This is a genomic window from Petroclostridium xylanilyticum (assembly GCF_002252565.1).
Lineage (GTDB): Bacteria > Bacillota > Clostridia > SK-Y3 > SK-Y3 > Petroclostridium > Petroclostridium xylanilyticum.
Genome location: NZ_NPML01000003.1, coordinates 1 through 57,671, shown reverse-complemented (window position 1 = coordinate 57,671; position 57,671 = coordinate 1). Strand labels below are relative to the sequence as shown.

Annotated in this window: 51 protein-coding genes and 1 pseudogene (1 of these 52 running past the window's edge); 15 read left to right on the top strand and 37 right to left on the bottom strand. The window is 37.3% G+C overall.

The window, feature by feature from the left end; translation table 11 throughout:
- Window positions 1-441, bottom strand: partial view of a metallophosphoesterase gene (locus CIB29_RS01555; RefSeq protein WP_094546108.1) — the 5' portion only. Its footprint begins 267 nt before the window's first position; 441 of the gene's 708 nt are visible here — the first part of the coding sequence; its start codon is at window positions 439-441; its stop codon lies off the left edge, out of view.
- Window positions 442-1,055: 614 nt separating this feature from the next.
- On the opposite strand from CIB29_RS01555, the gene CIB29_RS01550 reads away from it, so the two are divergent.
- Window positions 1,056-1,232: a DUF1540 domain-containing protein gene (locus tag CIB29_RS01550; RefSeq protein ID WP_094546106.1), complete on the top strand. Its 177-nt coding sequence runs from the start codon at window positions 1,056-1,058 to the stop codon at window positions 1,230-1,232.
- Between the two features lie 52 nt (window positions 1,233-1,284).
- On the opposite strand, the gene thrC is transcribed toward CIB29_RS01550, so the two are convergent.
- The 7 genes from thrC to CIB29_RS01515 all read right to left on the bottom strand — a co-directional run bounded on the left by thrC (window position 1,285) and on the right by CIB29_RS01515 (window position 10,556).
- Window positions 1,285-2,787, bottom strand: a complete 1,503-nt coding sequence (gene thrC / locus CIB29_RS01545) for a threonine synthase (protein WP_094546105.1) — start codon at window positions 2,785-2,787, stop codon at window positions 1,285-1,287.
- 125 nt (window positions 2,788-2,912) lie between these two features.
- Entirely contained in the window at window positions 2,913-3,326 is a 414-nt protein-coding gene (locus CIB29_RS01540; RefSeq protein WP_094546103.1) for a hypothetical protein, read from the bottom strand.
- A 547-nt stretch (window positions 3,327-3,873) separates the two neighbouring features.
- On the bottom strand, window positions 3,874-5,322 hold the full coding sequence (locus tag CIB29_RS01535; RefSeq protein ID WP_094546101.1) for a carbon starvation CstA family protein: 1,449 nt from the start codon (window positions 5,320-5,322) through the stop codon (window positions 3,874-3,876).
- A gap of 132 nt (window positions 5,323-5,454) precedes the next feature.
- On the bottom strand, window positions 5,455-6,222 hold the full coding sequence (locus tag CIB29_RS01530; protein WP_094546099.1) for a LytR/AlgR family response regulator transcription factor: 768 nt from the start codon (window positions 6,220-6,222) through the stop codon (window positions 5,455-5,457).
- Window positions 6,222-7,925: a sensor histidine kinase gene (locus CIB29_RS01525; protein ID WP_242965027.1), complete on the bottom strand. Its 1,704-nt coding sequence runs from the start codon at window positions 7,923-7,925 to the stop codon at window positions 6,222-6,224. The genes CIB29_RS01530 and CIB29_RS01525 overlap by 1 nt, the downstream gene beginning before the upstream one ends.
- Before the next feature lie 97 nt (window positions 7,926-8,022).
- The gene (locus tag CIB29_RS01520) at window positions 8,023-9,375 is read right to left on the bottom strand and encodes a glucose-6-phosphate isomerase (RefSeq protein WP_094546263.1); all 1,353 of its coding nucleotides are present in this window, start codon (window positions 9,373-9,375) and stop codon (window positions 8,023-8,025) included.
- Between the two features lie 164 nt (window positions 9,376-9,539).
- Complete coding sequence (locus CIB29_RS01515) at window positions 9,540-10,556, bottom strand: tetratricopeptide repeat protein (RefSeq protein ID WP_094546097.1); 1,017 nt, start codon at window positions 10,554-10,556, stop codon at window positions 9,540-9,542.
- Window positions 10,557-10,726: 170 nt separating this feature from the next.
- Here CIB29_RS01515 and uppS point away from each other — a divergent pair, with 170 nt between their 5' ends.
- Window positions 10,727-11,380, top strand: a complete 654-nt coding sequence (uppS, locus tag CIB29_RS01510; protein WP_094546095.1) for a polyprenyl diphosphate synthase — start codon at window positions 10,727-10,729, stop codon at window positions 11,378-11,380.
- A gap of 20 nt (window positions 11,381-11,400) precedes the next feature.
- Here the strand turns inward: uppS and CIB29_RS19730 are convergent, their stop codons facing one another.
- The 4 genes from CIB29_RS19730 to CIB29_RS01495 form a co-directional block, all read right to left on the bottom strand.
- Window positions 11,401-11,511 (bottom strand): DUF3789 domain-containing protein, encoded by a 111-nt coding sequence (locus CIB29_RS19730; protein ID WP_117434593.1) that lies wholly within the window; start codon window positions 11,509-11,511, stop codon window positions 11,401-11,403.
- Between the two features lie 89 nt (window positions 11,512-11,600).
- Complete coding sequence (locus CIB29_RS01505; protein ID WP_198543702.1) at window positions 11,601-12,269, bottom strand: VanW family protein; 669 nt, start codon at window positions 12,267-12,269, stop codon at window positions 11,601-11,603.
- A gap of 77 nt (window positions 12,270-12,346) precedes the next feature.
- Window positions 12,347-13,519, bottom strand: coding sequence for a SulP family inorganic anion transporter (locus CIB29_RS01500; protein ID WP_198543701.1), 1,173 nt, complete (start codon window positions 13,517-13,519; stop codon window positions 12,347-12,349).
- 45 nt (window positions 13,520-13,564) lie between these two features.
- Window positions 13,565-13,774 (bottom strand): hypothetical protein, encoded by a 210-nt coding sequence (locus CIB29_RS01495; RefSeq protein WP_094546091.1) that lies wholly within the window; start codon window positions 13,772-13,774, stop codon window positions 13,565-13,567.
- A gap of 61 nt (window positions 13,775-13,835) precedes the next feature.
- Between CIB29_RS01495 and CIB29_RS18475 the strand changes: the two genes are divergently transcribed.
- Entirely contained in the window at window positions 13,836-13,988 is a 153-nt protein-coding gene (locus CIB29_RS18475) for a hypothetical protein (RefSeq protein WP_157910178.1), read from the top strand.
- Window positions 13,989-14,115: 127 nt separating this feature from the next.
- Here the strand turns inward: CIB29_RS18475 and CIB29_RS01490 are convergent, their stop codons facing one another.
- Together CIB29_RS01490 and CIB29_RS01485 are read right to left on the bottom strand one after the other, a co-directional pair.
- On the bottom strand, window positions 14,116-14,349 hold the full coding sequence (locus CIB29_RS01490; protein ID WP_094546089.1) for a polya polymerase: 234 nt from the start codon (window positions 14,347-14,349) through the stop codon (window positions 14,116-14,118).
- 68 nt (window positions 14,350-14,417) lie between these two features.
- A complete protein-coding gene (locus CIB29_RS01485) occupies window positions 14,418-14,735 on the bottom strand; it encodes a hypothetical protein (RefSeq protein WP_094546087.1) in 318 nt (105 codons plus the stop codon).
- A gap of 225 nt (window positions 14,736-14,960) precedes the next feature.
- Here CIB29_RS01485 and CIB29_RS01480 point away from each other — a divergent pair, with 225 nt between their 5' ends.
- Together CIB29_RS01480 and CIB29_RS01475 are read left to right on the top strand one after the other, a co-directional pair.
- On the top strand, window positions 14,961-15,515 hold the full coding sequence (locus CIB29_RS01480; protein ID WP_094546085.1) for a helix-turn-helix domain-containing protein: 555 nt from the start codon (window positions 14,961-14,963) through the stop codon (window positions 15,513-15,515).
- A 29-nt stretch (window positions 15,516-15,544) separates the two neighbouring features.
- The gene (locus CIB29_RS01475) at window positions 15,545-17,203 is read left to right on the top strand and encodes an AMP-binding protein (protein WP_094546083.1); all 1,659 of its coding nucleotides are present in this window, start codon (window positions 15,545-15,547) and stop codon (window positions 17,201-17,203) included.
- A 127-nt stretch (window positions 17,204-17,330) separates the two neighbouring features.
- Here the strand turns inward: CIB29_RS01475 and CIB29_RS01470 are convergent, their stop codons facing one another.
- The 9 genes from CIB29_RS01470 to CIB29_RS01430 form a co-directional block, all read right to left on the bottom strand.
- Window positions 17,331-18,512, bottom strand: a complete 1,182-nt coding sequence (locus tag CIB29_RS01470; RefSeq protein ID WP_094546081.1) for a THUMP domain-containing class I SAM-dependent RNA methyltransferase — start codon at window positions 18,510-18,512, stop codon at window positions 17,331-17,333.
- Window positions 18,513-18,716: 204 nt separating this feature from the next.
- On the bottom strand, window positions 18,717-20,477 hold the full coding sequence (locus tag CIB29_RS01465; protein WP_094546079.1) for a Na/Pi cotransporter family protein: 1,761 nt from the start codon (window positions 20,475-20,477) through the stop codon (window positions 18,717-18,719).
- A gap of 247 nt (window positions 20,478-20,724) precedes the next feature.
- Window positions 20,725-22,845 carry a glutamine synthetase III family protein gene (locus CIB29_RS01460; protein ID WP_094546077.1) on the bottom strand — a complete coding sequence of 707 codons (2,121 nt, stop codon included), beginning with the start codon at window positions 22,843-22,845 and terminating at the stop codon, window positions 20,725-20,727.
- Window positions 22,846-23,050: 205 nt separating this feature from the next.
- Window positions 23,051-23,812, bottom strand: coding sequence for a 2-dehydro-3-deoxy-D-gluconate 5-dehydrogenase KduD (kduD, locus tag CIB29_RS01455; RefSeq protein WP_094546075.1), 762 nt, complete (start codon window positions 23,810-23,812; stop codon window positions 23,051-23,053).
- A 31-nt stretch (window positions 23,813-23,843) separates the two neighbouring features.
- Window positions 23,844-24,671 (bottom strand): 5-dehydro-4-deoxy-D-glucuronate isomerase, encoded by an 828-nt coding sequence (gene kduI, locus CIB29_RS01450; RefSeq protein WP_094546073.1) that lies wholly within the window; start codon window positions 24,669-24,671, stop codon window positions 23,844-23,846.
- Between the two features lie 74 nt (window positions 24,672-24,745).
- The gene (locus CIB29_RS01445) at window positions 24,746-25,765 is read right to left on the bottom strand and encodes a LacI family DNA-binding transcriptional regulator (protein ID WP_094546071.1); all 1,020 of its coding nucleotides are present in this window, start codon (window positions 25,763-25,765) and stop codon (window positions 24,746-24,748) included.
- 280 nt (window positions 25,766-26,045) lie between these two features.
- Complete coding sequence (ltrA, locus tag CIB29_RS01440; protein WP_094546069.1) at window positions 26,046-27,452, bottom strand: group II intron reverse transcriptase/maturase; 1,407 nt, start codon at window positions 27,450-27,452, stop codon at window positions 26,046-26,048.
- Window positions 27,453-27,922: 470 nt separating this feature from the next.
- Window positions 27,923-28,303 carry a VOC family protein gene (locus CIB29_RS01435; RefSeq protein WP_157910177.1) on the bottom strand — a complete coding sequence of 127 codons (381 nt, stop codon included), beginning with the start codon at window positions 28,301-28,303 and terminating at the stop codon, window positions 27,923-27,925.
- Window positions 28,304-28,388: 85 nt separating this feature from the next.
- Complete coding sequence (locus CIB29_RS01430) at window positions 28,389-29,639, bottom strand: glucuronate isomerase (protein WP_094546065.1); 1,251 nt, start codon at window positions 29,637-29,639, stop codon at window positions 28,389-28,391.
- A 231-nt stretch (window positions 29,640-29,870) separates the two neighbouring features.
- On the opposite strand from CIB29_RS01430, the gene CIB29_RS01425 reads away from it, so the two are divergent.
- From CIB29_RS01425 to xylB (CIB29_RS01400), 6 genes are all read left to right on the top strand, one after another.
- Window positions 29,871-30,860 (top strand): LacI family DNA-binding transcriptional regulator, encoded by a 990-nt coding sequence (locus CIB29_RS01425; protein WP_094546063.1) that lies wholly within the window; start codon window positions 29,871-29,873, stop codon window positions 30,858-30,860.
- 47 nt (window positions 30,861-30,907) lie between these two features.
- Entirely contained in the window at window positions 30,908-32,440 is a 1,533-nt protein-coding gene (locus CIB29_RS01420; protein WP_094546061.1) for a tagaturonate reductase, read from the top strand.
- Window positions 32,437-33,930, top strand: coding sequence for a UxaA family hydrolase (locus CIB29_RS01415; protein ID WP_094546059.1), 1,494 nt, complete (start codon window positions 32,437-32,439; stop codon window positions 33,928-33,930). The genes CIB29_RS01420 and CIB29_RS01415 overlap by 4 nt, the downstream gene beginning before the upstream one ends.
- A gap of 416 nt (window positions 33,931-34,346) precedes the next feature.
- A complete protein-coding gene (xylA, locus tag CIB29_RS01410) occupies window positions 34,347-35,666 on the top strand; it encodes a xylose isomerase (RefSeq protein ID WP_094546057.1) in 1,320 nt (439 codons plus the stop codon).
- Between the two features lie 16 nt (window positions 35,667-35,682).
- Window positions 35,683-36,861 carry an ROK family transcriptional regulator gene (locus CIB29_RS01405; protein WP_094546055.1) on the top strand — a complete coding sequence of 393 codons (1,179 nt, stop codon included), beginning with the start codon at window positions 35,683-35,685 and terminating at the stop codon, window positions 36,859-36,861.
- A gap of 29 nt (window positions 36,862-36,890) precedes the next feature.
- On the top strand, window positions 36,891-38,426 hold the full coding sequence (xylB, locus tag CIB29_RS01400; protein ID WP_094546053.1) for a xylulokinase: 1,536 nt from the start codon (window positions 36,891-36,893) through the stop codon (window positions 38,424-38,426).
- Between the two features lie 114 nt (window positions 38,427-38,540).
- Here the strand turns inward: xylB (CIB29_RS01400) and CIB29_RS01395 are convergent, their stop codons facing one another.
- Window positions 38,541-38,753, bottom strand: a complete 213-nt coding sequence (locus tag CIB29_RS01395; RefSeq protein ID WP_094546051.1) for a hypothetical protein — start codon at window positions 38,751-38,753, stop codon at window positions 38,541-38,543.
- Between the two features lie 373 nt (window positions 38,754-39,126).
- On the opposite strand from CIB29_RS01395, the gene CIB29_RS01390 reads away from it, so the two are divergent.
- Window positions 39,127-39,687, top strand: a complete 561-nt coding sequence (locus tag CIB29_RS01390; RefSeq protein ID WP_094546049.1) for a hypothetical protein — start codon at window positions 39,127-39,129, stop codon at window positions 39,685-39,687.
- Window positions 39,688-39,779: 92 nt separating this feature from the next.
- Here the strand turns inward: CIB29_RS01390 and CIB29_RS01385 are convergent, their stop codons facing one another.
- From CIB29_RS01385 to CIB29_RS01370, 5 genes are all read right to left on the bottom strand, one after another.
- On the bottom strand, window positions 39,780-40,142 hold the full coding sequence (locus CIB29_RS01385; protein WP_094546047.1) for a hypothetical protein: 363 nt from the start codon (window positions 40,140-40,142) through the stop codon (window positions 39,780-39,782).
- 548 nt (window positions 40,143-40,690) lie between these two features.
- Window positions 40,691-41,251, bottom strand: coding sequence for a hypothetical protein (locus CIB29_RS01380; RefSeq protein ID WP_094546045.1), 561 nt, complete (start codon window positions 41,249-41,251; stop codon window positions 40,691-40,693).
- A 203-nt stretch (window positions 41,252-41,454) separates the two neighbouring features.
- Entirely contained in the window at window positions 41,455-41,673 is a 219-nt protein-coding gene (locus CIB29_RS01375; RefSeq protein ID WP_094546043.1) for a hypothetical protein, read from the bottom strand.
- A gap of 48 nt (window positions 41,674-41,721) precedes the next feature.
- Window positions 41,722-41,895 carry a hypothetical protein gene (locus CIB29_RS18815; protein ID WP_198543700.1) on the bottom strand — a complete coding sequence of 58 codons (174 nt, stop codon included), beginning with the start codon at window positions 41,893-41,895 and terminating at the stop codon, window positions 41,722-41,724.
- Window positions 41,896-42,060: 165 nt separating this feature from the next.
- Window positions 42,061-42,837 (bottom strand): LuxR family transcriptional regulator, encoded by a 777-nt coding sequence (locus CIB29_RS01370; RefSeq protein ID WP_094546041.1) that lies wholly within the window; start codon window positions 42,835-42,837, stop codon window positions 42,061-42,063.
- A gap of 353 nt (window positions 42,838-43,190) precedes the next feature.
- Here CIB29_RS01370 and xylB (CIB29_RS01365) point away from each other — a divergent pair.
- A pseudogene (gene xylB, locus CIB29_RS01365) lies at window positions 43,191-44,297 on the top strand (xylulokinase); the annotation flags it as partial.
- Between the two features lie 173 nt (window positions 44,298-44,470).
- Here xylB (CIB29_RS01365) and ltrA (CIB29_RS01360) read toward each other — a convergent pair.
- From ltrA (CIB29_RS01360) to CIB29_RS01335, 6 genes are all read right to left on the bottom strand, one after another.
- Window positions 44,471-45,739 carry a group II intron reverse transcriptase/maturase gene (gene ltrA / locus CIB29_RS01360; RefSeq protein WP_094546037.1) on the bottom strand — a complete coding sequence of 423 codons (1,269 nt, stop codon included), beginning with the start codon at window positions 45,737-45,739 and terminating at the stop codon, window positions 44,471-44,473.
- 96 nt (window positions 45,740-45,835) lie between these two features.
- Window positions 45,836-46,036, bottom strand: a complete 201-nt coding sequence (locus CIB29_RS01355) for a hypothetical protein (RefSeq protein WP_094546035.1) — start codon at window positions 46,034-46,036, stop codon at window positions 45,836-45,838.
- A gap of 591 nt (window positions 46,037-46,627) precedes the next feature.
- Window positions 46,628-48,796 carry a glycoside hydrolase family 3 C-terminal domain-containing protein gene (locus tag CIB29_RS01350; protein WP_094546033.1) on the bottom strand — a complete coding sequence of 723 codons (2,169 nt, stop codon included), beginning with the start codon at window positions 48,794-48,796 and terminating at the stop codon, window positions 46,628-46,630.
- 28 nt (window positions 48,797-48,824) lie between these two features.
- On the bottom strand, window positions 48,825-49,049 hold the full coding sequence (locus CIB29_RS01345) for an SDR family oxidoreductase (RefSeq protein ID WP_198543699.1): 225 nt from the start codon (window positions 49,047-49,049) through the stop codon (window positions 48,825-48,827).
- A 5-nt stretch (window positions 49,050-49,054) separates the two neighbouring features.
- Entirely contained in the window at window positions 49,055-51,142 is a 2,088-nt protein-coding gene (locus CIB29_RS01340; RefSeq protein ID WP_094546031.1) for an alpha-glucuronidase family glycosyl hydrolase, read from the bottom strand.
- 253 nt (window positions 51,143-51,395) lie between these two features.
- Window positions 51,396-53,330: a sialate O-acetylesterase gene (locus CIB29_RS01335; protein ID WP_094546029.1), complete on the bottom strand. Its 1,935-nt coding sequence runs from the start codon at window positions 53,328-53,330 to the stop codon at window positions 51,396-51,398.
- Window positions 53,331-53,487: 157 nt separating this feature from the next.
- Here CIB29_RS01335 and CIB29_RS01330 point away from each other — a divergent pair, with 157 nt between their 5' ends.
- Window positions 53,488-54,444 carry a transposase gene (locus CIB29_RS01330; RefSeq protein ID WP_242965025.1) on the top strand — a complete coding sequence of 319 codons (957 nt, stop codon included), beginning with the start codon at window positions 53,488-53,490 and terminating at the stop codon, window positions 54,442-54,444.
- An 18-nt stretch (window positions 54,445-54,462) separates the two neighbouring features.
- Here CIB29_RS01330 and CIB29_RS01325 read toward each other — a convergent pair whose 3' ends face one another.
- On the bottom strand, window positions 54,463-55,458 hold the full coding sequence (locus CIB29_RS01325; protein WP_094546027.1) for an endo-1,4-beta-xylanase: 996 nt from the start codon (window positions 55,456-55,458) through the stop codon (window positions 54,463-54,465).
- Between the two features lie 50 nt (window positions 55,459-55,508).
- Window positions 55,509-56,423, bottom strand: coding sequence for a carbohydrate ABC transporter permease (locus CIB29_RS01320; protein WP_094546025.1), 915 nt, complete (start codon window positions 56,421-56,423; stop codon window positions 55,509-55,511).
- A gap of 284 nt (window positions 56,424-56,707) precedes the next feature.
- Here CIB29_RS01320 and CIB29_RS01315 point away from each other — a divergent pair, with 284 nt between their 5' ends.
- Window positions 56,708-57,019: a hypothetical protein gene (locus CIB29_RS01315; RefSeq protein ID WP_198543698.1), complete on the top strand. Its 312-nt coding sequence runs from the start codon at window positions 56,708-56,710 to the stop codon at window positions 57,017-57,019.
- Window positions 57,020-57,671: the final 652 nt, after the last annotated feature.

The following is a 57,671-nucleotide window of genomic DNA, read 5'->3' as shown; positions in this document are numbered from 1 at the left end:
TTGCATTTCCCTTGCATATATTCTTTCATCATCCTCCGAAAAATCATTAGCGCCGGGACAATTCCATCCCCTTGTCCCGCATATGGCTATATCTTTGTATAAAAAGCTATTATTATGCAAAAAAAATATCTTATCAAACCGGTTTACACAAATATATTTATTTAATTTACTTACGGTTGTCCACCAATAATCATGATTACCCTTTGATATTACCTTTATACCCGGTAAACTATTTATATATTCAAAATCTTTATACACTTGCTCAAGATAAGTTGCCCATGATATATCGCCCGGTATAAGTATACAATCTTCATCCTGCACTTCCTGAACCCAATTTAGTCTAATTTTTTCCATGTAATTATCCCATTGATTCCCAAAAATCTCCATAGGCTTATCGATGCTTAAAGATAAATGTAAATCTGAAATTGCATATAACGCCATAGTCTCTTAACCCTCGTATTCGTATTTTTACAAGTTAATGTTCCTGAGCAAAATTCACAAAAACTGTCCGTAGTTCGTAGCGTTAATATTTACCACTAACTAAGGACTACGAAACACAAACTATTATACTCATAATAAATTCCACATAGATTATATATTATTAAATACGAAAAAGAAAGACTAAAGTCTAAACTTTAGTCTTTCTGGAGGTTTTCCCGTTGAATATTGCCCTCATCTCTTTACCGGTCATCTTCTTAATCTCTTTTTCTGATTTTTTTAAAATTTTTGAATATATGCTTTATTACCCGGTAAGTGTTCATCCCAAGGCTGTTTATCTTTAATATTATCTTTCATAAAATCACTCTTTTATATTATTTGAAAAATTGGAGATGGTTATTATATATTTACTGATAATGATTTTACATGGCAGATAAAGTCAATAAGTTTACAGTTCACGGTTCACAGTAAAAGCTATTAAATCGTTTACTACTGTGAACTGAGAACTGTTAACTGTAAACCATATAATAATATTTTAATAGATCTTTTTCTAGCAATGAATGGTTTGAATATTAAGTGGTTTTTTTGAGAAAATAATATTGAAAGGAGTGATTTGAATGCAACCTAGAGTTGAAAAAAGACACCAGCCCTTAAGCGGAGTTAAATGTGTAGTTAACACTTGTCACTTCTATGGAAGTGGCGATCATTGTATGGCCTCGGCTATAGAGGTACAGCCTCGTAATGCTCAAAGCAGCGAGCAAACCGATTGTGCAACTTTTATGCCTGAACGTTAATTAATATATTAACAGATAAAAAAAGCAGCATAGCTGCTTTTTTTATAATTTCTTATTCTAGTTGCAACATCCTATTTACTACTTTTTCCATTTCTTCTTTCTTACATTTAATATTATGAAGAATCGCTTTGTCTTTTAACTGTGATAAAGATTTTGGAATTCTTAATCCGCTTTTTTCCGCAAGTATTTCCAGCAGTTCAAATTCACTTTTACCCTGAATTTCTTCTTCTCCTGCCAATGCCATCAGTACACTTTGATTAAATTTAAAAGGGCTTGCGGTAGAAGCAATTACTGTTTTGGTATTATCTCCAGTTTCCCTTGCATACTGGTCATATACATTCTTTGCTACCGCAGTATGTGTATCTATGACATAACTATAATTCATTTCAGTTTCCTTTATTGTTTGTGAAGTTGCTTCATCATCGCAATATCCGGCCCAAAAGATTTCTTTTATTTTTTGTTTGGTGATATCGTGAACCTCGTATCTGCCTGTTTCTTTTAATTCCTGCATCCATTGTTTAACTCTTAAATCATCATGTCCTGTAACATCAAACAATAAACGTTCTAAATTACTGGATATAAGAATATCCATTGAAGGAGATAAAGTAGTCCTGAACTCCCTGTTTCTATCGTATACCCCTGTCCTGATAAATTCAGTAAGTACATTATTTTCATTCGAAGCACAAATCAGTTTATTAACTGGCAACCCCATCTCTTTAGCATAATAAGCTGCTAAAATATTACCAAAGTTACCTGTCGGAACAACAATATTTATCTTTTCTCCTTCTTTTATTTCTTCATTCTTAAGAAGATCAGCGTAAGCTGAAAAATAATATATAATCTGCGGCACCAGTCTTCCCCAATTAATAGAATTTGCTGATGACAGCCTGAAATTATATTTTTCCAGTAAATCGTTATATGCACTGTCAGTAAAAATGGCTTTTACTCCATTTTGTGCATCATCAAAATTCCCTTCAACAGCGCATACACCTACATTCTGACCTTCCTGTGTAATCATCTGGAGCTTTTGAATTTCACTAACCCCATTATCAGGATAAAAAACAATAATCCTTGTACCTTCTACGTCCTTAAACCCTTCTAAAGCAGCCTTACCAGTATCACCCGAAGTAGCAACCAGAATAACTACTTCCTTATCCTCTCCCGTTTTTAAAACTGCCTTTGTTAACAAATGCGGTAAAATTTGAAGTGCCATATCTTTGAAAGCACAGGTAGGTCCATGCCACAATTCAAGAAAATAAACACTGTCGTTTAGTTTATAAACCGGCGCTATATTTTCCGTTTCAAATTTATCTTTATTATAAGCCTTGTCTACACATTCCTTAATTTCATCCTGGGTAAAGTCAGTTAAAAACAGTTTTAATATTTCAACTGCCCTGGCATTATAATTCATTTCTGAAAAATTCATGATATGGGCTGGCGAAAGTTTCACTTTTTCCTGGGGGACAAACAAACCTCCATCAGGAGCAATGCCTAATTTTATAGCATCTGCGGACTTTACCAGCACATTCTTATTCCTGGTACTCTGATATAGCATAAACTAACCTCCAAAGAAAGATAAATTCACCTATAATAGTAATATAAATCATTTCACTTGTAAAGCAAAAAAATAAATCAGATAAGTTATGAATCTATCTGATTTATTCTACTCACCAGTTTCTACTATCTTAGAATATATTCTTTTAAAAATGCTGGAGCATTTTCAGGGTCTCCATTAAGTGTCATGGTAAAAGAAATACTAAATTTCTCTGAGATTTTCCTGATATTTTGTAAAAATATTTCTAGTAAATCAGAATTGTCTTTTACAATTTTATAAATATCATCTATGTAAATTTGGGAGATATCAAAATTTTCAGAAATGATTCCACAGATAAAGCCATAAAATACACGCAAATCATCAATATCGAACTCAGAAGTGTCTACAAACCTTATTTCATGGTTTAAATCATACATATGATGATTGTTATCATCAATATATATAATATTTCCAGAATCTTCGGTTGCCGAACGGTTAGCCATGTCAATTAATCGTTTGGTTTTCCCGGTACCTTCTTTGTCCATAATAATTTTTATCATGTTGCAATTCCTCCTTTTTAAAATTAGAGTGCTATACAATAAAGATACTACATTACAAAAATAAATTCAAGAAGATATGTTAATTTTGTAAAATATTCGTAAAAGAATATCGTCTTTGAAAAAGATTATAAGGTTGATTTTATTGATATATAGTCTAGCACAATGAGTTAACTTGAAAATTAGCTTACACAAAAAACTGCGGACAAAGGTGTACAATTGTTGAACCCGCATTGTGAAGAGGTATTAGAACTTCCCGGTTTAGTGTCAGAGAAGCAGGCACACTGTTTGAGCAAATCCAGTTTGCACCTGCCTGACACAAGCATTGGAAGTTCTTCGCCTCGAAACTCTTAGAGTGAGTACCATCATATATGGAATGTTGCAGCCGGAAAATCACCATGGAAGGTGATTTTAGGCTTATCCCGGCACGGATGCCGGTATAAGCCGACGGCAAGACATGGAATATATGATGGTACTCAGCCGGGTGAAACAATGCACCTTTGTCCGCAGTATATTTTCATCATTATTTGTGACGGTGCAGTCCGACGAGTTAATTTAATTTTGAACTTGAACCATTATGGATTCCTTTTACGTTATCGTGTTGTTTTTTAGCTATCCTCAGCATAAATAATGCAAAAACTGCCGCAGTTATAACAATACCAACCGGATATGCCAGTGTTGTTGACAGCTTGAATCCTTCTGGAGCTTGTAATATATAAGTTGCACTTACTGCTGTCATAAATACTGCAGGAATGGTTGTAACCCAGTGGGGTTTATTAAATTTCACCATGTAAGCTGAAGCAGCCCACAACATGATCATTGCCAGCGTTTGATTGGACCATGCAAAATATCTCCATACAATATTAAAATCTATTCTGCTCAGCCCTACACCAATTGCTAATAACGGAACTGCAATGTATAACCTTTTTACCAGACTTTTCTGCTCAATATTAAACGCGTCAGCGATTGTCAGCCTTGCACTTCTAAAAGCAGTATCTCCCGAGGTGATTGGACATGCAATAACACCTAAAACTGCCAGGACACCCCCTACAACACCCAACATTGATGTTGATACAGTATGAACTACCGCTCCTTGACCACCTTTTGCCATCGCTGCTGCTAAACCTTCACTGCCGTTAAAGAATGCGATTGCTGCAGCTGCCCATATTAAAGCTATAATCCCTTCGGCAATCATTGCACCGTAGAAAACTCTCCTGCCATACTTCTCATTTGTAATACATCTTGCCATCATTGGGGACTGGGTAGCATGAAAACCACTAATAGCACCACAGGCGATTGTAACAAACAATAGCGACCAGATAGGTAATCCTTTAGGATGTGCATTTACAAAAACGCTGCCTGGAATCGTATAACCTTTAATAATCAGTCCTCCGCCAATACCAACAGCCATGATCAATAAAACTGCACCAAATAAAGGATAAAGTCTTCCTATTAATTTATCAATTGGCAATATGGTTGCAAGGAAATAGTAAATAATGATAACAACCAGCCAAAAGTTAGTATCAAGGGTCTCGGGTGTTAAACTAGCCAGTAGCTTTGCTGGACCGGTCATGAATACTGTTCCTACCAGTATCAAAAGCACTACAGAAAATACCCGCATGAGCTGTCTTACTCCATCCCCTAGATAGATACCAACAATTTCAGACACACTCGCCCCGTTATGTCTCACAGAAAGCATTCCTGAGAAAAAGTCATGTACTGCTCCGGCAAAAATACATCCGAACACAATCCATAAGAAGGCTGCAGGTCCGAATAAAGCTCCTGATATTGCACCGAAAATCGGGCCTAATCCTGCAATATTTAAAAGCTGAATCAAAAATATTTTTTTCCATTCCATAGGTGCATAGTCCACACCGTCTTCTAAAGCAACAGCAGGGGTAGGCCTTTCAGTATCAATGCCAAAAATTTTTTCGACAAACTTTCCATAAACAAAGTAGCCCACTACAAGTAGTACAATGGACAACAAGAATAATGCCATAAAAGAATACCTCCTTAAAGTTATCGTTACTTTCATTATACTACTGCAGCCTTATATCTCATTTTAAATTGAACAAAATGCAGCAATCCGGGTATCAATTGCCCGGATTGCTGCACGAACAGCACGCCACGTTTACATTCCTATCAATTCTTTAAATTGTTTTATCTGGGTTCTGGACACAGGAATCCTGTTTTTTTCATAGCCTTTCATTATAATGTTCAAGTTGTTATTAAACCACATGCTTACCTCTTTGATGTGATTCAGGTTTACTATATAGCTTCTATGAACTTTAAAAAACAATTTGCCGTCTAATTTTTGTTCCAGCTCACCAAAAGAAGTAGTGGATTCGTATTGGTGTGATGTTGTATTAATTAATGTATGTTTACGTTGGGCTTCCAAGTATACAATATCCTTTTGGTCGATGAGTATAAACCGCTCATCAACCCATATACCCAGCTTACCACTGATACCGCCGGCCTGCTCAATAGTATGGATTGCCTTTGTCAGCCTCCCGCTTTGTATACCTTTATTATCAAGCAGATGACGTATTTTACTAATAGTAATACGAATCCTCTCTTCCGAAAAAGGTTTCAGGATATAATCTACTGCATTGATTTCAAAAGCCTCCACAGCATGTTCATCATAAGCCGTGGCAAATATGATAATAGGCGGCGAATTACTGCCTAGTATCATTTTTGCCGCTTCCAGTCCACTCATGCCATACATGTGGATATCCAGAAATACTACATCTGGCTTTAGTTCATTACAAAGTTCTACTGCTTCCTCTCCCGATTGTCCCCTTCCAACAATTTTGAATAAGCTGTCTTCCTTTGTCAGTAAATATTCCAGTTCCTCTCTTGCAGGTATTTCATCATCAATAATTACTGCCCTGATTACCACTAAGCAACTTCACTCCTTTTAACGGCAGGCACTCTTACACATACTGTAGTTCCATACCCCGGTTTACTTTTTATCTCCAATCCATAGGCATTTCCAAAAGCGTTTTTCAGCCTGCTATTAATATTAAGCAGTGCAATTCCTTTATTAGATTCCTCAGGTTTTAACAAGTTTTTGCATTTACCCTCCTCTATGCCTATCCCATTATCTTCTACAAGAATTCTAATTTCATCTTTATGATAAAATGCGCTTACTTTTACAATTCCCCCACCGGCCTTACCCAGCAGACCATGCTTAATAGCATTTTCTACCAAAGGTTGTAATGTCAAAGGAGGTATTTTACATTTTATATTGCCAATATCATACTCCACTTTAAGCTTATCTCCAAATCTTGCTTTTTCAATAGCGACATAGGACTTTATATGCTCAATTTCATCATTTAAGCTTACAAAATCCTTAATGGTATTTAAGTTTTTTCTAAAAAAGTCTCCCAGATGAATTAACAGGCTTCGTGCTTCGTCGGGCTTGGTTCTGCAAAAGGAAACAATCGTATTAATGGCGTTGAATAAAAAGTGCGGGTTAATTTGAGCCTGCAGCGCTTTTAATTCCGCCTTTTCTAAAAGCCTCGCCTGCTCATCTATTATACTTAATTCCATCTGTGTAGAAAAAAGATGCGCCAATCCTTGCGCAAGTTCTATATCCACTTCGTCTATACCGTTAGTCTCTTCACTATAGAGCTTCATTGTACCAATAATCTCTTTTCTTACAAATAGAGGTACTATAACAGCCGAGTTCAAACGGCACCCGTCATGTCTGCATCCAACTTCGCTGTGATTTGAGGCTACCTGGTATTTCCTGGTTTGCAGCGCTTTTCTGGTTGCATCTGTCAGAATATTGTTATTAGGTTTGTGATGGTCAGCACCGGCACCTAAATGGACTAAAATTTTACTTTTATCAGTAAAGGCTACGGCTGCAACCCCTGTCATGGAAAGAATTATTTTTGCTACCTTCTCAAGAGTAACTTCATTAAAGCCATTTCTCATAATGGGCAATGTCTTATTTGCAATACGTAGTGCAAGATGGGCTTTACTCGCTCCTATCCTCTGCTGTTCAGCAAAAATGCCCTCAATAATCAGCATGAACAATGCCGAACCTATGGAATTTATTGTAATCATGGGTAAAGCTATCAATTTAACTAAATCCAGGGCCTGCTCAAAAGGTTTGGCAACAACAAGTATAATTGCCATTTGTACCATTTGCGAAAGAACTGTCACCATAAATGCCTTTAGCCATTTATAAGATGAATTTTTCACATATCTTGCTGCAATTCCCCCTATTGCCCCTTCCAAAACAGTAGCAATAGCACATGCAACTGCAGTAAAACCTCCAATATCAATAGCCCACCGGTGAATACCCGCCAAAAGCCCAGCACCCAGACCTACCCAAAAACCTCCCAGCATTCCTCCGACAACCACACCTATCGCTCTAAAATTTGCTAATGCACCTTTGACCGGTACTCCTGTATAAGTTGCCATGATGCCTAAACTCCCAAAGATACAACATAATGCAATTTTCTCTACTGCACCAATTCTACGGTTAAGAATCAAGCTTTTGAAAAACTTTGTTTTACTTAATACTAAAGCCAGGATAATACCTAACCCCAGATTATTGATTAAACTCATATATATTTGGAACATATTTTTCATTTCAATCACCCTTTAACAAAAATGGGCTATGTTTACACAAAGCCCATTTCTATTGTATCAAAATTATTGAATTGTTCCAATAAAATTTTTTACCAAATTATCTTCCCAATCTCTTTTCAAGAATTTCTTTTTCTTTTTCAAAACCGGGTTTGCCTAAAAGTGCAAACATATTTTTCTTATAAGCTTCTACTCCAGGTTGATCGAAAGGATTAACACCCAGCAGATATCCACTTATTCCACAGGCTTTTTCGAAGAAGTATACCATATTGCCAAAATAGTATTCATCCAGTTGAGGGATATTTAAAACCAGATTGGGTATTTCACCATCGGTGTGGGCTAAAAGTGTGCCTTCAAAAGCCTTTTTGTTCACAAAGTCCATCGTCTTTCCGGCTAAAAAGTTCAGTCCATCAATATTTTCTTTATCTTCAGTTAATATAATATTCTTCCTTGCATTTTCCACATTTAGTACAGTTTCAAATATATTTCTCAAACCTTCTTGAATATATTGACCCATGGAATGCAAGTCCGTTGAAAAATCAACCGCTGCCGGGAATATACCCTTTTTATCTTTTCCTTCACTTTCTCCGTACAGCTGTTTCCACCATTCAGCAAAATAATGCAGTGCCGGCTCATAGTTAACGATTAATTCTGTAGTCTTCCCTTTTCTATAAAGGATATTTCTGATGGCTGCATATTGATAGCATCCATTTTCATTAAGAGAAACCGTTGCATACTCACTGCATGCATCTGCAGCACCTTGCATTATTTTATCTATGTCAGCACCGCTAACAGCAATAGGCAATAACCCTACAGCAGTTAAAACAGAATATCTTCCTCCTACATCATCCGGGATAACGAATGTTTCATATCCTTCCTCATCAGCTAATTTCTTAAGAGCCCCTCTTGCTTTATCAGTAGTAGCATATATTCTTTTCCTTGCTCCGTCTTTACCATATTTCTTCTCGAGCAGTTCTCTAAATACTCTAAAAGCGATTGCCGGTTCAGTGGTGGTCCCGGATTTTGATATTACATTTACCGAAATGTCCTTGTCTTCCAACAGTTCCAGCAAATCAGAGAGATATGTAGAACTAATATTGTTTCCTGCGTAATAAATAGCCGGAGTTTTTCTCTTTGATTGAGGTAAGAAGTTATAGAAAGAATGCCCCAGCATTTCTATAGCTGCCCTGGCCCCTAGATAAGAACCTCCAATTCCGATCACCACCAGTGCATCTGAATCAGATTTTATTTTTTCGGCCGCAGCTTTGATCCTGCTAAACTCTTCCCTGTCATAGGCATTTGGCAGGTCAACCCACCCTAAAAAATCGTTCCCTGCACCACTTTTGTTATGCAGCATGGTATGGGCAAGCTTTATTGCTTCTTCCATGTAAGATAGTTCATGCTCTTTAACAAAGTGAAGGGCTTTTGAATAGTCAAATGCTATTTTTTGCATCATGTGCTAACCTCCTAAGAAAGTGATTAATAAGCAGACTTAAACCCATTGATAAGTCCTAAGCTCTAAACTAGAAATATTTTTCAAAGCTATTCTATTATAATCGTCTTTATAAATCAAGTATCTTTATTCAATTAATTAATAAAAAACCAAATTACCAGTATTCACTTAACCAACTGTTGAAAATCATTATTATCTCTTATTAGATCAAAATCCCGGCATTTTTTTGCATAGTTAACGTTTTCCGGATTCAGTATAATAGCGTGTTTGAGATCTTTAATCGCTTCCTGGGCTTCTCCCTTCAATGCATAACAACATGCTCTATTATAATAACTGGCTTCATGTTTAGAATTTAACCCAATTGCCTTAGTAAAGGCATTAATAGCCTCATCTAATTCGTGCATTTCAAGTAGCAACACTCCTTTATTGCTATATGCGTCAATATAATCAGGATTAAGCTGTAGTACTTTATCATAAGACCGTAGGGCCTCGTGTTTTTTACCCAGGCGTTCTAAAACCACTCCCCGATTAAAATGAGATTTATAGTAACCTGGGTTAATTTTAATAGACGCTTCTATTGCCTCCATAGCTTGTGTATACATTCCCAGTTCTTCAAAAAGGCTTCCTATATTGTTATATGCTATATAATCATCCGGCATGAGCTCAATGACTCTTTTATAATATTCTATCGCCTTTTCTTTTTGCCCCCATTCATCATAAAGATTGGCAATATAAAAATACGCCCTGTCATACATGGGATCCTTTTCTATGGTTTTCTGGTAATACTCCAGTGCCTGCTGCTTTTCCCCTCTGTCATCCAATATGATTGCTATTCCATAATAGGCACCGGCAATGTCAGGATTAATTTCAATAGCTCTTTTATAATATTCTATAGCTTTATCCGGTTCACCCTTTTTGTCGGTAAGAATAGCTATATTATAATAAGATTCCGCCAGAGAGGGGTCAATATCTACAGCTTTTTTGTAAGCAGCTATCGCATCTGACTGTTTTCCCATGTCTTCCATAATATTACCTAAAACAAAATAAGCTATTGGATCTTTATTATCAATACTTATAGATTTTTTCAAAAAGTATAGTGCTTTATTATAATTTCCGCTCTCATAAAACTGTACTGCTAATATTCTGTAATTTTTAGCCCGGTTAATTATTCCTTTTTTCATTATGTTTTTTCACCTTTACTATTTTTTCAACTTTTTACTTTAATGATACTAAAACTGTAAATGTTATTTCAAGTACAGAAAAAATATTTTTTAACTTTACTTTATGAGGTATATCATAGCAATATTTTGATAATAATTACAAATAAAAAAACAGATAGAGGTAGTTTATTATGCGCATACCAAATCATATAGGGATTATACCGGATGGCAACAGGCGTTGGGCAGAGCAAAACGGGCTATCTAAAGAACAAGGCTATGAAAAAGGATTGTACCCGGGGTTAAAACTTTTTAGACTGTGCAAAGAGGTGGGGGTAAAAGAGGTTACATTTTATGGTTTCACTCAAGACAACACTAAGAGGCCTTCTGTACAGGTACAAGCTTTTCAGAAGGCGTGTGTAGACGCAGTTAAGATTTTAGCTCAAGAAGACGCCGATTTACTGGTAATTGGCAATACGGAATCTCCTATGTTTCCAAAAGAACTTCTGCCTTATACTCAACGGACAAAGATAGGAAAAGGTAGAATAAAACTAAACTTTTTAGTAAATTACGGATGGGAATGGGATTTAAGCCGTGTTAGGCAGCAGGCCGAAGAAAACCTTCCTACATCTAAACAATTATTAAAATATTTACATTCCTCCGACGTATCCAGGATAGATTTGATCATCCGCTGGGGAGGGCGCAGAAGATTAAGCGGCCTCCTTCCCGTGCAATCGGTTTATGCTGATTTCTATGTTATTGATGATTATTGGCCTGATTTTAAAGAACAACATTTTTATGATGCCCTACAATGGTATCAGCAGCAAGACATTACGCTAGGGGGATAAATTCAATTACAGACTAAAAACTATCTCATCCCCCTATCCCTTTCCTTAGCAGCTGCACATAGTCCGGTAACCAATACCCCCATAATCGCACCTACAAAAACTCCTGATAAGAATATTAACGTCCAATGCATATAAGTACCTCCAGATTATTCATGATTTTAATATTATTATATGCACTGTACTCAAAAATCACCCGAATCACATCATCTTAATCTTATAATTATTCTGCCCTCAAAATTGAAACCACCATTTTATTGCCTTCTACGTAGGCTTTAATTTTTATTGGATAGCTTTTCGTATTTTTGAATTTCAAGTCTAAAGAGCCATAGGCAACGGCAGCGTCTTTTCCCAGGGGTAGGTAATGTATGTCTTTAGAATGGGAATGCCGCTCTATTATTTCTAAACCTGCCAGTTCTGCTGCATTGTACAATGTACTGCTTACCTGGCATATTCCTCCGCCCTCTTCATAAGCCCTTTTATTTTTTATTATAACGATAGCTTTTTTAAAACCTCTTTCCGGCAGTCTCTCGCCTACGACAGAATTAAAAGAAAAGGTTTCTCCAGGTTGGATGACATATCCGCTTATCTTTTGCGATGCAAGGTTTATATTGTGCACTCTTGTCCTGCTCCTGTCTAAAATAGTGGTCTTAAAAGAACTAATAACACCATTGACCTCTATCGGTGGTTCCGGTGTTGGGGTTGGTGTCGGCATCGGTGTGGGTGTCGGCGTTGGAACCGGTGTCGATATCGGCGCTGGTGTCGGTGCTTCGACGACATCAGGCAGGGGTTTTTGCGGCGGTTTAGGTTCATTTTTAGCGCAGGATGCCACAATAAAGCTTATAAGTATACATATAGAAATAATAAACTTATAACTTTTCTTTTTAATCATTGAATAATCACTCCAATAATTTAGTGAGTCTTTTTTTATTGTTATACATAAAGAGCAAATCATTCAATGAAAATATTTCAATTTACACTCAACGGCTGTATTTCCAACTCCATATTTCTTTCCAGTAATTCATATGCATAATCCCTTGCTTTTTCAATATTATCAAACAAAATATTTTTTTCATTAATTTTCTCTCCATACATTTTCATTAATACATTATGAGGTTTTTTCTGTAAGCGCGTAATAAGCAAATATCTTCCTTCTTTAACAATCCTGGAATGATATTTTAATAGAGCAGTTGCAGCCGTTTCATCAATTACAGGAACACGCGACATATTTAAAATAACTACTTTACTCCTGCAATTTTCAATAGTTTCCAATATATTATCTATCGATCCAAAAAATAACGGTCCTGGTACAGTATAAACCATAATTCGTTCAAAAGGCCCAGTCCTCATAATATTTGATTTTTCCAATCCCGTCTTACTCATCTTATATGTAAATAACACCATAGAAAGTACCAATCCAACTGCAACAGCTACAGTTAAATCTATTGCAACCGTTAATACCATGGTAATAATCATTACTGCAGCATCGGATTTCGGTACATTTTTAATTGTTTTTAGACTTTCAAACTCAATCATTTTGATAGCCGTTATCATCAAAATTCCTGCAAGTGCAGCTTTAGGAATCATTGCTGCAAGCCACCCAAACTGCAGGGTAACAATAAGTATAAGAATCCCATGAAGTATACCTGAAAGCTTCGTTCGTCCTCCATTATTAACATTAACGGCAGAACGCACAATTGCTCCTGTACCCATCAACCCTCCAAAAAATGGTGCAATAAAATTGCCTATTCCCTGCCCTACCAGCTCTTGATTGCTATCACTTTTTGAGTCAGTCATATCATCTACTATAATAGCAGATAATAAAGATTCTATACTCGCAAGCATACACAATGTAATTGCACTCGGAATAATTACTGCAAAGTCCAATCCTGCAAATTGCGGTATATGTAACTTTGGAAATCCTGACGGTATTTGACCTATGCGAGCTATATCAGGAAAAAAGTGAAGTGAAATAGGAGTTGCAATAATCAGCCCGACTAAGGACGCAGGTATCAATGTTGTTATTCTAGGAAGTAGCAGCATAATTCCTATTACAATTAGAGCAATAATGGGAGAGTTTTTAAAATCACTTATTTGTTTTAAGAATATGAGTATACCTATTCCATTTGTAAAACCTATCACGACAGGTTTAGGAATAAACCAATAGATCGTTATAAAATCATTACTCTAGCTGTAAAACGGCCCTGAACTTTTATCGGACTGTTCCTCTAAAATATTAAAAAGTTGAGTAAGTTCAGCCAAAGTAATTGTACTATTTGTTTCTTGTTTTGAATATTCTTTTAAATAATAGATGATATGTTTAATATTATCGTGTAAATCAAAGTTATTTCGTTTGTCATTTTTCACAATATTTATTAGATTAGTAATTGTATCCATTACGTCCCTCCTATATAATATATTGTGAACAGTTTATTAAAAAAATATGCGAGGTGTTTTTATGACCGGATATGTTATCGCAGCTGTCATTGCTTTGGTGGTGCTAAGTTTAATATCAAAAGCGCTTAAATTTGTTTTTAAAATAGTTATATTCCTTGCAGTGGTAGCAATTTGTGTAGCATTGCTTAAAAATTTTGCTCCTGCACTATTTTAGAAATTTCATGTAAGATATGCATACCGTACACATAATTTTTATATACAAATTAACAGAGTTCATCTGTAATTTATTGCATAAAAGCCGTGGAAACAAATCCACGGCTTTTTATTATTTAAAATTCCAACTAACCTCTTATCAAGTATTCCAGCAATCTTTGTGTATCTTCCGGTTCATAGGCGATAATTTCAATCTCATCAATTTTTGCTTCAGCGAACATCTTTGTAAGCATAATATATTGACAAAGTTTAGATTTTAGGTTCAACCTGTCCCCTTCAGATGTAATAAGCTCAACCTTGCCATGACACTTATCCAGTACCTCAAAAAATTTGTTTACATCAGTAATATTTTTAACCTTCATCTATACCATCCTTTCTGTATATAACATGATAATATCATTATACAACTTATAATGCTTAACGTCCAGCATTATGCCATATCCATAGAACTTATTTTTCGTTCTGTTTTCTTATCGTTTTCATTTTCATTGTAATCCTTGCCCTCAACAATTCTTGATTCAATTTTTGTTGCTTCCATAATTTTTTCCATGAGTATTGTTTTAATGTCGGAGATGTCATCTTTCAAATTGAAATTGGACTTGATTTCCTTAAGTTTATTGTCATTATCCAGGTCCATCAAGTCAATGTCCAAGCACTTTTCTCCTGAACAAAGCCTAAAAAGTCCCTTATACTCATAATAATCCTCGGTGATGTTTAAGTTGACTACCTTCAAATCTTTACATAACATTTTCATTTCCTCCTATCATTTTTTGTTGATTATTAAATACCCATAAATTCTACTTTTTAAGCAAAAAAATAAATATACTACTGCTAAAATATGAATGTATTTTGCTTTAAATGATTATTTTTGTTGCTTTTCATGCTTTTTTAACCAAACCAAGTTTATTTTAAAATATTTTTTTGATAATATTGATAACAAATCTATTTTCTTTGGAAAGGAGTGTTTTTTATAATGCCAGAACAAATTAGACAAATCGCTCAAAGGATTAGAGAATTACGTGAAATTGCAGGTATATCAGTAGAAGATTTGGCAGAAGAGTTTAAAATTTCTAAAGAGCTGTATGAACAATATGAAAGTGGTAACGTCGATATTCCCGTGAGTTTCCTTTATGAAGTTGCAAATAAATTTAATGTTGAATTAACCGCCATTTTAACAGGAGAAGGACCAAGGCTTCACATTTATTCTCTGGTAAGAAAGGATAAAGGATTAAGCGTAGAGAGAAGAAAACAATATAAATATCAAAGTCTGGCCTATAATTTTGTACATAAAAAAGCTGAGCCGTTTTTAGTAACAGTAGACCCTCTGCCAGCAGATGCTCCTATTGATTTTAACACGCATCCCGGCCAGGAATTCAATTATGTTGTCGAAGGTACCCTAAAAGTAGTTATCCATAATCATGAAATCATTTTAAATGAAGGGGATTCTCTCTATTTCGATTCAAATTACAAGCACGGCATGAAAGCAATGAATGGCAAACCGGCTAAATTTTTAGCAATGATTATATAATTATAAGTAAAAGGTGTGAGGTATTTACGATGTTGGAAAAATTCGTTAATAAACAAAATTTTAGTTCGTATGAAGATTTTGTACAAAACTTTAAAATAAATGTTCCGGACAACTTTAATTTTGCTTATGATGTTGTAGATGAACTGGCAGTTAACTCGCCAGATAAAATTGCGCTGGTATGGTGTAATGATTCCGGTGAAAATATTAACTTTACTTTTTCCCAGTTAAAATATTACAGCGATAAAACTGCAAACTTTTTCAAGTCTGTAGGTATTAAAAAAGGCGATCCCGTCATGCTTGTTTTAAAAAGGCGCTATGAATTCTGGTTTTGTATTCTCGCCCTTCATAAAATTGGTGCTATTTGTATTCCGGCTACCCACCTGCTTACGACGAAAGACTTTATTTACAGGAATAACGCTGCTGATGTAAAAATGATTGTTTCTGTAGCTGAAGTCGAAGTGGTGCAGCATATTGAAGAAGCACAGAAAGAGTCTCCCTCTTTGCTTTATAAGGTAATGGTAGGAGGAAATCGTGAAGGATGGTATGATTTCAATAGCGAAATTGAAAAAGCGGATGAAAATTTCGTTAAACCCACCGGCAAAGATATGACTACCAATGAAGATATCTCGCTTCTTTATTTTACATCCGGAACAACAGGGCATCCTAAAATGGTTCAACACAATTTTACATACCCATTAGGCCATATTCTTACGGCAAAATACTGGCAAAATGTGCAGGAGGACGGGCTCCATTTTACAGTAGCAGACACCGGTTGGGCAAAGGCCGTATGGGGTAAAATTTATGGGCAATGGATTTGCGGAAGTGCAGTTTTTGTATATGACTATGACAAATTTATTCCCAAAAACCTTTTAGAAGTACTTGAAAAATATCAGATTACTACATTTTGTGCGCCTCCTACTATTTATAGATTCCTCATTAAAGAGGATTTAACAAAATATAATTTAAAAAGTTTAAAATACTGCGTTATTGCCGGTGAACCGTTAAATCCTGAAATCTACAATCAATTTTTAAAAGCAACAGGAATTAAGCTTATGGAAGGCTTTGGCCAGACCGAATGTACCGTTGCCATTGCCACTTACCCCTGGATGGAACCTCGTCCGGGTTCAATGGGAAAACCGTCTCCAGGGTACAATATTGATCTGGTGGATGAAGATGGTAATTCCTGTGATGTAGGGGAGGAAGGACAAATTGTTATACGTACAGATAAAAGTAAGCCTGTAGGGATGTTTGATGGGTATTATCGTGATAAAGAGAGAACAGAAAAAGTGTGGTACGACGGTGTTTATTATACCGGCGATATGGCATGGCGGGATGAAGATGGTTATTATTGGTTTGTAGGCCGGGCCGATGATGTCATTAAGAGCTCGGGCTACAGGATAGGACCTTTTGAAGTGGAAAGCGCTTTGCTGGAACATCCTGCAGTTTTAGAAACTGCTATTACAGCGGTTCCTGATCCTATAAGAGGGCAGGTCGTTAAGGCTACAATTGTGCTGGCAAAAGGATATACTCCATCGGATGATTTAAAGGTAGAACTACAGGAACACGTCAAAAAGGTAACTGCACCTTATAAATATCCGAGAATCATTGAATTTGTCAATGAACTTCCTAAAACAATCAGTGGAAAAATACGCAGGGTTGAGTTAAGGGAAAGAGATAAAAACAAATAGAAAAAGAGCGGTACATTTTTTACTGTACCGCTTTTGTTATGTATTTTATTATTACATCTATTCCGTTATAAATCGGCTACTCGCTAAGTGCATCATAATTACTTCTGGATAGATAGTTAAGAAAATATTAGAGAATTGTTAAATTTTCTGCATTTTGCATTCTCAATTCTGCACTGGTTTTGGGTGGTTTTGGTCCAAAATACTGGTAAAGATCGCACTTTAGCATGCCGTTGTATAACTTTCTTTTCTTATCGGCTTTTTTCCCAAAATGGTCCTCAAATTTCTCATGGGATGTAAGAATATAATAAGACCATGTGTCAAATTTTTTAAACACCTGTCCCATTTGCCTATAAAGTTTTTCTATCTCTTTAATTTCTCCCAACCGCTCACCATAGGGAGGATTGCAAATAATACACCCATATTCCTCCTGCGATTGTATTTCAGCTACAGGGAGTTGCTTGATGGTTATGTACTCCTCCACCCCGGCTAATGAGGCATTTTCCTTTGATAAGGCAGCGGCTTTGGGGTCAATATCTGACCCGTAAATATGAAAATCTGCATTATTCTTTATTTGTTCATGAGCTTCCTTTCTCGCTTTCCACCATAAATCCTTAGGTACCCTATCCCAATTTTGGGAAACAAATTCTCTTTCTAACCCTGGAGCAATATTTGCTCCGATTAAAGCTGCTTCAATAGGAATTGTACCCGAACCGCAAAAGGGATCAATAAATGCTTTACCCGGCTTCCATACACTTAACATTACCATTGCAGCAGCTAATGTTTCCCTCAAGGGTGCTTCATTCGCATTTTCCCTGTATCCGCGCTTATGAAGCCCTTCTCCGCTGGTATCTATCATCAGGGTAGCCTTGTCTTTAAATAATGAAAATTGTATCTGATAACGCGGGCCTTTTTCTTCAAACCATGTTTGATTATATTTTTGCTTTAATTTCTCTACCACTGCTTTCTTTATAATAGATTGGCAATCAGGGACACTAAAAAGCTTTGATTTCAAAGAATATCCCTTAACAGGAAATTCTGCATCCTCTGGAATCCAATCAAACCACGGAAGCGCTTTAGTTTTTTCAAAAAGCTCATCGTAGGTAGTTGCTTCAAATTCACCCAGTTTAACTAATACACGCTCAGCAGTGCGCAGCCAGAGATTTGCCCTGCAGATAGCATATTCATCTCCACGGAATGTAACACGGCCATCTTCCACTGATATTGTTTCATAACCCAAGTCCCTTACTTCCTTTGCTGTAAGTGCTTCCAATCCAAAAAGTGTAGGCGCTATCAATTCTATTTGAGCCATATTATCTCTCCTTCTAAGTCATAATCATGCATCTTAAGTTTCCGAAAAAATCTTAATTATCTATAGCTTCTGCCTGATATAAGTTTATACTTCCTTATTATTTCTGCATTTTTTTATTATTTCCTTCTACTGCCTAAAAATTATATTTAGGTATTAAAAAACCTCCGATAGTAAACGCTATCGAAGGTTTTAATGCTATTTATATCACGCCATGTCAATACTATACTTTTTCTCATATTCTGCATACATTTGCTGATATTCTTTCGTCTTATTCTGATGAACATGCTTCAAATACTGGTGAGGATCAAAATCAGCTTCGGGAGAACGCAGCTGTTCGACAGATATGCCAATATTGGAACAATGGTCGGCAATTCGTTCCAGGTTATTTACGATATCCAGGAATATTACACCAGCTTTAAGATTACATTTTTGCTGCGCCAATCGGTCAATATGTCTAATCCGCAGTGTCTCTTTAAGCAAATCGATGATATCTTCACATGGCTGAATCTTCTTCGCCAGTTCTATATCCTGATTTTCATAAGCTTTTATAGCTAAATCCATAATTTCTTTAACTGCATCAGTAATTACCGTTAGTTCATGTTTTGCAAGATCAGAAAATTCAATTTCTTCCTGAACAATATAAGAAGTAATTTCAGCCAGGTTAGTAGCATGGTCCCCAATTCTTTCTATATCGGTAATAACATGAAACAATCCGGATACAACTTTATTTTCTTCTTTACTTAAAGGCTCGTCCGCTATCTTTATAAGGTATTGTGTAATATTTGATTCCATTTCATCAATAATATTCTCATTTTCTTCTATTGTTCCTATAGAACTTGTACTTTTATTAAGAATGGAATCCATGCTTAATAAAACATTTTGTTGTGCTACTTTCCCCATACGTGTTACTTCTTTTACTGTTTGAGATACAGCTACCGATGGAGTAGTAAGAAATCTTTCATCCAGGTATTGCTGTGTTTTAGCTTCTTCTTTACCCCTTACTGTAAGATGGGCTAGCTTAACCAATATTCCAGAAAACGGAAGAAGCAATAGGGTATTGATAATATTAAATAAGGTATGGAAATCTGCGATAACTCCACGATTAATAGAATGATTCCAAAAAGAAAAACCTATAATGCTTTGATATGCATAAATTCCAATTAAAAATATAATTGTGCCGATAATATTGAAAAACAGGTGAATCATCGCTGCTTTTTTGGCATTCTTATTTGCTCCAATACTGGACAATAATGCTGTAACGCATGTCCCAATATTCTGTCCTAAAATAATAGGTACTGCCGATGAAAAAGTTACCAGTCCGGTAGAAGCTACTGCCTGAAGAATACCAACCGAAGCACTGCTGCTTTGTATAATGGCCGTTACGCCGGCACCTACCAGGACACCCACAATAGGATTGCGAAAAGCTGTAAATGCCTGCTTAAATTGCGGTAAATCCCTTAATGAATGAACAGCACTTTCCATCGTGCCCATTCCTATAAACAAAATACCAAATCCGGCCAGTATGGTACCTATATTATTCAGCTTCTTTTTCTTACTGAACATGACAAGCGCTACGCCTACTGCAATTGCCAGCGGAGCAAGTGTCTTAGGCTTAAGTAATATAAAATACCATGCGTTTGCGCTGATATCCCCTAATCTTATAATCTGCGCAGTAACAGTTGTTCCGATATTAGCACCCATTATTACTCCAACTGCCTGGGTCAGCTTCATTACGCCTGCATTTACAAAACCGACCACCATAACGGTAGTAGCACTGCTGCTCTGAATAAGTCCTGTTACCAACGTACCCACAAGCACTCCTTTAAAAATATTGCTGGTCATGGCTTCAATAATTTTCTGCATTTTTTCTCCGGCAGCTTGTTCCAGACCATCCCCCATAATCTTCATGCCGTACAGGAATAGGCCCAATCCCCCGAACAGAGTAAGAAAATCAGTAATACTCATAAATAACCCCCTGAAAACATTTTTACAATTTCATAACTTTTTATTAACACCCAGTTAATAATTTTAACATAAATTTTACATTGGTAAAAGACTTTTTTCGACATTCTTTGATAAAAAATAATATTATCATAAGGACAAAAGCGCATTGTTCCATAGTTTTTTGCGCAAGCTATTTCTTTAAATAGGCAACAAAAAAGTAGAGTATGAAATTTCATACTCTACTTTTTTTATGATAATCCCTTTCCCATTATACATAAAACAGCAATTCGGCATATGTTGGCATTGGCCACAGCGCTGCATCCACCAGAGTTTCTAGTTTATCGCCGTCAACTCTTAGTCTGCCCATTGCAGCGAACACTTCATCTCTATAGAAGCAAGCCTGTTTATAAGTATCTCCGTGCATATTTGCAGCTTCAGCAGTAACTTTTTCTAACGTTGCAATATTCTTTTTGAAAGATACCAGTGTTGCAGAAACTTCACGCAGCATTTCTTCCTGAACGCTTATATCAGCATCTACTCCTGCAGCCTTAACTGCATTTATGGAAGAAGCTAATTCATTTGTGTACTTAACCACAGCAGGTAATATCTGTCGCTTCGCCATATCAAGCATGGTCAAAGCTTCAATATTAATCTGCTTGATATAGTTTTCTAAATGTATTTCATAACGTGAATGCAATTCTGTACTGCTAAATACCTTATGTTTCTCAAAGAGTTTTATTGACTTCTCACTAATTAAATAGGGTATAGCTTCAACAGTAGATTTAATATTAGGCAGTCCTCTTCTTTCTGCCTCTTCTACCCACTCTTCAGAATATCCATTACCATTGAAAATAACTCTCTTATGGTTTACAACAATTTCTTTCAGGAGGGCTTGAACTTCCGCGTTAAAGTCACTGGCACCTTCCAGTCTGTCTGCAATCTGACACAATGTTTCCGCCACTATCGTATTGAGTACCACGTTTGGACCGGAAATAGAAGCGGAAGAAGGCACCATTCTAAATTCAAATTTGTTACCGGTAAAGGCAAACGGGGATGTCCTGTTTCTGTCAGTAGTATCTTTTGGCAATGCAGGAAGTGTAGAAACACCAATCTTTAATTCTCCGCCCTGTTTAGAAGATTTTGCTGTACCTGCAACTTCTAATTGTTCTAATATATCTGTCAACTGTTCACCGAGGAAAACGGAAATGATAGCCGGCGGCGCTTCATTTGCACCCAATCTGTGGTCATTTCCCGGGTTTGCAGCAGATACTCTAAGTAATTCAGCATAATCATCAATCGCTTTAATGACGGCACAAAGGAATACAAGAAATTGTGCATTCTCATGAGGGGTATGACCGGGATCCAACAGGTTCTGGCCATCATTAGTGCTCATGGACCAGTTATTATGTTTTCCCGAACCATTAATTCCTGCAAATGGCTTTTCATGCAGTAAGCAGGCTAGTCCATGTCTTGCCGCCACCTTTTTTAACATTTCCATCGTCAACTGGTTATGATCAGTAGCAATATTGGTAGTGGAAAAAATAGGAGCGATTTCATGCTGTGCGGGAGCAACTTCGTTGTGTTGAGTTTTTGCAGATACCCCCAGTTTCCAGAGTTCGATATTTAACTCTTTCATGAAAGCAGAAATTCTTTCCTTAAGTGTTCCAAAATAGTGGTCTTCCAATTCTTGACCTTTTGGAGGCTTAGCACCGAATAAAGTACGTCCGGTGAATACAAGGTCTTTTCTTTTATTATAAAGTTCTCTATCTACAAGGAAATATTCCTGTTCAGGCCCAACAGTACTGATAACCCTTGTTGCAGTAGTATTGCCAAATAATCTCAAAACACGAAGCGCTTGCTTTGATAAGGCTTCCATAGAACGTAAAAGAGGTGTTTTCTTATCCAAAGCTTCTCCAGTATAGGAACAGAAAGCAGTAGGGATGCAAAGCGTCACGCCTGCCGCATCTTCTTTTAAGAAAGCAGGAGAAGTACAATCCCAGGTAGTATATCCTCTTGCTTCAAAAGTTGCTCTTAATCCCCCGGATGGAAAAGAGGACGCATCAGGCTCTCCTTTGATAAGTTCTTTACCGGAGAATTCCATTATCACTTTACCTTCAGCAGTTGGAGATATGAAAGAGTCATGTTTCTCAGCGGTCACCCCTGTCATCGGTTGGAACCAGTGGGTATAATGGGTTGCACCTTTTTCAATCGCCCAGTCTTTCATAGCACTTGCTACTACTTCTGCAACTGCAGGGTCTAAAGGCAATCCTTCATCAATAGTCTTTTTCAAAGCTTTATATGTCGCTTTTGGAAGACGTTCTCTCATTACAGCATCGTTAAATACATTAGAACCAAATACATCAGTTAATTTAGCAGCCTCACATTTCATAGTTGGTTTTACCCCTTTCTTTTTATTAAACTCTATAAAAAAGCAAAAAGCGCCTCATTAAAACATATATAAACATACATGTTTTAGAAACGCCATTGTTTCGATTTAAAATTTATTTTCTTATTTAAGATAATACTATGTTTCTCTTAAAAATGCAAGATAAATTTTATAAAATTTTATTTTAAAAAGTCTTCCCTAATCTTTACTACCTCGCCAGCCATCCACCATCTACTGCAATAGTATACCCATTCACATAATTAGATGCATCTGATGCGAGAAATACAACCGGTCCCTCCAGGTCTTCCGGCAACCCCCATCTTCCAGCCGGAATTCTGTCTAAAATTGCTTTGTTCCTTTCTTCATCTGCTCTCAAAGGTGCAGTATTATCTGTAACCATATATCCCGGTGCAATGGCATTAACATTAATATTGTATTTAGCCCATTCATTGGCCAACAAGCGGGTAATCCCCATTACACCACTCTTACTTGCTGTGTAGGAAGGTACCCGAATTCCTCCTTGGAAGGAAAGCATGGATGCAATATTAATAATTTTACCGCCTGTTCCTTGTTTAATATATTGCTTTGCAACAGCCTGACTGAAGAAGAAAAGCGTTTTTAAATTAATATTCATGACGTCATCCCAGTCTTTTTCAGTAAACTCAATTGCATCAGCTCTTCTGATGATCCCTGCATTGTTTATTAATATATCAATCTTTCCAAAGTTTTCTACAGTTTTATCAATGATTTCTTGTATGGGCTCTATACTTAACAAGTTAGCTCTTAATTCTAGAAACCTTCGCCCTATGCCCTCCACTTTTTCCTTTGTCTCAGACATACTCCCAGAGCTAACCCCTACAATATCCGCACCGGCATCTGCAAGTGCAAGAGCCATTCTCTGGCCCAATCCTTTGCTTGCACCAGTTACAATTGCTACTTTACCGGAAAGATTAAATTTTTCTAGTATCATTTTCCTACCTCCAATTTTATAGCCTGTATCTTTACTTCAACTCATTCATCGGTACAGCGTCCATATCCGTGAATGTTTGATTTTCTCCAACCATTCCCCAGATAAATGTGTAATTTCTGGTACCTACCCCGGAATGAATAGACCAGCTTGGAGAAATAACAGCTTCTTCATTTCTCATTACGATATGTCTTGTTTCATTAGGCTCTCCCATTAAATGGAATACAACAGCTTCTTCAGGCATATCAAAATACAAATACACTTCCATTCTGCGGTCATGGGTATGACATGGCATGGTATTCCATACATTGTTAGGCTCCAGTACTGTCATACCCATCAAGAGCTGGCAGCTTTTTAGAACCTTCGGATGGACATATTGGTAAATTGTTCTTTTGTTTGATTCTTCCAGTGAACCAAGATGAATAGGATTCGCATTGCTAATCTCAATTTTAACTGTTGGATAGCTAGTATGGGCCGGTGCACTGTTAAAATAGAATTTTGCAGGGTTACTGCTATCAGCACTGGAGAATACAACATCCTTTGCCCCCATACCAATATATAGGCCATCTCTTGCTTCGAGAGTATATTCTGTACCATCAACCGTAACAATACCCTTAGCCCCTATATTGATAATACCGATTTCCCTTCTTTCAAGGAAATAATCAGCACCTATTTCCTTGCCTGCTTCCAGCTTAATAGGCTGGGTAGGACAAACGCCTCCAACAATAATTCTGTCCACGTGGCTGTATACCATCTTGATTTCTCCAGGAATAAACAATCCTTGAATTAAAAAGTCTTGACGAAGTCTTTCAGTAGTATAGTTTTTTGCATCTGTCGGATTTGCAGCATATCTAATTTCCATAATTCAAAACCCCCTGATAAATATTTTTTTATTTAACAGCTGCTTAAATCAGCTGCAACAAACGCTTAAGATAATTATTCTCCCAACTCAAAACTCCGGCTTCCGGGCTTTTTACCACATGATTCCCGTATCATCAGTTTATGTTTGATTATAGTCTTTATACATGACACTTCATCGTCAGTTATCAATTGCAATAAATTATCCACTGCAACAGTTCCCATCTTTTTAAATGGTACATGTACGGTGGTTAACGCAGGCTTAAAATACTGGGCAGTTTCCACATCATCCATGCCAACTACAGCAATATCCTCCGGAACTTTATATCCTTGTGATTGAGCTATATGAATAAATTTCATTGCATGGGAATCACAAATCGCGAAATATGCTGTAGGCATACATTCTTTGGAAAACATTTTTCTCAAACTGTTTTCCCATTCGTCCGGTGTCTCTACTTCATAATAATACTTGTTTGACACTTTTATTTCATTTTCTTGCAACGCTTTTTTATAACCCTCCAGTTTATCCCTATCTACTTTAAATTTTTGAGGATTTCCACACACCGCAATATTTCTATGACCCTTTTGTATAAGATAACTAACCATTTCATAAGCTGCCTGCTTTAAATCTACCGCAACATAACTGATGGCCGGATCATCCATCACTCTGTTCACAAAAACATGAGGAATTCCTTTAGCAAGCAACATTTCTGCTTCTCTTTGCTCGTCTTCTATGTTTTTCCCAATAACAATGACACCCTTTAACTTTTCACCCATATTCCAGCGTGTATAGTCATGAATAATTTGCTCTCCGGTTCTTCGTACCAAATGAACTCTTACTCCTTTTTCATCTGCTCTTTGAGCAATTCCCTGCACTACTTCGGTGAAGCCTTTAAAAGATTCAAAATTGTTTGAGGTGCTTATTTCAATTACTATATTTTGCTGTTTATAGATGGCATCCGTTTTATAATTCAATTGTTCCATCGCCTGAATAATTGCCTTTTTTGCTTCTGCGCGAACATTACTGCCATTTAAAAATCTAAATACTGTACTTCTGGATACTCCCGATACTTTAACTATATCATCAATGGTTGCCACTTAACTTCCTCCTGCACCAACAAAAATATCATATAAGTGATACTTTTATTCCACTTATATGATATTATATTCTACATGTATTTAAAAATTCCTGCTAATTTTCGAATTTTGTATGAATAGTTTTGTTAGAAAATATTCTTTAACCACTCAAGCAGCTTGACAATAAATCAAATCTGCTGTTTTCTTAAATTAAAATCGAGTAGAAGCTGAATAATTATTTTATTCAGCGTCCTCTCACACCACCGTACGTACCGTTCGGTATACGGCGGTTCATTAAGATTTAATGTACAATTAGATACCTCTTTGATAAACTCTTGTAACCTATGTCTTCGAAGTATTTATTTGTAAGAGTCATATTGAGTATTTGGCTATTGGATATTCTCCAGTAGCCTTTTCTCGTATTAGCGTATATCCAGGCTTTCTGTTTTTCTAATCCTAATTTTACTAGATTATCGTATTTTGTTTTTATCTTCTTCCATTGTTTCCATATACATGCTCTTAGTCTACGCCTTATCCATTCGTCAAGGGCTTTCATTATTCTTTTCGCATCTGCTAATCCAAAGTAGTTAACCCATCCTGTCGTTATCTGATTCAATCTACGTATTCTATATTCCATACTTATTCCCTTGTTTCGATTGGTTATTTCTCTTACTTTTTCCTTAAGCCTTTTGATGGATTTTTCATGGATTCTTATTCTTACTTCGTTTTCTTTTGTGTAAAACGAGAATCCTAAGAACTTTCTTTTCCATGGTCTATCTACAGCACTTTTTGCTTCATTGACTTTTAGTTTTAATTTGGTTTCTATGAATTTCTTTATGCTTTTCATTACTCTGTTTCCTGCTGACCTGCTTTTTACGTATATGTTGCAATCATCTGCATACCGACAGAATTTATGCCCTCTTCTTTCTAGTTCTTTGTCTAGTTCATCTAACATTATGTTTGCTAATAGCGGACTTAATGGCCCTCCTTGTGGTGTCCCTTCTTCTGTTGCTACTTTGATTCCATTTATCATTACTCCTGATTCTAAGTATCTTCGTATCAGCTTCAGTACTCTTTTGTCTCCTATCCGCTTTTCTAATTTAGTCATCAGTATGTCGTGGTTTACTCTGTCAAAGAACTTTTCTAAGTCTATATCTACTACCCATGTGCATCCTTCGTTTATATATACTTCTGCGGCTGTTACTGCATCTTTTGCACTGCGTCCTGGTCTGAATCCATAGCTATTTTCCGAGAATGTATGGTCGTATATTCCACTTAGTATTTGGGCTATTGCTTGTTGTATTAGTCTGTCTAGTACTGTAGGTATTCCTAGTAGTCTTGTTCCTCCATCTGGTTTTGGTATTTCTACTCTCAGCACTGGTTGTGGTTTATACTTTCCTTCCAGTAATTGTTGCTTTATGGTCGGCCAGTTTTCTTTGAGATACGGTAGAAGTTCATCTACTTCCATCCCATCGACTCCATGGCTTCCTTTATTTGCAACTACTCGCTTGTATGCTTCTTTCATGTTTTCTCGGTCTAGTATCATTTCAAGCAGATTACTGGTGTATCTTTGTACATTGTTTCTTCTATCTTTTGACGCCGATGATATACTATGCACTTCCGCTGTCTCTTGAAATTCCATTTCTTGATTGAGCGGATAGCCTCTTTGTTGAGTTGTCTGCAGTCTTTGCATATCTTTCGAGTTCATAAGATTTCCAAAACCTCCTAATGTTCGGTCCTTCCTTATCTATTCATGACTAGATAAGTACTATGACCTCTGCTGACTTCTCAAGGTTCAGCCATACATCACTGTATGGGTTGTCATTTCGGAGTTCACTTTAATGACTCGTCCTTGAGACCTCCCCGGGTAAGAACGATAACCTTCATCTCGTCTATCTGCCAGATTTACTGTATGGAGTTCGGGTAGTGTTGGACTTCGTTTTGTTTAGCAAACTCGTCCGCCCCAATTCAGCCTCTTATCTGGTTTTTGTTCATCAGACCGAGATTTTGCCTACCACTTCCTTCAGATTCCACCTCGCGATGGACACCCTTGCGGTTCAGCTAGTGGTTCCCACTACCAAGCCCACAGCGGACTTTCACCGCCTAGTTATCGCCCATGCCGGGCGCACTAAAAAACAGTACCGTAAAAAATTACAGTACTATTTTTATATCAGGGAATTATGCAAGAGGCTGAGGTCTATAAATTAAGTGCAAAACATTGCCTTCAGGGTCTCTAAAGAAGAATGTCTTTATTCCGGCAGCGGAAACTGCAGGTTCAGAAACAACCTCAACTTTTTCTGCCAACAATTTATCAACCATTTCTTCAAAGTTATCAACCGACAATGCAAGGTGTCTGATACCACTTACCTTGTCTCCTACTACGCCTCCATTTTCTCCTGTTTTTACAAACTCAATCATCGCTCCATCCGGTGCCATAAGGAAATAGGTACCTTTTCCATTGTCGTATACCACTCTAAATTCAAACATTTTTATGTACCAATCCTTTAGAGCAGCAGTGTCCTTTGCAAAAATAGCAACATGCTCAATTCCTTTTATCACGATGATTCCTCCTTATTATTAGTTTGAAACTTAGAGCCAGGAGTTGGGAGTTCTATATTGCAGAACTCCCGCCCATTACCCTCCATTAAAATTGTCTTTCAAGGAAACTCCAGAAGTTTCCGCCAAATATTTTTTCAACGTCCCGTATAATTTCATCTTCTTTTATAATCCAGCCTGTGGCAAGAATATCACTATATTTGTCAAATAATACATCAGCAATAATTTTTCTGGAATGAGACCATTTATAAATTAACTGGTCAAGGACTCTTGCGTCTGAATGCTGAGGAATAACACTTGGGCCGAGAAGTTCAAATCTCATTCTTGTCATTTCTTCTATCAAGCTTGGATTATTTAGGAACCACCAGCAGCCAAATACCAGTAAGTTTCTGAATTTTCTGGCAGCTACACATAATTCATGCTGATTTTCCCTCGCAAGCATTGTTACCAGAAACTTATTCTTTGGATATTTCGCACATAAGTATTCTACAGTACTGATATCACTTTTACCTACACTATCCCCCGCAACTCGTAAATAGGGATTGGTTAGTTTTTTAACCCCTATCATCATTGCAAAAGGAACATTTCTTTCTCTTGAAACAGGAATGATACATTCTTCAACAATTCTCGATCTTGCTGAATCTTCTGGTACTACAAAAGCAGGTGGCAATGAAGCAGCCATATATACCGGATTCATTCTATCAATCCAGTCATTTAAGAAACGGCGAATTTCTTTTAAAGTTGATTCTGTTAATTCTTGATAAACGTCATATCCCCACTCTTTTAATCTCTTATAATTAATATCCCAGGCGTTCAATAACGGGTCAATTCTTAAAGCTGCTTTAAATCTTTCATCTCCTTTGTAGTTTCCTAACCAAGTCTTTCTTTCAGAATCTTCAAAAGGGTCATTGGTCATCACAAGGTTTTTTACGCCTGCAACTTCAAGAACCTTATCAATATATTGTTCTACAGTCATATTTTTAAAATATTCTCTAAAAGCATTTAAATCACGGCTTGCAATATCTAATCCCAACTTTTCCAATACAGTAAGCACACCTCTGCAGGCCTCACTATATGGAGAATTCTTTATAAATAATGTATCCCAAATCAAATCAGCCTGTTCCTGTTTGGACATCGCCCAATACTCGTCATAAGAAATATCCACCCAACGCATTGTTTCTGCAATAAGATAATGATAAGTTACCAGTTCATCTACACCCCATAATAATAAATCACCAAAATCCGTAGTAAACAAATGGGTATGTATATCAGTAACTTGAACATTATCAACTGCCTTATCCACTGCTTTCCTTAATTCATAAGTGTTTCTAATTACCATCTTCTATAATCTCCTTTCCCATATTTTTAAAGATTTGGAACTTTAACACGATTGTAAGCGCTTTCAAATCTTCCAAGGATATTATACTATATTGATTTGTTATTTTCAATATACAACGGTAAAAAAAATGCAAAGAACAAATTGACGTAGTTAATTTTGTTCTTGACAACTTCCAATTAATATCATTATAATAAAATTGTAAGCGCTTTCAATATATGAATGGTGATAATTATGAACATTTACGACATAGCACGTGAAGCAGGTGTATCTATAGCTACTGTTTCAAGAGTACTTAATAACAGTCCCCAGGTAAGTCAGAAAACCAAGGAGAAAGTGAATCAAATTTTAGAAAGATATGATTACACACCAAACGCTATTGCCCGGGGGCTTGTAGTTAAGTCAATGAAAACTGTTGGCGTCCTCACTATTGATATTCGTGACTTCTACTACGCAAATGTAGCCTATACTATTGAACAGGAATTTAGCAAATTAGGTTATAATGTCATCCTTTGCAACACCGGTGGAGATAGTCAGGAAAAAATCAAGTATATGAGGATGCTTTCTGAAAAAAAGGTAGACGGCCTTATTTTGGTTGGGTCGGTCTTTAGAGACAAAAATATTGATAAGGCTATATCTCAGATTGCTAAAAGTTTGCCTATTGTAATGGTAAACGGATTTCTTGAAGCGGATAATATCTATTCTATTATTTGTGATGACAGTTATGGCATTTCCATGTGTGTAGATTATTTATGCAAAAAGGGATACAAAGAAATTATATATCTGCAAGATGCTCAAACTTATAGTGCACAATCTAAGATGGAAGGATTTAAAATTGGAATGGCTAAAAACCAATTAGAACTTAAACCTTCCTCTATTCTTAGAATCGAAAGAGGAATACGCGGCGGGTATCAGGCTGTTGAACAACTTATAACTTCCCAGCAAAAGTTTTCCGCCATCATTGCCGGAGAAGATATTACCGCTGTAGGTGCTATCAAAAAATTACAGGAGATTCATAAAAACATCCCATCCGATGTTGCCGTAATTGGTTTCAATAATTCTGTCATTGCACAATGCTGCACGCCGGAACTTACTTCGGTGGATAATAAAATGGAAACCATGGGGACAGGAGCAGTCAGGATATTAAACGATGTTTTTGAAGGTAGAAATGTGCCATTTAAAACAGTCATTATGCCGGATCTGGTAATCAGGAACAGCACGTAAATGAATTGACAATTGTCTAACTAAAATAACTTTATGGAGGTACGCTTATGGAAAAGTTAAATAATCAACTGTTAAAAAGTGCTTTTAATTTTCCTGAGGATTTAAAGGTTAGTCCTAATGAAAATTTGCCGGAAAAAGTTTTACAATTTGGTGAAGGCAACTTTTTAAGGGGTTTTGTTGATTGGATGTTTCATCAACTTAATAAAAATAATTTATTTAATGGAAAAGTAGCCGTTGTACAGCCTATTCAGCATGGCTTGGTTGATATGCTTAACCGGCAGGACGGCCTTTACACATTATTCTTAAGAGGCATTCAAAATGGAAAGGTTGTAGAAGACAAGGAAATCATATCTTCTATTAGCAGAGGAATTAATCCTTATACGCAATTTGAAGAATATTTAAAATGTGCAGAAAATCCTGAATTAAGAGTCATTATTTCCAATACAACTGAAGCAGGAATTGCATATAATGCCGATGATAAATTTGACGATAAGCCACCTGCCTCTTTCCCGGCTAAATTGACCGTATTTCTATATAAGAGATTTAAAGCTTTTAATGGCGACATCGCTAAAGGGTTAATCATTATTCCTTGTGAATTAATAGACCGAAACGGGGATAATCTAAAGAAAATCGTAATTCAATTATCAAATGAATGGAATTTAGGAAATGAATTCATTAACTGGCTGGAAGATGCAAACTATTTTTTAAATACTTTAGTAGATAGAATTGTAACCGGATATCCGAGAGATGAGGTTCAAAAACTAACAGAAGAATTGGGATACCAGGATGATCTTCTGGACACTGCCGAGATTTTCCACTTGTGGGTTATCGAAGGTGATAAAAAATTAGCAGAAGAGCTTCCATTTACAAAAGTCGGCCTAAATGTAATATGGACTGCTGACATGACTCCATACAGGACAAGAAAAGTGCGAATTCTTAATGGAGCACATACCATGACAGTTTTGCCTGCTTATCTTTATGGTAAAGATACTGTTAAAGAATGTATGGATGACGAAGTTATCAGCAAATATATGAACAAAGGAATTTTTGAAGAAATTATTCCTACTTTGGATTTGCCAAAAAGTGAACTTGAAGAATTTGCAGCTGCTGTTTCTGAAAGATTTGCAAATCCTTTTATCAAGCACTACCTATTAAGTATATCATTGAACTCAACTTCAAAATTTAAAACAAGAGTGCTTCCTTCAATATTGGAATATGTGAACAGAAAAGGCGAATTACCAAAGGTTCTCACCTTCTCATTAGCTGCACTTTTAGCTTTCTATAAAGGGACTGAAATAAGGGATAACGCATTAATTGGCAGCCGGCCGGGAAATGAATATAAAATCAGCGATGATATGCCTGTTCTTGAAATGTTTAAAACCCTCTGGTCTGAATTTGACGGCAGTAAAGAAGGTACTAAAAAATTAGTAAAAGCCGTTCTCGCTAAAACAGACATGTGGGGAACTGATTTGGACAATATTCAAGGATTTACCGCTGCGGTAACCAACTATTTATATAGCATCCTGACGAAAGGGATAAAGGAAGCGATAAAGGAAGTAATTAGTGAGGGAGATTTATGATTAAAAGCGATAAATTAATCAAAATTCACGAAAAGGACAATGTCGCTGTTGCACTGGAGGATATTAAACAAGGGGAAGTTGTTGTTTTAGGTGATTTCCAGATTACAGCTAAAGAAGATATTGACAAAGGACATAAAATTGCCTTCCAGGATATTTCCGAAGGTGAGAATATTATAAAATACGGGTTCCCTATTGGCCACGCTACCCAGGCCATTGCTGCCGGAGAATATATTCACACACATAATATAAAAACCAATTTAAAGGGTTTGCTGGAGTACTCCTATACTCCTGAACTAAATCAGGATAATACTCATTTCAATAACAGTTTCATGGGATATGTGAGAGAAAATGGCGATGTCGGCGTTAGAAATGAAATATGGATAGTAAATACAGTAGGATGTGTAAATAAGACTGCTGAATTGCTGTCAAGGGAAGCAAACAAAGTATTTGCCGGCAAAACGGATGGTATATTCTCTTTTCCACACCCTTTCGGGTGTTCCCAGTTGGGCGATGACCATTTAACTACCCAAAAGATCCTGGCAGATATGGTAAAACACCCTAATGCTGCAGGAGTGCTGGTGCTGGGTTTAGGATGCGAGAATAATAATATTCCTGAATTTAAAAAGGTACTGGGTGAATATAATGACAAAAGAGTTAAATTTCTTGTAACCCAGGAAGTAGAAGATGAAATTGAAACAGGTTTAAAGCTTATCGGAGAACTGGTAGAATACGCCCAGACCTTTAAGCGGCAGGAATGCCCTACTTCCAAACTTATAGTGGGTCTTAAATGCGGCGGCTCAGATGGCTTTTCAGGAATTACCGGCAATCCCCTGGTAGGGGCATTTTCCGATTTGTTAATTCGACACGGCGGAACCACCATCTTAACCGAAGTGCCGGAAATGTTTGGCGCAGAAACCATCCTGATGAATAGGTGCATCAATAAAGAAATCTTTAACAAGACAGTAGACCTTATCAATAATTTTAAAGAATATTTTATTAAGCATAACCAGGAGATTTACGAAAATCCTTCTCCAGGCAATAAAAAAGGCGGTATCTCTACACTTGAGGAAAAATCTCTGGGTTGTACCCAAAAGGGCGGTACAGCAAATGTTGTAGATGTATTGGACTATGGTGAAAAAGTATCTATTCCCGGATTAAATCTCTTAAAAGGGCCGGGAAATGACATTATTGCATGTACCGCACTCATGGCAGCCGGAGCCCATATAATTCTCTTTACCACCGGAAGAGGAACTCCTTTGGGAGCTCCCGTACCAACCATCAAGATTGCGACCAATTCTGACCTCTTTAAACGAAAAAGCAATTGGATGGATTATAATGCCGGCCAGCTTCTGGAAGGCAAGGATATGAATACGGTTAAGAAAGACTTTTTTAACTTTGTTTTAAAAGTAGCTTCGGGCGAGATTAAGACAAGAAATGAAGAAAACGGTTATAGAGAAATATCTATTTTTAAAGATGGCGTAATATTGTAAAAATATACTCAATTGGTCAGGGCATCGACATGGGGACGGTTCCTCAGTCGCATGAAAAGCGCATTCGACAGACGAACCGTCCCCATGTCACACCTATTTTTTTCAAATTATGTTAACCAATTTATGGGGTTTTTACACAGTCTGCCGTCCCCATGTCGAAGCCCTTCTTCCTGCTGAACCGGACTTTTTCAGTGTTTTCGAACCGTCCCCAAATCGCATCCCTGAAAATAGCACCAAACCTAGAACTTGCGGCTCTCTCCGAGCTCCAAACTCTGAACTATTTTCATAATAATTATGCAAACTTTTTAAATACACTTTTTAAATACACTTTTTAAAGTCTATTGAAAAAGTTTTAGACATATGATATGATGATATTGGCAAACATAATTATAAGTTTAAATAAGGAGGACAAAAAGATGCGCGAATTTTTTAAGGACATTCCAAAAATCCAGTATGAAGGAAAAGACTCTAAAAACCCGCTGGCTTTCAAGTACTACAACCCCGATGAAGTAGTCGGTGATAAAACCATGAAGGAACATTTACGTTTCTCCATGGCCTTCTGGCACACTTTTACCGGTACTGGATCCGATCCATTTGGAACAGGAACCATGTTGCGCCCCTGGGAAAATACATCTAACGCTATGGAATTAGCTAAAGCCAGGGTAAGGGCTGCTTTTGAATTTAATGAAAAGTTAGGTATGCCCTTCTTCTGTTTCCATGACAGAGATATTGCCCCGGAAGGAAACACATTGGCAGAGACCAATAAAAATCTGGATGAAATTGTTTCATTAATAAAAGAGCTGATGCAGCAAAGCAATATAAAATTGCTGTGGGGCACAGCAAATCTATTCTCCAATCCTAGATTTGTACATGGTGCAGCTACATCATGTAATGCTAATGTTTTTGCCTATGCCGCAGCGCAGGTAAAGAAAGCAATGGAAGTAACCAAAGAATTAGGTGGAGAAAACTACGTATTCTGGGGAGGCCGTGAAGGCTATGAAACTCTTCTGAATACTGACATGGGTCTGGAATTGGACAACCTTGCCCGTTTCTTCCACATGGCGGTAGATTACGCAAAGGAAATCGGATTTACCGGTCAATTTTTAATTGAACCCAAGCCAAAGGAACCCACCAAACATCAGTATGATTTTGATGTTGCTACTGTTTTAGGTTTCTTAAGAAAATATGGTTTAGATAAATACTTCAAGATGAATATTGAGGCAAACCACGCAACTCTTGCCGGACACACCTTCCAGCACGAGCTGCATTTTGCAAGAATTAACGGTGTGTTGGGCAGTGTTGATGCCAACCAGGGAGATATGCTGTTAGGATGGGATACTGACCAATTCCCTACCGATATATATACTACAACCCTTGCGATGTATGAAATATTAAAGAACGGCGGACTGCATTCCGGCGGCCTGAACTTTGACTCTAAGGTAAGAAGAGCTTCTTTTGAGCCTGTAGATTTGTTCTACGCCCATATCGCCGGTATGGACGCATTCGCCCGGGGGCTGAAAGTTGCTTACAAACTACTTGAAAGCAAGGAACTCGAAAACTTTGTTGCAGAAAGATACAGCAGCTACAGGGAAGGCATCGGTAAAGATATCGTAGAAGGTAAAGTAGGCTTTAAAGAATTAGAAAAATATGCATTAGAAAATAGCCAGATCAAAAATACCTCCGGCAGACAGGAAATGTTAGAAACTATCTTGAATCAATATATTCTTGAGGTGTAATGATAAAGGTGAAAATATGTTAAAACTAAATATTGTAGATCAGGAAACCATAAAGGATGCCAATAAAAAAAAGATTCTGAATCTTTTGTACAAGAAAAGAGAACTCACAAAACAGGATATCGCAAAGGAAACAGGAATCAGTATTCCTACTGTCACAAATAATATCAACGAGTTAATTGAAGAAGGCATTGTAGAAGAAGCCGGAGTAGCTGTTTCAACAGGCGGAAGGAAACCTGTAGTAGTCCGCTTTCTTCCCCATTCCAGATATTCTTTTGGTGTTGATTTTTCTTTAGAAAGCGTTAGAGTTATACTTACAGATCTGGATTCGGAAATCAAATACGATGTATCCTTTGAAACGGATGGCTTTAAAGATGTGCATAAAATTATTATGCACATCCATTCCATTATTGAAAACGCAATGTCTGAATTAAGTATCCCGAAGGAAAAGATACTGGGTATTGGTTTTTCACTCCCCGGCACTGTTAATGAAGAAGAAATGGTCCTGGAAATAGCTCCGAATCTTGGGGTTAAGAACATTGATTTTAAACAGTTTTCTGATATACTCCACTTCCCTCTCTATATCGAAAATGAAGCAAATGCTGCTGCATATGCCGAACTTACGCTGGGAATTGCAAAACAGATGCGTAATTTGGTTTACGTATCTATTACTCACGGAATAGGCGCAGGTATTGTTATTCAGGACCACCTGTATAAAGGAAAAAATAAAAGAGCCGGTGAATTCGGCCATATGACTGTGGTGGCCGGCGGTAAACAATGCAAATGCGGAAAAAATGGCTGCTGGGAGCTATACGCTTCCGACAGGGCTCTACTGGCAGATTATAACCACAGGACCAAACATAAGATTACATGCCTTAAAGATTTTCTTGTGCTGCTTCAAAACCATGATATACTTGCACAACAGGTCTGGGATAGTTATTTAGATTATTTGGCCATTGGCATTCAAAATATTATTTTAGTTTTAGATCCTCATTATGTAATCATCGGCGGTGAAATCAGCCAGTTTGAAGATATGCTGTTGGAACCGTTAAAAGAAAAGATATTTATTAAGAATAGCTTCTACGGCAGGGATGATATAAAAATATTGCTATCCAAGCTTAAGGAGGATTCATCTATTTTAGGAGCCTCTCTTCTCCCTCTTCAGAAGTTATTTTTCTTAAATGAAAAAATTATATAAGAGAATTAGTATTCAGAGGAGGAAAAACAATGGCATATTTACTTGGTATTGATATTGGTACCTCAGGTACTAAAACAGTCTTATTTGATATCCAGGGTAATTCAGTAGCCAGTGCATTAGGCGAATATCCCCTATATCAACCCCATGTAGGATGGGCAGAACAAAACCCGGAAGATTGGTGGAATGCAACTGTCAGTACTATTCAAGCAGTTATCCATAAGAGCGGGGTCAAAGCTGAAGATATTAAGGGTATAGGCTTATCCGGACAAATGCACGGTCTTGTTTTACTGGATAAGGATCATAATGTTTTAAGGCCATCCATTATATGGTGTGACCAGCGGACAGGCAAGGAATGTGAACAAATTACAGAATTAGTTGGAAAAGAAAAACTCATAGAAATTACTGCCAACCCTGCCTTAACCGGTTTTACTGCTTCCAAAGTAATGTGGGTTAAAAATCATGAGCCTGAATTGTATGAAAAAGCGACAAAAATCCTGCTTCCTAAAGATTATATACGTTTTATGCTTACCGGAGAATTTGCAACAGAAGTTTCTGATGCCAGCGGAATGCAGTTCTTGAACGTAGCAGAAAGAAAATGGAGCGATGAAGTATTAACCAGGTTGGGAATCGACAAAGTTTTACTTCCTGAAGTATACGAATCACAAGAAGTAAGCGGTAGAGTATCTTCCAGAGCTGCAAAACTGACAGGTTTAGCCGAGGGCACTCCGGTTGTCGGCGGTGGTGGCGATCAGGCTGCCGGGGCTGTTGGCAATGGTATCGTCAAACCTGGCATTGTTTCTTCCACCATTGGAACATCAGGCGTTGTATTTGCTTATACCGATAAAGTAACCATTGATCCTTATGGCAGGGTGCATACTTTCTGTCATGCTGTACCAAATACCTGGCATGTAATGGGCGTTACCCAGGGTGCAGGCTTATCCCTTAAATGGTTTAGAGATAATTTCTGCATGCCGGAAAAGGAAACCGCAGAATTAATGGAAGTAGATCCATACTATCTCATGGACCAACAAGCGGATAAGGTAAAACCCGGCTGTGATGGACTGCTGTATCTCCCCTACCTGATGGGTGAAAGGACACCACATCTTGACCCTGATGCTAAAGGTGTATTCTTCGGTTTATCAGCCCGCCATACCCGCAGAGACATGTTACGGGCAGTTATGGAAGGTGTTAGCTACAGCTTGAAGGACTGTATGGAAATTATCAAAGGAATGGGTATAGAGGTAAATGAAGTCAGAGCTTCCGGCGGCGGCGGAAAGAGCAAACTCTGGAAACAGATGCAGGCAGACATGTTTAACGCCGACATCGTAACCATAAATTCCAGCGAAGGCCCGGCACTTGGTGTAGCCCTGCTGGCCGGTGTAGGAGCAGGTATTTATTCCAGCGTACCCGAAGCTTGTGAAGCAGCAATAAAGAGAGTTAACACCCAATCGCCAATTGCAGAAAACGTATCAATCTATAATAAATATTATCAAGTATATGGAAATCTATATCGGGCATTAAAAGATCAGTTTAAAACGATATCTGAAATAATTAACACTAAATAATATGATAAAATTTCTATCATTAAGAGGAACTAGATGATCCCCCCTTTTTTTTGCAACTTGCATATGGAATCACAATAAAAGGAATAGGTCTTTTACGTTTACCTATTCCTTTTATTAATCTAATTTTTTATCCTCTTCTAAATAATAATAAATATATGAATCATTCGTAATATAATGCTTATATTTAGGCTCTATAATACAGATAATTACGAAGGTGACACAGAACCGTCCCCTGTCATCCACTGTCATCCTCCCAAACTTGTACTTGACACAAACGGAATGCATAATTTGCTTTTCATTTTCATTGGTTTGTGGTATATTGTTCATAGTAGCAAGTCCTCCTAGTTGTGAAATTTATGTTGTTATTTAGCAATTACATCATACCACAATTATGAGGATTTTGTTATATATAATTGTCTTAAAGTGTTGAATTTTCAAGATTCGATAGCACATTTATAGGTGCGAAGTTTGAGTAAATAAATTATGGGAAAATATATATCAATCCTTCAAAACCGCTTGTAGCAATAACTTCCCACTTGATATCAAGTGGGTCAGCAGTGCTATATAACAGTATTTGAGTTATAAGACTATTTATTTGCATACAAATTTAAGAGAATAATAAAATCTTTAAAAAATGTAACATTTTCCTTTTTGTTATAGTCATATATAATAGACTTATTATTAAAAGGAGTGAGATAGTTTGAAAAAATCGGCTTATCATCTTATAATTGGTTTCTTTATAATATTTTCATTGATAAGCGTTATTATAACAAAAGAGTTCACTGTTACGTCAAATATACAGAGTATAGAAGAAAGTATTGAAGGATTTTTGAGTACAAAAAATATTAATGGTCTAATAAACATACACAAAGTTACTGATATAGACAATAAAAAACTTGTAGTTTTTGAATTGAATAACAATATAGGTGAAGCTGAATTTATAAGAGGAATTAACGGAAAATATAAAATCCTTAGCACTGGATACGGAACAAATTTTATTAGAAGAAGAATATTAAAAACTAATAAAGCTAGATACCTAACAATTATTGGAAGAAACTATAATAAAAAAATTAAACGAATAGACCTTGTTTTAGAGAATAATAATTATACTTTTTCAATTCCTGTTGAAGATGAATATTTTATATACCACAAGATGATTACAGATGATTCAATGAATATGATGCTTGATAAAATAATCCTCATTGATAAACAGGGAAATGATATTACAGATAAAATTTACACTAAATATAAAATGAGGTAATGCAGCAGACAATATAATAAAAACCCCTCCTCTATTTCCTGAAAACTAAAAGGACAGTAGCAAAATTTGCACTGTCCTTTTATAAGTAATATTTACCATTCTTTCCAATCTACATATGTAGGATCAGAATTATCATAAACTGAAGTTGGAGTCACTGAAGGAACACCCCAATTTATAGAATAGCTTCCTACAAGCTTTTGGTGAGCATAGTTTCCACCGCAGCTCAACCAACCTGTATAAGTAGAATTTTGGCAACGTGTTCTAAAAATCATATAACCACTGTAAAGTTCTACTTTTGTATTGTCTCCTGCATAATCATAATCTTGAATGTCTAGTTTAAAGCCCATTCCTTGACCATCAGGTTGCTTAAAGTGAGCGTCAGTTAATGTCTTTGAATAAGAAGCTAAAAGAGAATCATAGGAAGTATAGCAGAAGGCAATAGGGACGGTTCTCATTGTTAAGATTTGCTAACAGCAGTTTTATTAATACCTGTTATCCTAAAATATATCCAGAACAGACATAACTTCTAATTTCCCTAGCTCTGTTCAAGTAATCTATCAACAAGAACCGTCCCCTCTGTCACGCCTCTGTCATTCATTTTTTTGGAGGATATAATAACTACTTCTATCCGATAAAAATACTTATAGATTTAAAATATATTCTTTCGAAATAAAATCGCTAAAAGTGCAACATGTGCGACATGGGGACGGTTCGTCAGTCGCAGCCCTGAGCAGTTAAACACTTTTTCAGCAGTTTCGAACCGTTCCCATGTCACATAGATAATTATGAAAGTGACATAGAACCGTCCCTTGTCATGTAAACAAGGCAATAGGGACGGTTCTCATTGTTAAGATTTGCTAACAGCAGTTTTATTAATACCTGTTATCCTAAAATATATCCAGAACAGACATAACTTCTAATTTCCCTAGCTCTGTTCAAGTAATCTATCAACAAGAACCGTCCCCTGTCATCCGCAGAACCGTCCCCTGTCATCCGTCCCCTGTCATCCTGTCATCCATAATGATGTACAAGCCTGATGCATTAAGCCTATAAGCAAAACTGTTGATATAATGTTCCCTATAAATACTATTACTATAAATAAAGGTAAAAATTGTACTTTAGCACTATCGGACATAGTCATAGTAGATATCACAAAAAACATATACAGTACATGAGATATCAAAAATAATTTATATCTATTATTAATAACTTTACAGAATTCAACATGTCCTTGTTGCCAAGCTATATTAAATACTCCTTTACATATATTATATATTATAAATGCATATATAACCATTGACATAACTATTAGCAAGTTATCAAAAACAATCCATAAATTTGTTCCATTTTTAATAATAAAAAGTTGATATATATTACTACATACTGATAGAATAAAAATATAAAAAGTAAGGTTTCTCGCAAGCTTAAAATGATTGTCACGATAAGCAAGTTTGCATAATCCAAAATATATCATACTATATCCTATTACATTGAACCAAACAACTCTTAAAATTCCATAAATAAATATAATAATTAGCCCCCAAAAAATTCTATTAAATCCCATTATAAATTCCCCTCATCATAAAAAATACTATTCTGCAGAAAACTCACAGATATTGAATAATAGAAATGATATCCACAAACATTAAATTGGTATTTATGGATATCTAAGTTGATAATGATACTATAGATATCGCATCATTAGCTTAGCTTGACGCTAATGATGCCTTATCTATATATTTTGTGCCTATGTAAATTTAGTATTTATTAATTTATATAATGATTTATAGTATAGGTTGCTACATCGCCATCAATAAATCCTACGCCAATTTTACATTTAATTTCATAATCTTTTTGATATACCACTACTATATCTTTTACTCCAAAAAGTTTATATGTGTATTCTCCGCAGAAACAATAGGAAACAATAGAGAAACAATAGGGACGGTTCTCATTGTTAAGATTTGCTAACAGCAGTTTTATCAATACCTGTTACCATAAAATATATCCAGAACAGACATAGCCTCTATTTTCCTAGCTCTGTTCAATTAATTTATCAACAAGAACCGTGCCCATTATTCCTGTTGCTTTTGACTTTGCAAGGGGCAGGTATATCTGAATATTTGAGAGTTTGTTTTGTTTGGAGGTCTTATATGCATCATGACTTATCTCCCCCCCCTTTTCATTTGTTCTTATGCTATTTTTCAATCGAAGAATCAGTAATAATCCTTCGAAATAGCAAATCATCAGTTAGAGACAAGAAGCATTCTTTTACTGGAATGATATTCTAAATATTTCTGATATTTAATTATATTACTAATATTACCTTACCATAGCTTGTACCAAATTTCGACTGTACTTTAGTACAGTTTTTCACTCTACAGAAATCAGTTTCTTCTGCAAAGCTTTCACTATCGCTTCTTCACTACGTTCTACACCCAATATCTTATACATATTGGCTTTATGAAATTTGACTGTTCTAATACTAATATACAGTGCTTGTGCTATCTCTTTCTCGTTATGTCCTTCGGCCATCAGCTGCAAAATTTCCAACTGCCTTGACGTTAATTTGACAGCTTCCTTATCACTGCTGTCCCTGTGACCCTTCGTTTTCCTATGAAATTCATATACAATTTCATAGGGCAATAGCTCCGTAATAGCCATTAATTCTTTTTGCATTACTTGACCTACAGTCGATACATCAAGATATCCTATAATTTCACTACCAATATGTAAAGCTGTTGCGTAGCAATACCACTGCTTCAAAAAGTTGCAGTAATGCTGTTCCGGCTTCATATATACCGCTGTTTGCAATTCCATCGCCATTGATATGGCATTGGTACCGCAGCTTTCTTCCGCAAATGACATTCCCGGTTTTATATGATATTTTTTAAACTGCTGCTGAATCTGCTTACTGCTATCTACTTCCAACAAAATACCCTGTGCATCTATTAACATGAAAGCATATTGCCCTGTAATGGAATACTTTATCTTTCTAATACAATCTTTAAAGATTGAGATAAGTTGTTTATGTTTTTGATATAATGATTGAAATTCTATGCTAGGTAATTTAATCTTTGGCTTTGAAATGCTCTTTGACAGACCATTTTTTATACATCTGTCCCATGATAAATATATCTTCTCTTCCATGGTATCTCCTCCCTATTTCTTCCCCCTTCTATAATTAATTATAAAGACAAAAAACATATACCATCCTCGCCATCTTAATTTATACTTATGAGCATTTTTTAACATAATATGACTATGATACTATTATACAAGAAACTTTTTAGCGAAAATTGCCATAATCTGTCGAATACGGTAATTAATAAGCTAGACAACAAAAATAGAAGGCAATAGAGGCAATAGGGACGGTTCTCATTGTTACGATTTGCTAACAGCAGTTTTATTAATACCTGTTATCCTAAAATATATCCAGAACAGACATAACTTCTAATTTCCCAAGTAATCTAAGAACCGTCCCCTCTGTCAGTCCCCTCTGTCATGAGCCTGAATTGTATGAAAAAGCGGCAAAAATCCTGCTTCCTAAAGATTATATACGTTTTATGCTTACCGGAGAATTTGCAACAGAAGTTTCTGATGCCAGCGGAATGCAGTTCTTGAACGTAGCAGAAAGAAAATGGAGCGATGAAGTATTAACCAGGTTGGGAATCGACAAAGTTTTACTTCCTGAAGTATACGAATCACAAGAAGTAAGCGGTAGAGTATCTTCCAGAGCTGCAAAACTGACAGGTTTAGCGGAGGGCACTCCGGTTGTCGGCGGTGGCGGCGATCAGGCTGCCGGGGCTGTTGGCAATGGTATCGTCAAACCTGGCATTGTTTCTTCCACCATTGGAACATCAGGCGTTGTATTTGCTTATACCGATAAAGTAACCATTGATCCTTATGGCAGGGTGCATACTTTCTGTCATGCTGTACCAAATACCTGGCATGTAATGGGCGTTACCCAGGGTGCAGGCTTATCCCTTAAATGGTTTAGAGATAATTTCTGCATGCCTGAAAAGGAAACCGCAGAATTAATGGAAGTAGATCCATACTATCTCATGGACCAACAAGCGGATAAGGTAAAACCCGGCTGTGATGGACTGCTGTATCTCCCCTACCTGATGGGTGAAAGGACACCACATCTTGACCCTGATGCTAAAGGTGTATTCTTCGGTTTATCAGCCCGCCATACCCGCAGAGACATGTTACGGGCAGTTATGGAAGGTGTTAGCTACAGCTTGAAGGACTGTATGGAAATTATCAAAGGAATGGGTATAGAGGTAAATGAAGTCAGAGCTTCCGGCGGCGGCGGAAAGAGCAAACTCTGGAAACAGATGCAGGCAGACATGTTTAACGCCGACATCGTAACCATAAATTCCAGCGAAGGCCCGGCACTTGGTGTAGCCCTGCTGGCCGGTGTAGGAGCAGGTATTTATTCCAGCGTACCCGAAGCTTGTGAAGCAGCAATAAAGAGAGTTAACACCCAATCGTCAATTGCAGAAAACGTATCAATCTATAATAAATATTATCAAGTATATGGAAATCTATATCGGGCATTAAAAGATCAGTTTAAAACGATATCTGAAATAATTAACACTAAATAATATGATAAAATTTCTATCATTAAGAAGAACTACATGTTCCCCCCCTTTTTTTGCAACTTGCATATGGAATCACAATCGAGTAAGGTAAAGCCGAAGTAATTTGCTTCGGCTTTATCCTTCTCACAGAACCGTACGTACGGGCCTCGTATACGGCTCCTGATAAATCTCAGTCACTATTGCTTATAATGATGCAAAATGCCGACATTATATTTTTCCAGGTTTATTAGTCCTAGTTCATCAAACCAGCTGTTCGGCAACGCCATGCTTATTAAAGGACTGGCTGAGTTTTTCCATGTGGTCATGGAAATTTTCTCAAATGTACCCTTGTAACCGCGTCTTCTTAGCATCTTGTGCAGTCCCTTCCAGGTTTTCCATTCCTTCATTTTCTTCATTCGCAGCCGGCGCCTTATCCATCCCATCAGTTCTTTGAATATTCCCTTACAGTTGGCTATCCGGAAGTAGTTTGCCCATCCCCGCAATACGGGATTTAGGAGTTTGACCATCTCCTCTACGTTCATTCCGTGATTTCTGGGAGTCATCTCCCGTATCTTTTTCTTGAAACTTTTCAGTTTCTTGGGGCTAATTGTCACGTGCTTGGAGTAGATTACGAAGCCAAGGTAGGCTACACCCTTTTGGTTGTCAGTTAGGTGGGTCTTTTCCCTGTTGACTACTAGTTTTAATTCCTTTTCCAAGAACTCTGTAGCTATCTGCTGATATTTCTTTGCTTCCTGGTAGGTCCGGGCAAAGAGCAGTATATCGTCCGCGTAGCGGACGATTCTTATGCCACGTTTCTTCATCTCCTGGTCGAATCTGTCCAGGTAGATATTTGTCAATAGGGGAGAGATAACTCCGCCTTGCGGGCTCCCCAAGTCTGTTTCTTCCCATGTTCCGTCTTTCATTACTCCAGCAGTCAGAAATTTCTTTATCAGTCTCAGGATACTTCCGTCACTGATTCTACGGTTGACTCCTTCCAGGATTAGTTCATGGTCCAGCCGGTCAAAGCATTTGGATAGGTCCATGTCTACAACATGATTCAGTCCGTATTTGTTTATGAACATTTCCGCCTTGGCTACTGCCTGGTGACAGGAGCGCCCAGGTCTGTATCCATAGCTTGACGGGTGAAAGTCGGGTTCAAAGATTGGTTGTAGGATGTTTAGGAGGGCTTGTTGGACTATCCGGTCCCTTACTGTGGGTATACCCAGCGGGCGTTTACTGCCGTCCGCTTTGGGTATTTCTACCCGCAGCACCGGTTGGGGTTCGTAAATGCCGGTTTTGAGTTCGTGTTGAAGTTGGCTTAACCTTTCTTGCAGGTTTTGGCCGAAGGCTTCCACGGTCTCCCCGTCTACTCCGGGGGCGCCATTGTTGGCTTTAACGGCTTTGTATGCTTTTTCCAGGTTGTCCATCCGGTATACTTTGTCTATTAGGCTATACCATTTCTTCAATCACTTCACCCCATTTCGCTATGCTTCCTCTGTAGTTCAGGATTTCGCGCCGGTTCCTTCATGTGCTTTCCGGGCGTCTCTAGCTCATTGGCAATCTTACCTCTCCAGCCACTCTACTCCGGCTGAGCGGACGTACTGCCCAGCAGGTTCGTCACCCCCCGGTTCAGCCGTTCCCTTTGGCCTTCCAGCCAAAGTTGTCTTCTCTTCCCGTCCTTTGTCTACTTTGGTTGCATTCTTTGATTTATCTTCCTCCCTTCGCAAGTACAGCTGCTTTTGGCTTGCTGTACCCCACTGCAACTGGGTGCAGTGCCCTCCCGGTTTTGTCCTCCGGTCTGTTACCAGCTTTCATTGGCCGAGAGTTTGTCACTACTACGGAGTCATCTGCCACCCCACATCACTTCGTCCCGCACTTGTGTTTCCACTTGTTTGGGCCTACCCTCTCTGAGGGATGATGCCGGGCTTCTCCGGTTAAGTTTACCTGCCTGAACCTGAACGCATCCGTCTTAACCCCTCAGGTTATCCAGCTTTCGGGCTTTCCCACTTTATGCAAGGTTACCCACCTGACGAGCCAACCTCGGTTCGCTTGCGCTATGTTCCAGATTCCCCCTTCAGCTTCCTTCAGACCTCACCGTTGGCCAGTGACGCCCTTGCTTACAGGTTGTCTTCCCGCTGGTTAGGTGACAGGGTTTCTTTCAACCCATCGGCTCAGTAAACATGCCGGACGAACATAAAAGGAATAGGTCTTTTACGTTTACCTATTCCTTTTATTAATCTAATTTTTTATCCTCTTCTAAATAATAATAAATATATGAATCATTCGTAATATAATGCTTATATTTAGGCTCTATAATACAGATAATTACGAAGGTGACACAGAACCGTCCCCTGTCACCCAAGCTCAATAGCGTTTCCTTGTACTTTAAAATCTACAAAATTAACTTTCTGTCCCATCAATTTTTCACTCCTGGAATCCGGTTGACTACCACCGACATACACCCTAAAATCTCCCGGTTCGAGAATACACTTACCATCTTCATTAATTAACGCCATTTGCCGCGGACTCACTGTAAAGGTAACTTTTATTTTTTCATTGGGTTCAAGAGTAATCCGTTTGAACCCTTGAAGCTGATAATTTGGGATATCTACAGAGGCATCCATGTCTTTGAGATATAACTGTACAATCTCATCCCCCACACAGTCACCTACATTCTCTACTTCCACACTGACTTGCACTAGCTCTCCAATATTAATAACCTCTTTATCAATTCTAAGATTGGTATATTTAAATCTGGTATAACTGAGTCCATAACCAAAGGGATATAAGGCTTCCTTAGTCATATAGCGGTATGTTCTGTTTTTCATGCTATAATCTTCAAAAGGTGGCAGGTCATCCATGGATTTTACAAAAGTAACTGGTAGCCTACCGGACGGATTATGATCACCAAACAGTACATCTGCTATAGCCCTTCCACCTTCTGCTCCCGGATACCATGCTTGCAATATAGCCGGTATATGTTCGTCCGCCCAATTGATTGCCAATGCACTTCCGCTTAATAATACCAATACAATCGGCTTTCCGGTTTTATAAATTTCTTCCAACAACTCCTGCTGTAACCCTGGTAAATCAAGATTGACTTTGTCACCTGCTGCATCCGAATTGGAGACATCCCCTTGCTCTCCTTCAATTTGAGCTGATAATCCTAGACACATTACTACTATATCAGCCTTTTGTGCTGCACTAATTGCTTCAGCAAACCGATCTTTTCTTGTACCTAAAGTTCCGGTTTTTTCTTTTGTGAGATGACATCCAAGTGCATAGTATATTCTGGTTTGCTTTGAAACTTTTGATCTGATACCTTCAAGTGGCGTTACATATTTAGAAGGTGTTCCTGAGTAATTGGCCAACAACACTTCTCTATCATCAGCATTTGGTCCAATTACTGCAATAGATTTGATATTTTTATCCAACGGCAGTAAGTTATTTTCATTTTTTAACAGTACCATTGTCTTTCTAGCTACATCCACTGCAAATTCTCTATGTTCTTCACAATCATTAACTTCATATGGAATAGAAGCGTATGGCACCATTTTATCCGGATCAAACATGCCCAGTTTAAATCTAGCTCTAAATAATCGCTTCACAGCTTCATCGATAGTTTTTTCACTAATCAATCCTTCTTTATGGGCTACCAATAAGTTAGCAAACGTACACCCACAGTTTAAATCACAACCATTAGTGACTGCCATAGCTGCTGAATCTACCGACGTAGAAGTAACATGGTGATGCAAATGAAAATCCTGTACTGCCCAGCAATCTGACACCACATAACCATCAAATCCCCATTCATCCCTTAAAATGTTCTGCAATAATGTCTTACTACCACAACAAGGTTCATCATTGACTCTATTGTATGCTCCCATAATCGATTCGGCTTTAGCTTCTTTAACACATTCTTTAAACGCAGGTAAATAAGTCTCATACATGTCTTTTTTGCTTACAATTGCATTAAATTCGTGCCGTAATCCTTCGGGACCGCTGTGTACCGCAAAATGCTTAGGCGTTGCTACCAGTTTAAGATATTTCGGATCATCACCCTGCAATCCTTTGACAAAGGCTACACCTAATCTTCCTGTCAAATATGGATCTTCTCCATAAGTTTCATGTCCGCGTCCCCATCTAGGATCACGGAAAATGTTAATATTAGGAGACCAGTAAGTAAGCCCTTTGTAAATACCATGGTCACCTTGCCGCTGAAATTCATGGTACTTAGCTCTTGCTTCATCAGAGATAACACAAGCAATATCATATATTAATTCCTCATCAAAGGCAGCTGCCATTCCAATCGCCTGTGGAAAAACTGTAGCCACACCGGCTCTGGCCACTCCGTGCAGACATTCACACCACCAATTGTATGCCGGAACTCCTAACCTCTCAATAGCCGGTGCACTATGTAGCATTTGAGATACCTTTTCTTCTAAAGTCATTCTAGATACTAAATCTTTTACTCTTTCTTCTATGGACAAATCTGGGTTCATAAAAGGATATTTTTCTGACATATTTATTCTCTCCCTAACAATTATTATCTTACACACCTGAATATGCCATAAATCCACCATCTACCGGTGTAACTGTTCCAGTAACAAATCCAGATGCTTCTTCATCACAAAGCCATATTAATGTTCCTAATAAATCTTCTGGTTTACCAAATCTTCTCATAGGCGTATGTGATATAATCTTTTCTGCTTCCTTAACACTCTCAACATTTAAAACATCACAAGTAATATATTGACCACACCTCTTTTGCAACATATACCCTATTCATATATTTTTCTTCCATGTATATCTTTAATACCTGTTCTCCTATAGAAATAAGTATTAACAACATCTCGCCATTCTCTAGCATCCTTAACCTGAATATCAAATTTGCTAAGTGTAAGTTCGAAGGTCTCTTTATCAATCTTTTCTTGAAGAGAAGCCCATTTTTCTCTCATTTTCTTAACTTGTTCTACACCCTCAAAATGAGTATCATAAATATGCTGAATTACTGTTTTACCTGACTTTAACTCATAAGTATATGGAACATGGTGGAAGAATAATAAGAGTTCTTCCGGACAGGTTTCTATTGATTCATACATCTTATAAAGCGGTTCCTTGTACTGAGCGGTGTATCCCGTTCCAGTTGCTACTGTACGATCAACACCAATACCTCTAAAGTCTGCATAGTGGTAAGTACCCCATGGTGAATATTCATATCCATCAACATTTGGCCCATAATGGTGGCCCGGATTTACCATCCAGCCAATTCCTAGAGGAACCGTGTATTTTTCATAAGCACTTGCTGATTCCAATAACATCGACATTATTGTGTCAACTACTTCTTTATCACTTCCGAAGGTAAGCTTTATCCATTCTTCAGCTATTTCTTCTGATGTTAGTTCAGAATTCCATGCAAGACGCCCAAACCCATATAAATTTGCCTGCGCAAGAGGATGTCCTGTCCAACATTTGCTGTCACCAATATTTGATACAGCTGCAATACCACCATATTCCCTTCCAAATAAGGTTCCATCTACTATCTTACTTACATAGGAACCTTCTCCCTTTGCGTATATATCGAAATCCAAACATTCTTTCCACATTGGGACAAGATAACAAAGATGTTTCTGCTGTCCGGTATATTCCTGAGTAATTTGAAACTCCATCATTTGATTTGTCTTTTCCATTGCAGCAAATAAGGGTGATATAGGCTCTCTAATTTGGAAATCCATAGGCCCATGTTTAACCTGTAAAATCACATTATCCATGAATTGACCATCTAATGGCTTAAAGTTTTCATAAGCCGCTTTTGCTCTATCCTTCGAACGATCTCTCCAATCTAACTGACAGTCATATACAAAACATCTCCATATCACTATTCCATTGAAAGGTTTTAAGGCTTCCGCCAGCATATTGGCACCCTCAGCATGATTTCTTCCATATGTGTAGGGGCCTGGTCTATACTCTGAATCTGCTTTTACAAGAAAACCACCAAAGTCAGGTATATACTTATATACTCTTTCTACTGCCTTCTTCCACCACTTTCTTACATCCTCATTAAGAGGGTCAGCTGTAGGAAGGCCATCTATTTCTATTGGCGCTGCAAAATTAATGCTAAGAAAAAGTTGCACTCCATATTCTCTAAACACGTCAGCAATCCTTGCTATATCTGGAAGGTAATCATCTGTTATAAAACGTGTTTCATATTTGTGTACATTAACATTATTAATCACTACACCATTTATGCCTACCGAGGCAAGCAATCTGGCATAATCTTTTATCCTGCTAACATCTTTAATAATACGATTATTTTCAAAAAATATCGATTTACCTGAGTAACCCCTTTCTATATCTCCGCTAATATTATCCCAATGATTAATGATTCTGAATTTATTTTTAGGTGTTTCTATAATCTCTGTATCTTTTATACATTTACCTATACAAATAGATCTGATTAAATGAAATATACCATAGAGAATTCCTCTTTCATCATTTCCCATGATTAATAATACCTGATGATTATCTTTCTGAATATGTTGAACAATATATCCCTCTCTTCCCAGCTTGCATTCTATTCTTAACTCCACCCCAACTTCTTCGATATCTTCAGTTGTCCCGATTAATATATGTGGAGCGTCAATGCTCTTATTATAGACTTCTGGCTCAAAACCAAAAATATTTCTTATTGCTGTCTTCAGCTCATTTAAAGCTGAAGTTATGAGTCTTTGATTTTCATATACCACAATATATCTGCATAACTTTCTATATTCTTCTATGAACTCTAAACTTAAATCTACCCGGTATTTTAGCCAACAATCATACATACTGTATGTCTCATTTATTTCAGTATTTTTCAAATCACTCATAACAAATTCTCCTTTATTAGTATTCGTTTTGTTAAATTAAATAAAATAGGTTATCTATAACTGAACACTTCTGTAAAAAGGCTCTTTAAATCTCATCAATTAAAATGCTAATTTTAAAATTTTCACAACATCTTCTTTATCAAGCTTTACAAAATTACCCAACAGTATTGTCTCGGTCGCTTTGCCCGCCATTTCTTCCAGTCTATCGTTAGGAACTTAATCAATTCTTCATTAAAATCATTGTGCTGTCAAATTATTCGTCCGTTCTAAATGGAGAGGCCGGTAAGCCTTCCTTATTATACAAATTAGCACCCTCAGGATTATCGGCCCACGCATAACGAACAGCGACAGGATTAGGCACATGGTCATTCCATACCACGACTTGATGACCCTTTATCTTTGCCTCAGCCCAGACAAATTTTTTGTCAGGACCGGCAATGGCAAAATGTTTCAAATCACCGTTTCCTTTAACAACTAACCCTCTGCCGGTATTTGTAAATGTGATAGTGATTTTGCCCCCTTCAACTTTCATAGACTGGTAAATTGGACCGGAATAAACTACTTTATTATCCCCGTAAGCCACATATTGAGCTGCGAGCGCAAGCCGATTACCTACATCTTTCTTATTTAAGGGATGTAGGTCATTCCATTCACCAATATCAATAGTAACAGCCATTGCAGTATTAGAAACAGCAAGCATTTTCAGTTGTTCTTCTCTCAGTACAGCCCAGTTACTATCAGAAGGCTGGTCGTTAGCCTGCATGTAATTTGCTAGCTGTACATACAAAAACGGAAAATTTCCCTGATTCCATTTTACCCTCCAATCGCTGATCAGAGTGGAAAACAGTTTATGATATCCCAAAGGCTTTGAAGTATTTGATTCACCCTGGTACCATATCACCCCTTTAATGGCATAATTTAAGATCGGGGCAATCATGCCGTTGAATAAACCCAAGGGTTTATGCTGAAAAAAGGTGGGATCGGGTAATGGGTCAACAACAGCTCCTACCTTGTACTGCCATTCACCTTTTAAGTCAATTATTTGCCCTCCTGCAGACAGGTGGTATGACTTATCCTTAATAAACCCACCTTGACCGGATTTATTAATAACCCGAATGACAATAACATTTTTCCCTTCTTTAAGCAGGTTTTCAGGAATATCATACTTTCTAGGCGGGTATTGATATGAAGTTGTACCTACAACAGTGCCATTCACATAGGCAGTATCGCTATCCACAATCCTACCCAACAAAAGCCTTGCGGGTTTACCGATCATGGAAGAGGGGACATTAATTTCTTTCCTGAACCATACAACCCCGTTCAGATGCCCTAATCCCTCATCTTCCCAGTAAGCAGGCAACTGCATGGTTGGCCATGCCGAAGCATCATAACTTATATCAAACCATGGTATTTCTCCTTCTGCATTGGCTAATCCTTGGTCTTGCCGGTTTAAATGATCGTACCAAGTACTACTGATCATCTCATCTTCTTTCTTGATTTTATTAAGATAGGTGTCGTCCTTAAATTTCTTTGCGGTTTCTAGGTGCTCCGGAAAAGCCTGTAAGGCCTCCTCACTCAACCATGCTTCGACCGACGACCCACCTACACTTGCATTAATTAAACCGATGGGCACATGGTATTTTTCAAACAATGCTTTTGCAAAAAAATAACCTACCGCCGTAAACTTAAGAATACTTTCAGGATTTGCAGATTCCCAGCTGCCTTCCTGCAGATCTTGCTGTGGTACTTTAAAATCATATCTGTCGGGAACAATAAACTGCCGTATGGCAGGGTTGTCACAGTGAGCAATCTCCTCAGCATAAAGATCACTTACCCTGGCCATGGGAAGCTCCATGTTCGATTGACCAGAACAAACCCATACATCACCTATGAGGATATTATTTAAAGTGATAGTGTTACTGCCTTTGATCTCCATTTTGTAGGGTCCACCTGCTTCCAATGCGGGAAGCATTACCATCCATTTTCCATCTGCATCTGTTGTGGTACTATATTCTCTATCGATAAAATGTATTGTTACTTTTTCACCTGCACCAGCCCATCCCCAAATCTTTACCCTGGCATCTCTTTGTAGAACCATGCCATCGCTTATTAAACGTGGAAGCCTGATCTGAGCAATGTTTTTCGGAATAATGGTTGATTCATAATGATGTTTTATATTCAACTTCATAAATACCCCCTAAGTATATTTAAGTTTTAGTCATTTGCGGAATGCTAAAACACTTGATATACCTGCATTCCAGCGTAATATTTTAATTGTTTTCCCCTCTATTTGGTGTAAAATATAGGTAACCAATCCATTTCACACAAAAGAAAGGGGAAAACAAATGGTAAAACTTTTTAATCAAATTTCATTTTCTGACACTTACGAAGAATGTAAAGATGTTTTCCAAAATAATAAACCAAATTTTCTTGAGTTACTCTCAAAACACCTCGATTTATCTTCACTCATACCACAAGAGTTCTATTGGGCTTACCACAAGACTCTGGGGAGAGACCGTACATATTCACTCGCTTCCATGCTTGCAGCATTAATCTTGCAGAAAATTCTCGGCATCCCTACTGTTTCTCTACTTATTATTTTTCTTACTCTGTGCCGTGAAGCCCGTGAGTTTTGCGGTCTTCCAGACGTTCCTCACAACTCTCAGTTTACACGGTTCAAACAAGATTTCGCTGCCAATCTTGAACACCTTTTTAACTACCTTGTGGATATTACAGAACCTATTTGTCAGAAAATTGATCCTACTCTTGCATCCACTATCGCCTATGATACTTCCGGTATTGAAGCCTTTGTAACCGAGAATAATCCCAAGTTCATAAATTCTATCATTAAAAAGCTTAAGGCTTTCTACAAAGACAATCCTGATGTTGATGTATACAAAATGGCTTATGGCCTTATGCCTTCCTCCGCCTCTGCCAACAGTGAAATCAAGCAGCTCTACATCAATGGCTATTTCTGCTATGTCTACAAGTTTGGCATTATCACTAACGGCCTCGGCATTCCAAGACATATTGCTTTTTTAGATAATGACTTCAAACAGAAACATCCTGAAATGCACATTGACAAAAAATCAGATTCTCCTGAAGAAGATAAATCTATTAGTGATTCCAAATCCCTTAAACCAGTGCTTGCAGACTTCTTTAACCTTCATCCGGATTTTAAACCGCATACTTTCCTTGGTGATTCTATTTTTGATACATGTGATACTTATACCTTGCTTTTAGATGAGTTTAAATTCCAAAGAGCTCTAATCCCTTTGAATTCCAGAAATTCAAACTTATGAATACGAATTATAGGTTGTTTAGAACTGAACAATTCTGTAAAAAGCTTCTTTGGGATTATGTTCTACATCAAACAGCAATGGCCAATTTTTTCTGCCTCGAACTGGGAAATCGTCCAACCAAGTTTTATCATCTGCAACACCCCACAAAGTTACACCATTGATCACATCTTTATATTCTCTAAATAGTTTGAATGCCTTGGCATATAGGGATGCTTGTTTTTCAATCATTTCTGCTGTAGGCTCTGTCAAATCCCGTCTCTGATCCTCAAAGGTAAACACAGAAATATCCATCTCTGTAATTTGAATTTTCAACCCTAAAGAGGCATACTTTTCTAAACTTCTTTGAATTTCATCAAATGAAGGATTAAAAATATTCCAGTGGCACTGCAGACCTATACCATGTATTGGCACACCATTTTCTTTTAAAGTACGGACAAGCTTATATATCTTTTCACGCTTTTCAGGAACACATTCATTGTAATCATTGTAGAAAAGCATGGCTTCAGGAGCTGCTTGATTCACAATCTCAAAGGCTTTTTGAATATAACTTTCCCCTATTATCTCCAGCCACTTTGTATCTCTTAAATATTGTGCTGTTTTGTCTTCTACTGCTTCGTTTACTACATCCCAACAATAAACATCATTGCCGTATCTTTTCACTACATCATGAACATGGGCCTTTAGCCGTTCTAGCAAAAGGTCTCTAGATACACTGGTACCATCTTCATTTTTGAATACCCATTCCGGTGTTTGATTATGCCAAACAAAAGTATGTCCTCTCAACTTCATATTATGCCTTTTAGCAAAGTCATGAATTAAATCTGCATCTTTGAACTCATATACACCATCTTGTGGATGGAGGGATGAAAACTTCATTTCATTTTCAGCAGTCAGACTGTTGAAATGTTTTATAAGAAGTTCTTCATGGGTTTTTACTGTCTCTGCATTGACTGCAGCACCGATCGGAAAAAAATCTTTGTATGCTTCCCAAAGTGATTGCACCTGACAACTCATTATATTCTTCCTTTCATCCCTATTTTGTGCTATTCTGATTTAAATTCAAGCTATTCTTTTACACTACCAACATTTAGCCCAATAACAAAATATTTTTGTAAGAATGGATACACAATCAAAATTGGGGTTGCAGCAACAATTGTTATTGCTGCTCTGATTGATGCCGGAGTAACCATTGCCTTTGAGATTTCTTCGCTTCCCTGCAAGGCTCCTGCTCGAAGTGCCGGATCTGTATTGGTAGCTGTGGTAGAGGCAAGAAGTTTCATCAGTTCATATTGAATGGTGCTTAAACTCTGTTTTGCCGGCGCATATAAGAACGTATCGAACCATGAATTCCATGCGCCTACCGCAATAAATAGTGCTACGGTTGCAAGCACCGGCTTGCACAATGGAAATATGATTTGCAAAAATATTCGAAAGTCTCCTGCGCCATCTATTTTTGCAGATTCTACAAGACTTTCCGGAAGCGTTCCTATATATGTTCTAATAACAATGACGTTAAATGCACTGATCAAAGAAGGAAAAACATATACCCAAAAGTTATTTAACAGTCCAAGGTATTTAATCAAAAGATACCCCGGTATTAACCCAGCACTAAAATACATAGTAATAACCAATACCGTAGTAATCATCTTTCTAAATACATATTCTTTTCTACTTAAGGTATATGCCAACATAGTACTAAAAAAAACACCTAAAACTGTACATAAAACTGTTTTCATTAGTGAAATATAAAACGCGTGATAAATTGTACCTGTTGCAACGACTGCCCTATAGTTCTGCAGTGTAAACTTTCTTGGCCACAGGTAAATTCCTCCTCTAATGGTATCATAGCCTTCATTAAAAGAAACTGCAATTGTATTAGCAAAGGGATACAACGTAATAATGACAAGCATAATCATAAAAATTGTGTTAAAAGTATTAAAAAGCACATCTTCGATCTTAGTCCATTTTGTTGTTTGCATTACATCTCCTCCCTTCGGTACAATTGGTAGTGTCAAAAATTTTATCAACTTTTGACCTGTACCCTTTGATTTTATTGACTTTTATTTAAAATTTATCTTACCCCTATAAAATTGGAAATTGAGAATGTATAGATTTGAAAAGAGAAAGGTACTTTCCCCCTTTTATCTGGTATAAGGTTGTTGTGAAGACTAACACCCCAGAAAGGAGATAAGTACCTTTGAACAACATTATATCAGTTTTACTACTATACATTCAATTACAATATCAAATTATTATATATCTTATGTGTTGCGTTCTTGGCAAACACTCTCCCCGCAAGTATTCCGATGAGCCTGTTAAAAAACCCTACCGTAAGCTTGTGGTAGATGAAATGCCTATTATTAAAACCCTTGAGAAACTTGATTACAAAAAGCTTATTGCTGATCAGCTTAAAGCTACTGGCAAACTCATTACCCCAGTGAAGAGAAGGAAACCTTCTACTGTCCCTGAAACTATAACCTGCCCCGGGTGTAATGCCCCTCATGATTACCTGTACGATAATACAGGCGGCAGAGGTCAGTATTTATGCAAGGTTTGTGAGTGTACCTTCAATTAGAAGAACTACTATCTCAAAAACCTTTTATTCTGCTGCCCTCACTGTGGTAAGGTTCTTACTCAACAAAAGCAGCGTAAGGACTTTAATATCCATAAGTGTAAGAATCCTAAATGTCCATATTACCTTAACAAACTTAACTCAATGTCTTTTGTTGCCTATTTTAATTTTCTAAGACCACACTTAACATTGGAAGGTAAAGTTCCAGTAGTATTGGAAGAACTATCTGCACTTCCCAATATGCCTGCCAGATGGCAGATACTTATTAAGATGCCACAGGCCTATATTAAAACACAACAATCAGCTTAATCATTTTCTCTATATAAATAAATCAAAAAATGATATAGCAGTAGTCACCGGACCTGTGGAGTTTGTGGGTAACCCGCTGCTTTTAGGGGTGTGGGTAACCTGTGTGCAAAGTGTTGGCAACATGCTTTTCGTTGTCAATGCTTTGTGCACAGGTTATCCATGCCCCGGGCGGGTTATCCATAAACTCCATAGGTCTATTAGATAGTACCTCGCCATTCAGGAACATGCCATGGCACATTCCTTCTTCGTGCAAATCTTCAGTATTTAAATCTCAATGTACAACATTACAATTTTTGTTATTATTGGTAGCTCAACTTCATGTTTTCATAGAACTTTTGACACTACC

Bases quoted from the DNA above. Each gene is read 5' to 3' on its own strand.
- CIB29_RS01315 (WP_198543698.1), top strand. From the start codon at position 56,708: ATGTGTTGCGTTCTTGGCAAACACTCTCCCCGCAAGTATTCCGATGAG.
- CIB29_RS01470 (WP_094546081.1), bottom strand. From the start codon at position 18,512: ATGGCTCAAATAGAATTGATAGCGCCTACACTTTTTGGATTGGAAGCA.
- CIB29_RS01460 (WP_094546077.1), bottom strand. From the start codon at position 22,845: ATGAAATGTGAGGCTGCTAAATTAACTGATGTATTTGGTTCTAATGTA.
- uppS (WP_094546095.1), top strand. From the start codon at position 10,727: ATGCGCATACCAAATCATATAGGGATTATACCGGATGGCAACAGGCGT.
- CIB29_RS01535 (WP_094546101.1), bottom strand. From the start codon at position 5,322: ATGGCATTATTCTTGTTGTCCATTGTACTACTTGTAGTGGGCTACTTT.
- CIB29_RS01495 (WP_094546091.1), bottom strand. From the start codon at position 13,774: ATGGATACAATTACTAATCTAATAAATATTGTGAAAAATGACAAACGA.
- CIB29_RS01485 (WP_094546087.1), bottom strand. From the start codon at position 14,735: ATGTTATGTAAAGATTTGAAGGTAGTCAACTTAAACATCACCGAGGAT.
- xylB (WP_094546053.1), top strand. From the start codon at position 36,891: ATGGCATATTTACTTGGTATTGATATTGGTACCTCAGGTACTAAAACA.
- kduI (WP_094546073.1), bottom strand. From the start codon at position 24,671: ATGGAAATTAGATATGCTGCAAATCCGACAGATGCAAAAAACTATACT.
- CIB29_RS01550 (WP_094546106.1), top strand. From the start codon at position 1,056: ATGCAACCTAGAGTTGAAAAAAGACACCAGCCCTTAAGCGGAGTTAAA.
- CIB29_RS01345 (WP_198543699.1), bottom strand. From the start codon at position 49,049: ATGTTGCAAAAGAGGTGTGGTCAATATATTACTTGTGATGTTTTAAAT.
- CIB29_RS01335 (WP_094546029.1), bottom strand. From the start codon at position 53,330: ATGAAGTTGAATATAAAACATCATTATGAATCAACCATTATTCCGAAA.
- CIB29_RS01415 (WP_094546059.1), top strand. From the start codon at position 32,437: ATGATTAAAAGCGATAAATTAATCAAAATTCACGAAAAGGACAATGTC.
- CIB29_RS19730 (WP_117434593.1), bottom strand. From the start codon at position 11,511: ATGCATTGGACGTTAATATTCTTATCAGGAGTTTTTGTAGGTGCGATT.
- CIB29_RS01475 (WP_094546083.1), top strand. From the start codon at position 15,545: ATGTTGGAAAAATTCGTTAATAAACAAAATTTTAGTTCGTATGAAGAT.
- CIB29_RS01515 (WP_094546097.1), bottom strand. From the start codon at position 10,556: ATGAAAAAAGGAATAATTAACCGGGCTAAAAATTACAGAATATTAGCA.
- CIB29_RS01380 (WP_094546045.1), bottom strand. From the start codon at position 41,251: ATGGGATTTAATAGAATTTTTTGGGGGCTAATTATTATATTTATTTAT.
- CIB29_RS01325 (WP_094546027.1), bottom strand. From the start codon at position 55,458: ATGAGTTGTCAGGTGCAATCACTTTGGGAAGCATACAAAGATTTTTTT.
- CIB29_RS01340 (WP_094546031.1), bottom strand. From the start codon at position 51,142: ATGAGTGATTTGAAAAATACTGAAATAAATGAGACATACAGTATGTAT.
- CIB29_RS01320 (WP_094546025.1), bottom strand. From the start codon at position 56,423: ATGCAAACAACAAAATGGACTAAGATCGAAGATGTGCTTTTTAATACT.
- CIB29_RS01330 (WP_242965025.1), top strand. From the start codon at position 53,488: ATGGTAAAACTTTTTAATCAAATTTCATTTTCTGACACTTACGAAGAA.
- CIB29_RS01405 (WP_094546055.1), top strand. From the start codon at position 35,683: ATGTTAAAACTAAATATTGTAGATCAGGAAACCATAAAGGATGCCAAT.
- CIB29_RS01520 (WP_094546263.1), bottom strand. From the start codon at position 9,375: ATGCAAAAAATAGCATTTGACTATTCAAAAGCCCTTCACTTTGTTAAA.
- CIB29_RS18475 (WP_157910178.1), top strand. From the start codon at position 13,836: ATGACCGGATATGTTATCGCAGCTGTCATTGCTTTGGTGGTGCTAAGT.
- thrC (WP_094546105.1), bottom strand. From the start codon at position 2,787: ATGCTATATCAGAGTACCAGGAATAAGAATGTGCTGGTAAAGTCCGCA.
- CIB29_RS01505 (WP_198543702.1), bottom strand. From the start codon at position 12,269: ATGATTAAAAAGAAAAGTTATAAGTTTATTATTTCTATATGTATACTT.
- CIB29_RS01395 (WP_094546051.1), bottom strand. From the start codon at position 38,753: ATGAACAATATACCACAAACCAATGAAAATGAAAAGCAAATTATGCAT.
- CIB29_RS01350 (WP_094546033.1), bottom strand. From the start codon at position 48,796: ATGTCAGAAAAATATCCTTTTATGAACCCAGATTTGTCCATAGAAGAA.
- CIB29_RS01370 (WP_094546041.1), bottom strand. From the start codon at position 42,837: ATGGAAGAGAAGATATATTTATCATGGGACAGATGTATAAAAAATGGT.
- xylA (WP_094546057.1), top strand. From the start codon at position 34,347: ATGCGCGAATTTTTTAAGGACATTCCAAAAATCCAGTATGAAGGAAAA.
- CIB29_RS01425 (WP_094546063.1), top strand. From the start codon at position 29,871: ATGAACATTTACGACATAGCACGTGAAGCAGGTGTATCTATAGCTACT.
- CIB29_RS01480 (WP_094546085.1), top strand. From the start codon at position 14,961: ATGCCAGAACAAATTAGACAAATCGCTCAAAGGATTAGAGAATTACGT.
- kduD (WP_094546075.1), bottom strand. From the start codon at position 23,812: ATGATACTAGAAAAATTTAATCTTTCCGGTAAAGTAGCAATTGTAACT.
- CIB29_RS01540 (WP_094546103.1), bottom strand. From the start codon at position 3,326: ATGATAAAAATTATTATGGACAAAGAAGGTACCGGGAAAACCAAACGA.
- CIB29_RS01490 (WP_094546089.1), bottom strand. From the start codon at position 14,349: ATGAAGGTTAAAAATATTACTGATGTAAACAAATTTTTTGAGGTACTG.
- CIB29_RS01430 (WP_094546065.1), bottom strand. From the start codon at position 29,639: ATGGTAATTAGAAACACTTATGAATTAAGGAAAGCAGTGGATAAGGCA.
- ltrA (WP_094546069.1), bottom strand. From the start codon at position 27,452: ATGAACTCGAAAGATATGCAAAGACTGCAGACAACTCAACAAAGAGGC.
- CIB29_RS01385 (WP_094546047.1), bottom strand. From the start codon at position 40,142: ATGAGAACCGTCCCTATTGCCTTCTGCTATACTTCCTATGATTCTCTT.
- CIB29_RS01465 (WP_094546079.1), bottom strand. From the start codon at position 20,477: ATGAGTATTACTGATTTTCTTACTCTGTTCGGGGGATTGGGCCTATTC.
- CIB29_RS01420 (WP_094546061.1), top strand. From the start codon at position 30,908: ATGGAAAAGTTAAATAATCAACTGTTAAAAAGTGCTTTTAATTTTCCT.
- CIB29_RS01525 (WP_242965027.1), bottom strand. From the start codon at position 7,925: ATGAAAAATATGTTCCAAATATATATGAGTTTAATCAATAATCTGGGG.